The following is a 56,264-nucleotide window of genomic DNA, read 5'->3' as shown; positions in this document are numbered from 1 at the left end:
CGCGCTTCGTTCATCATTGTGAACATTGCGCGCATGCCTTTGTGTTTTTTGCCGATTAGCCAGCCCGTTGCGCCCTCGTAGTTCATTATGCAGGTCGCGTTGCCATGGATGCCCATTTTGGATTCCAGACCACCACATGTGACAGAGTTTCGTTCGCCGAGATTTCTGTCCGGATCAGGTAGAAATTTCGGAACCACGAACATCGAGATGCCCTTCACGCCATTCGGCGATTCGGGCAGGCGGGCAAGAACAAGATGAACAATGTTTTCGCAAAGGTCGTGCTCTCCAGAGGAAATCCAAATCTTCTGTCCGGTGATCTGATAGCTGCCGTCATTTTGCGGCTGAGCACGGGTTTTGATGAGACTTAAATCCGTGCCGCATTGTGGCTCGGTCAGGTTCATTGTTCCTGTCCATTGCCCTGAGTTAAGACGATGAAGATATGTCTCTTTTTGCTCGTCAGTTCCGTGGGCGGCGATGGCTGACGCGGCGCCGTGTGACAGCCCAAGATACATTTGAAACGCCATGTTCGCTGCTGAAAATAGTTCGCCCACGGCCGTTTGCATTAGATAGGGCATGCCCTGGCCACCGAAGGCTGGGTCGCCATCTAGGCCAGTCCAGCCCCCGTTGCAGATTTGCGTGTAGGCGTCGTTGAAACCTGTCGGTGCTCTAACCACACCATCTTCGAAGGTGCATCCTTCGAAATCACCGACTGCATTCAGTGGTTGCAAGACTTCCGATGCGATCTTTCCAGCTCCGCTCAGAACCGCGTTTGTTAATGCTTGATCAAGATCCTGATAGCCGGGAATACCCGCTTCTGACACGCGCAAAAGCTCGTGCAGAACAAACTGCATATCCCGCAATGGCGGCGCAAAAGTTGGCATCTAGATCTCTTTATCGGTTGTGACCGCAAAAAGAGTTTATTCGGCGGCTGCGGCCGAAGGGTTCTGAAGCGAAGCGATCAGGTTTTCGCCCCAGGACAACTGTGCTTTCAGCTCGGTAATGGCGACGTTCAATTCGTCGCGCTGACGTTCCATGTCTTCCAGACGCTCTTGTCCCAATTCGAATGCACGGGTCATCTGGGTCAGGTTCTGGCTGTCAGTATTGTAAAGGTCGAGAAGCTGGCGGATGTCTTCAAGACTGAACCCGAACCGCTTTCCTCGCAGGATTAGTTTCAACCTCGCCTGGTCGCGTCTTGTAAAAAGCCTTTTTGTGCCTTTTCGAACTGGGAAGAGTAGTTCTTTGGCTTCGTAAAACCGTAAAGTACGAGGTGTTACCTCAAATACTTCACACATTTCGCGGATCGATAAAAATGGCTCAGACATGGACCTATACGCTGTTGTTATCGTTTTGACTTGAGTATCCGAATAGGACGGGACAAGTGGCGTTGACGTTTACGTAAAGAATACGTCGCGTCATAGTCATATTCTGGCGATTTTGCGCTATTGTGACGTAGCGTCACAATCAGGTTGCGAGACTAGCTGTCAGATCGATCAACTTCTGCGCGAATTTTTTCCAGATCTTCGATGGTGGCATCCAGCTTTTCGCGCTCGGATTTTAAGACCGTCAACTGTCGATCAGCGTGGAACACGAACTCGCGAAGTTGTGCCTCGGTGCCTTTTTGTTCATAGATTTCCAACCACTGGCGGATTTCTTCCAAACTGAACCCCCACCGGCGACCACGCAGGATCAGCGTCATTCTGGCAATTTCACGCGGGCCATAGAACCGCGAACGTCCCTCCTTTTCGGGTGAAAGAAGCTCGATATACTCATAGTAACGCAGGGTTCTGGGGGTGGCCTCGAACCTTGCGCACATCTCTTTGAAATTCAGACGTTCAGCCGCCATAAGCGCCCTCCGTAACACCAGACTAATCGCACATTGCCAATCGATCAATCGTCGCGGAATCGTGAGCCTTGCGAACTCTGCTTGTGCCTGATTGAAAGTGCTTAACTGCTTTGGAGAGAATGGTGTCTGAAGACCAGAAGCGTGCCTTGGTGCGCCAATTTATCGAAAGTATCCCACATTCCGCTGTGTTGGGGCTGTCGTTCGTTGAAATTGGCTCAGGCGAGGTGGAAATGACGATGCCCTACGACAAGAAACTTGTCGGCGACCCCGCGACCGGTGTGATCCATGGTGGTGCCGTTTCGACGTTGATGGACACAAGCTGCGGGGCGGCCGTTGTGTGCCACCCGGAAAGCGCCGGGGTAACGGCTACTTTAGATTTGCGGATTGATTATATGCGTGCAGCGACGCCGGGGCAGGCGATTTCGGCGCGGGCGACTGTGTATCATGTGGGACGAACGGTGGCCTTTGTTCGGGCGGTGGCGATGGACGCAGACCGGGATAATCCAGTGGCGACGGCTACGGGGGCGTTTACGATTGAAAATCGGAGTGCCGCGTCATGAAACGTGAAAAGCCCGAGCCGGTTCAAAAGGTGAAGGAGCGCCGCGACAAAGCGTTGGCCGCTATCGCAGGCGGCATTCCCTACGTTCAGTTTTTGGGAATTCGGTTTGAAAGACGCGGGGATGAACTGACCGGGGTCTTGGGATTTGATGATAAGTTGATCGGAAACCCAATGCTGCCAGCGTTGCACGGTGGAGTGACGGCTGCGTTTTTAGAGACAACCGCATTGATCGAATTGGGTTGGCAAAGCCTGTGGGCTGAAATTGAGAGTGGTCGGATCGACGCCGAGTCTCTGGATGCGGACACGATGCCGAGAATGCCGAAAACGATCGATTTTACAGTGGATTATCTGCGCACAGGGCTGCCACGGGATGCCTATGCGCGCGCGACGATCAACCGGTCAGGGCGGCGCTATGCCAGTGTGCATGTCGAAGCATGGCAAGACAATCGGTCACGGCTTTATGCCCAGGCGACGGGACATTTTCTAATGCCGTCTTTGGATGAGGCGACAAAGTGAGCACCGATGCTGCGCGACCGGACGCGCCAAAGATTACGAACCGCCGGGTTTTGGCGATTGCTCTGCCGATTGTGGTGTCGAACGCGACAGTGCCGATCCTTGGGGTCGTGGATACAGGCGTAGTCGGGCAATTGGGAGATCCGGTGCCCATTGGCGCGGTGGGGATCGGGGCGATCATCATCAGCGCGGTTTACTGGATTTTCGGCTTCCTGCGGATGGGGACCGTGGGGCTGACAAGTCAGGCATTGGGGGCCAACGATAGGGCCGAGGCGGACGCTTTGCTGATGCGGGCACTGATGGTTGGCATTGGTGGTGGCGTCGTTCTGATCCTGTTGCAACAGCTTGTTTTTGCTGGCGCTTTTTGGCTGTCCCCGGCGTCGCCCGAAGTTGAGACTTTGGCGCGAGAGTATATGCAGATCCGTATCTGGTCTGCGCCTGCGGCGATTGCTTTGTTCGGGATCACGGGTTGGTTGATCGCGGCTGAGAGGACGCGGGCGGTGCTGGTTATTCAGGTTTGGATGAACGGGCTGAACATCATTCTGGATTTCGTTTTTGTGCTGGGGCTGGGTTGGGGCGTTGGTGGCGTGGCGACGGCAACGTTTATTGCCGAATGGTCTGGGCTGGCGGTGGGGCTTTGGTTCTGCCGGGATGCGTTTGGGCGACCGCATTGGAACGAGTGGGGCAGGGTATTGGATAAGGCCCGGATTATGACGATGGCGGCGGTCAATCGGGATATTTTGATCCGGTCATTGTTGTTAGAGGCGATCTTTGTGTCGTTCCTTTTCTTCGGGGCTGACTTTGGGGATGTGCAGCTGGCTGCAAACCAGATATTGCTGCAATTCCTGCATGTTACGGCCTATGCACTGGATGGATTTGCCTTTGCTGCCGAAGCGATTGTGGGTCAGGCAATGGGGGCAAAAGCGCGGGCGCGACTTAGGCGCGGGGCCTTGCTGACCTCGGCTTGGGGAAGTGGGATCATGGTGGTTTTCGCGGTTTGCGTCGCGTTGTTTGGCGCGTTTGTCATTGATTTGATGACAACATCCGAAGAAGTGCGCGCGGTGGCGCGGGTCTATTTGCCATGGATGATTGCGGCACCGGTATTGGGGATCGCGGCTTGGATGTTAGACGGCATATTCATCGGCGCGACACGAACTGCAGATATGCGAAATATGATGGTGATCTCGGCGGCGGTGTATTTCGCGGCAATCTGGGTGTTGGTGCCCGCTTATGGAAACCACGGTCTTTGGGCTGCGCTTTTGTTGTCGTTCGTGGCGCGTGGCGTCACGTTGGGGTTGCGCTATCCGGCGTTAGAGCGTGCGGCGGCATAACCTTCCAGTAACCCCAAAACCGCCTCGGGCGGTCTGCCGATCGCGGCTTTTCCATTCGCGAGCACAATAGGGCGTTCGATAAGGATGGGGTTTTCCGCCATGACGCGGATCAGGTTGCCTTCGTCCGCATCTTTTGTCAGCCCAAGTTCACGAAATAGTTTTTCGCCGGTGCGCATCAGGTTGATCGCGGGAATTTTCAGTTTCTCCAGAACGTCCCTGATTTCATCTTCATTAGGGGCATCCTGGAGGTAATTCCTTACAATTGGTGAAACGGACCGTTCGGTGATCAGCGCCAGCGTTTGACGAGACTTCGAACAGCGTGGATTGTGCCAGATTGTGACGTTCATTCCCATTCCTTTGCGGCGATGCCGGTGGCCTGACTGACGTGTGTGAACCCATCATGGGCCAGCATTTCGTCGAGGCCATGCACGATGCGGTCGATCAGGGAGACGCCCCAATAGACCATGGCGGTGTAGAGTTGGACGGCAGAGGCTCCGGCACGAATTTTGGCGTAAGCGTCTGCGGCGCTTTCGATGCCACCAACGCCGATCAGGGGGATTTCGCCGCCGGTTTCGCGATAGAGCCGCGCAAGGACGCGGGTTGAAGGGCCGAAAAGCGGACGACCGGAAAGGCCGCCGGCCTGATCTTTGTGGCGACTAGTGAGACCGTCGCGCGACAGGGTTGTATTGGTGGCAATGATGGCGGCGACTTTGGCCTCGGCTGCGACCTGGGCGATCTGGGCAATCTCGCCATCGTCGAGGTCTGGGGCGATTTTGAGGAAAACGGGGGTTTCGCCGCGCACTTCCATCACGCCAGACAGAAGGGCGCTGAGCGCCTCGGCACCTTGCAGATCGCGGAGCTTTTCGGTGTTTGGCGACGAGACGTTGACGGTGGCAAAATCGACATGGGGTGCGGCAATGCGCATGACTTCGGCAAAGTCGCGTGCCTTGTCGGCGCTGTCTTTGTTTGCACCGATGTTAAGGCCAACCGGGATGTCATGGGCGCGGTCAGCGAGGCGGGCGGCTATGGCTTCGATGCCGTCGTTGTTGAACCCGAAACGGTTAATGGCGGCGCGGTCTTGGGTCAGACGGAATAGGCGCGGTTTGGCGTTGCCGGGTTGTGGGCGTGGTGTGGCGGCGCCGACTTCCAGGAAGCCGAAGCCTGTGCGCATCAGCGGGGCGATGGCGGTGGCGTTTTTGTCGAAGCCGGCGGCGAGGCCGATGGGGTTGGGGAGTTTCAGGCCCGCGATCTCGGTTGCCAGCGTCGGCGAGGTCGGGGTTTTGTGGTTGGGGGCGAAGGGTGTTTGCAGCGCTTTCAGGGCCAGCCCATGGGCGGTTTCCGGGTCTAACCGGTGCAGTGCTGCAAGACCTATGCGTTCAGCAAGGCTCATTCGACGCCATCGGGCAGGATGTGGCCGTGGTCGCCCAGAGGCATGTCACGCGCCCATGTGATGTCAGCGAGGCGTAAGGTGCGGTAGAGGTGAGGGAACTGGTCGTCGTTGCGCGAGACTTCCCATTTCAACGTATCGCCAAGGGGTTCAGACTCGACCGCCAGCAAGATCAGATCGTCCGCCCCGGCAAAGTGTTTTGCGGCAGTTTCCGCAGTCTGGGCGGCGGTTGAGAAGTGGATGAAACCATCAGATAGATCGATGGGTGCGCCTTTGGTTTCGCCTGCAACGCAGAGTGAGGTCCATTGCGGGCGGGTGAGTATCTTGAAAATCAACATGGGCGATCTCTGGCGTGGGTGTGGGCCGGGGTCAAGCAAGATGACGCGAGGTTTCCTGTCACAGGCTTTTGACAACCTGTCGCTATCACGCCAGTGTCTGATTCATAAAATCAAAAAACCCGGGGAGTCCTAAAATGATCACCAAAATTGCGATGGGTGGTGCTGTGCTGGCCTTAAGCGCAGGCGCTGCGATGGCTGATTTCAGCATCACAATTCTACACACCAATGATTTTCACGCACGTTTCGAGCCGATCAGCCGATTTGATTCGGGTTGTGGCGAAGACAGTAACCTAGAAGGCAAATGCTTTGGCGGTTCGGCGCGGATGATGACGGCGGTTGAGACTGCCAAGGCGCGCACCGACAACTGGTTGCTAGTGGATGGCGGCGACCAATTCCAGGGATCGCTGTTTTACACCTATTATAAGGGCGCTGCGGCTGCCGAGATGATGAACAAAATGGGTTACGACGCGATGACCGTGGGCAACCACGAGTTTGACGACGGCCCGGAAGTTCTGCGCGAGTTTGTGAACAACACCAAGTTCCCGATCCTGATGTCGAACGCGGATATCTCCGGCGAGCCATTGCTGGCGGGCGCCATTCAGAAGTCGACTATTATTGCCAAGGGTGGCCAGCGGATCGGCCTGATTGGCCTGACGCCACAGGACACCGACGAGTTGGCGAGCCCAGGCAAGAACGTGATCTTCAGCGATCCGGTTCAGGCAGTTCAGGGTGAAGTTGATCGTCTGACTGAGATGGGCGTGAACAAGATTGTTGTTCTGAGCCACTCTGAATTTAATGTGGATGTTGCTGTCGCTGAAGGCACTACGGGTGTTGATGTGATTGTTGGCGGTCATTCGAACACATTGTTGTCGAATGTGAACAGCCGCGCTGCAGGCGCATATCCCACGATGGTTGGCGATACGGCTGTAGTGCAAGCCTATGCTTACGGCAAATATCTGGGCGAACTGAAAGTGGTGTTTGACGACGAGGGCGTGATTTCCTCGGCTACCGGCGAACCGATTTTGTTGGACCGCTTTGTCACTGAAGACGCCGCGACCAAGGCTCGCGTTGGCGAATTGGGTGCGCCTCTGGATGAGATCCGCAACAAGGTTGTGGCGGAAGCCGCTGCGCCAATCGAGGGTGATCGTTCGGTCTGTCGTATCGAAGAATGTCCTATGGGCAATCTGATTGCCGACGCCATGCTGGATCGTGTTGCCGATCAGGGCATTTAGATCGCCATTGCGAACTCGGGCGGAATTCGTGCCTCGATGGATGGTGGTGAAGTGACCATGGGCGAAGTGATGACGGTGCTGCCGTTCCAGAACACTTTGTCGACGTTCACGGCATCTGGTCAGACGATCATTGATGCGTTGGAAAATGGTGTGAGCCAGGTTGAAGACGTGAAGGGTCGGTTCCCGCAGGTAGCAGGGATGACGTTCACCTGGGACAGCTCGGTTGCGCCGAACGAAGGGCGTATTGTTGAGGTGATGGTTGGCGGTGCGCCGATTGATCCGGCCGCGAACTATGGCGTTGTGACCAACAACTATGTGCGTGGTGGCGGGGACGGATACAAGATGTTCTCGACGGCGGCGGACGCCTACGACTTTGGCCCCGATCTGGCAGACGTGCTGGCCGAATTCATGGCTGCCAACGGTCCTGCAAATCCGCAGGTCGAAGGCCGGATCATGAAGAAGTAAGAAGTTGCGCGGCACCTATGTGCCACGCGACGGGCGGGGGACGCTGTCCCCCGCACCCCCTGGGATATTTCTGGGCCGATAATCGACATGTGTGGGCGCTTTGCGATTACTTTGCCGGATGATGCCATGGCGGCGTTGTTTGAGGCGACGCCGCCGAATGACTTGCCGGATGTTCCGAACTTCAATGTTTGCCCGACGGTTCAGATACATACCGTGACGTCGGATGGAGGGGCGCGTCGGTTGCGGCCGATGCGATGGGGGTTTTTGCCCCATTGGTATAAAACGCCGAGTGGGGGGCCTTTGTTGATCAACGCGCGAGCGGAGACGATTGCCGAGAAGCCTGCATTTCGGTCGGCGTGCCGGGAGCGTCGTTGTTTGATCCCGGCCACCGGATTTTACGAATGGACCAAGGATGGTGAGGGCAAACGATTGCCCTGGTATATTCATGGCCGCGATCAGGAGGTGCTTGCATTTGCTGGGGTTTGGCAGATTTGGGACAAGAGTGAGGAACCGTTGACCACATGTGCGATTGTGACGACCGGGGCGAATGAAACGATGTCGAGCATTCATCACCGGATGCCAGTAATATTAGGCGCAGACGATTGGGCAAAATGGCTGGGGGAAGACGGCAAGGGGGCTGCAACGTTGATGAAGGCTGGGCCAGAGAATGCCTTGAATTTTTATCGCGTTGATCCGGCCGTGAACTCCAATCGGGCGCGGGGAGCCGAGCTTGTCGACCCGGTCTGAATGGCGTGACCGGACATGCGTCGTGTTCAGCCTGTTCTTTTGGGGCGTTGTTGCCGGTTCTGCCGCAGCAAAGGATCGGATGGTTGAGCCAATGCCTGGTGCATTGAGCGCGGTGTTGAACTCAGGTTCAGTGTCTGGTGGCGATCGCTTGATCCTTGAGGGCGGACGGCACGGTGCCGTGATCTTGTCAGGGGTGCGGTTTGTGGACCCGGTGACGATTGTTGCGCAATCAGGCTCAGAAGTGTTTTTTGACCGTATCCTGCTGAAAAATACTAGTGGATTGGTTTTCTCCGGGGTGACCGTCATGCCGACGGTTGGATCGGGTGAGACCAGTGCTTTAATCGAGACCAAACGAAGCCATGATATCGTTTTTGAACGCATGGAGGTTGCTTCGGCACGTAGCGCAAAGGGTTGGAGCCCCGAGGATTGGGTGTTGCGGGCGCGCACTGGATTCCGCCTATTTGGTCAGGATATTACCGTTCGCAACAGTGTCATTCGCATTGTTGACCACGGCGTTTCATCGGCAGCGGACGGGGCCATCATTGAAGGCAATGAAATCACTTATTTTCGGGGAGATGGCATTCGCGCGTTAGGGGATAATTCGCGCTATGTGGGCAATCTGATTGAGACCTGTGTCGGTGTCGATTCCAACCATGATGATGGGATTCAGTCCTGGTCAGTTGATGCGGCAGGAAAGCCAGGGCGCGGCGTTGTGAAGAACGTCTTGGTGGCAAAGAATGTCATTCGAAATGGGGTGTTGGGTGGGGAACTTGCCTGTTCCTTGCAGGGGATTGGCCTGTTTGATGGCATGTTCGAAGACTGGATAATTCGGGACAATGTCGTGATTGTGGATCACTGGCACGGGATAACTGTCATGGGCGGCAATCGGGTTCGCGTGGAGAACAATGTGGTTGTGGATTCGCGCGATGGCAGTCCGGGACCGCCCTGGATTACTGTTACAAGTCATAGGGATGGCCGGATTTCACGGCAGAGTCTGATTGCTGGGAATGTGACACAACCGAGGGCCGGCGGTGGTGATCCGGTGTTTTGGCAACCTCAACCAGGGGTGGTATCGCGCGGAAATAAGGTGGTGCAAAGGGCAGGTGACGCATTTCGGTAGCAGTTCACGGATGCTGCGCTGGGCCGATGGGCTTGAACCCTCTGGTAAACAAGGGGTTGGCGCAACGGTCGGTGGTGGAGCGTTGTGCAGAGGCATCAAAATTCTTAACGTCATAAAATACAGGGGTTTGGGTAATTTTGCCCTGTCTGTATCGCGTCGGTATTACGTCGGTATCACGTCGGCGCCCCTAGCGGGTGTTGCGCGTTCGCACCCAAGATTTGGTGCGTGCGTTAGGAAGTGTTACGGGAAGTTTAAGACCGGGCGGCGGGATGTTGCGGCGGCGGTTCGGGCGGCTTAACACGGCAATGTAACAAAGCGAGGCGACAACATGATCCTGCACTGTGTATTCTGCAATTTTCGCGATGAAGCGCCGATGTTGGAGCGGATTGCCGTGCTACAGGAACTGGCCGAGTTCAGCCGGACGCTGGACGGTGTTGTGGCATTTGAATTTGGTCCGAACCTGGATTTCGAATTGAAGTCGCCGGAGTATTCGGACGGGTTCGTGATCCGGTTTGCCGACATCACCGCCGCCGAAACCTATGCCGGGCATCCGACACATCAGGCGCTGGGCATGCGGCTGGTTGGTCTGTGCAAAGGTGGGGCTGACGGGATAATGGTCTACGACCTGAACGTTTGAATGCAGGTCGGTCAGCCGTAGCGGTTGAACGCCTCTTTTTCCATTGCGAGACGCATCTGGAGGTCCGAGAGCTTTTTCATCTGAGCTTTGCGCTGGTCTTCGTCGGTGAGGGTTTTCAGGTGGGATTGCGCGGCCTTGATCTCTTCTGCCAATGCGACCAGCGGTGGTTTGACGTTGGCCGTGGTCATCATTCGGTTCAGGACGGCATCGGCGGGGTTGTCCAGCAGCTTTAGCGGCTTGCCCGCACCGGGCAGGTTGTCGAACGAGCCGTCTTTTGCGGCCTTCATAAGCGCATCGTCGATGATGGAGTCCAGCGGGTGTTTCATGGCAAACCCCAGTAACGGATAATCAGGTGCGGCGGAGGCGGATAACCACGTCGACCTTTGCAATCTCGGCACCTTTTGGGGCTTCGGGAATGCGGCGGATTTCGAGTTGTTCAGCAGGGGCATCCGTCAGGCGCGAGTCATCTTCCCAGAAGAAATGCGGGTGATCATCGGTGCGGGTGTCGAAGTAGCTTTTGGAGCCGTCGACCATGACTTCTTGAATTAGACCAGCGTCACAGAATGCGCGAAGGGTGTTGTAGACGGTCGCAAGCGAAACGGTGTCGGGTGAAGATTGCGACGCGGCGTGCAGGCTTTCTGCGGTGACATGGCGATCTTTGCCATCGCCGACCAAAAGCTCGGCCAGTGCCAGGCGCTGACGCGTGGGGCGCAGATCGGCTGTGGCCAGCCAGTCTGTGACTCGTTTTTGAACCTGAGCTTCCATGATTGCCCAATCACCTTTGTTTTTTGGAATATAGGGGTCGATATGGTGCAGTTTCAATTGAAAAACATCGATTTTGTCGGAATGTCACATCGACACGGCCCCTTGCGTGCCAATCCACCCCTTTGATAAGGCGAATATAGAGAACCAAAAAGACCACCAACGGGAGCAGGGGCGCATGAGCGAATATCCGAATTCTTTTGACCGCGAGGGGCTTTTGGCCTGCGCACGAGGCGAGTTGTTTGGGCCAGGCAATGCGCAATTGCCCGAGCCGCCGATGCTGATGATGGACCGGATTACCGACATCAGTGGCGATGGTGGCGAGCATGGCAAAGGCCATGTGGTGGCCGAGTTCGATATTAAGCCTGACCTTTGGTTCTTTGACTGTCATTTCCCGGGCAATCCGATCATGCCGGGGTGTCTTGGGCTGGACGGCTTGTGGCAGCTGACCGGGTTCAACCTTGGCTGGCGCGGCTGGCAGGGCCGTGGTTATGCGCTGGGTGTGGGCGAGGTGAAGCTGACCGGCATGGTGCGCCCTGAGCGCAAGATGCTGACGTATTACGTGGATTTCACGAAGGCCATTCAGACGCGGCGTTTGACGATGGGCGTGGCTGACGGACGTGTGGAAGCGGATGGCGAGACGATTTATCTGGTGAAGGATATGAAGGTGGCGCTTAGCGAGAGTTGAGGGGGAACATTGGCGGCTATGTGTGCAGTACCGGAGAAGCGTCAACGTCGGCTTTGCGGGACGAAGCAGCCTTTTGCATTCCAAACACCAATGTCTGCTTTCGAGAAGCCAGGATCGAATGCCGTATTGGCAGAGGCCAAAATCCAATACTCCATGTTGCCGTATGTACAGGCAATAAAAGTTCGGTCCTACTGCGACTTCCAAATCTGCGCGTAGTGCTGCAATCTGTTACAACGATCTTGGGTCAGATATATTTGATCGCTCTTGGCCGGTTCGGGCAGGTCAATTTTTCTTGCCAATAATGCAGCACCTTGGCTTGTTCCGGTAACTTGCTGACTTGCAATTATCTCGGCCTCTGTTTCTGCGGCGAGCATCTCAAGAAAACATGTATTTTTTGCAAATGGTCCTTCTACGATAACTGCGCCGTCATGCCCGATAAGTTCAAGACAATGGGCCGCGACAAGTGCGAGATAAAAATCCACAGCCGCTGTTCTGGTGCCTTGGCCGATCTGCGGTTCTTCGCCGACCCAGCTAGGGGAAAAGCCTTTGAACGGGCCGGTTTCTGGCGCCAGACTGGGAAGCAACATGATCTGATTTTCCAGAACATTCCTTATGTCTGCCGGAATTGGTGTCTTGCGCTTACCTTTAAGGGCCAAATCGTGTTCGCGACCGCCCATAAAACGTGCCGACGGAACGGCTTGCCCATGGGCATTTACATTTATCAAGGTATCAAGCGATGGATCCAACCTAACGGGTTCGCCCCCCACAGACATCGCCACCACCCAAGTGCCGGTCGACAGAACGCTAAACGGCGCCTTGTGTCGAAGAAGATGCGGAAGAAGAGAGGCATTGGAATCGTGAATGCCGCAATAAACTGGTGTGCTGGCGGGCAAACCTATTTTGTTAGCGAGCTTTGGCTGCAAGGTGCCCAGAATAGAATTTGAAGGTTTTGAGGTGGCAATCTTCCCTTGCAGTCCAAGTTTAGCAACAAGAGCGGAAAACTTGCCTTCATATGGATTCCACAAATCAGTATGGCATCCAAGGGAGGTAAGATCAGTCGCTGTATTGCCCGTCAGCCGATGCCCCCAATACTGTGGATAGGTTACTAGTTTTTCAACCCGATCGCGCAATCCAGGGTCAGACGTGAACTGCCAAAAAAGTTGCGCGCCAATATTCAGCCCAGCCGCTAATTGAGGCGACCCGGTTTCGCTGAAAGGCGGGCGAAAATCGCGGTATTCTTCCCACAAAGCATCTGGACCATCAAATTCATAGTCCAATATGGGCGCTGCCAGTTCGCCGTTTTCGTCCAGCAAGGCGGCCGCGGCGCCATGGGTGGTGATTGAAATTCCATCCACTCCGTGCGGGTCATTGAATTTGCCCAAACCATCCAACAAAAACGCCCAATGCCCTTCAACGTTGAAATGCGGGTATGGCGGGCCGGGCAGTGTTTTGTTAGGGCGTGTGATGACCTCAACCTCGTTCAGCGAGGCAAGATCGACCAAAGCAAGCTTTGCATTTGTTTTGCCAATGTCGATGACCGCGATGTGCTGCCTTTGGGTCATGGCAAGTGGAACACCGGGGTCAAGGGGGTGGCGATTGGCTCATTATTGGGATGTGTTTCCATGATATCCGCCATATGCGCCCACCATTTTTGCATGATGTCATGGGTCGGCAAATGGTCCATTTTGTGATCAGCGGTGCGCCACAAAACGCCAAACAGAATATTGGTGTCCATATCCAAGTGGATCGAATAATCCGACATCCCCGCATCACGCAAAAGCTGTTCTAGGTCTGGCCAAAGTTCATCATGGCGCCTTTTGTATTCAGCCTCGCACCCAGGGTTTAGCTGCATTTTAAACGCGTATTTTTCCATCACCGGTCCCTCCACATCGCCCAAAGACGTGGCAGCGCAATGACGCTGATAAGTAGCGCACCGATGAAAATCGACATCACAATGCCGGGTACATTGAGAAGGCCCAAACCAAAGGTCACAAGCCCCATCACAAACGCGGCGATCACCACGCCTGGGATTGAGCCCGATCCACCCAAAATATTAACGCCACCCAGAACCACCATGGTTACTATCTCCAACTCCCACCCTGTTGCGATCGATGGTCGGGTCGAACCAAGACGCGACGTTAAACAGACAGCCGCGATGCCGGACATTAGGCCTGTTAAAAGGAATAAAATGAATTTCACCCGATTCACCCGGATACCTGAAAACAACGCGCCCGTTGGGTTGTTGCCGATGGCGTAAACAGCGCGGCCAAAATTTGTTTTGTGCAAGACGACGGCGTAGATCAGCGCAATGATTGCGAACAAAACAAATTCAAACGATATGACCCACCAAACATACCCCTGCCCAAAATAGGCAAATTCACTGGGGTATCCGCCATAGGCTTGATCGCCCAGGACGATAAAACTGATGCCGCGAAAAAGGCTCAACGTGCCAATGGTCACAACGATTGAAGGCAAACCCAATCCGGTTACCAGCGCACCATTGAACGCGCCGCATAGAAGGCCAACAATCAATCCAACACCGACGATTTCCGGCGTTCCAGCCTCCATTTGCACAGCGGCGCCCATTGCCGTTGATGCAAGCGCAATGATCGAGGCCACAGAAAGATCAATCTCACCCGCTACGATCAAAAGCGCCATGGCAAAGGCGATCATCGCTTTTTCAGTAAAGTTGAATGTTGCATCGCTTAGATTCCAAGCGTTCAAAAAATAGGGCGACGCAAGCGAGTTGGCGATAAAGATACAAATCGCGACCAGCAAAAGCAGGCTTTCCCAGCTTTTCAGCCTCCGCTCCATCGGCGATTTCAAGCGATCTGGCACGGAACGCGCGGTTACGTCCATGATTTTTGCTCCGCTTGCTTTAAGATGATCCTGCCTTTAACGCGGCTTGATCGTGCGTTTAGGGCAACGGCAATGATGATGGCGCTGCCAGATATCGCCAATTGCCAAAAGGGCGATACGTTGATGACAGGCAATGCATTTTTGATCACCCCCAGAAACAACGCCCCCAGCACCGCGCCAGCAATTGTGCCAACACCGCCTGCAATGGAAATGCCGCCAATCACGCAAGCCGCAACCACGTCCAATTCAAATCCACCCGCAATATCGACATAGGCCACCGCAAAGCGGGATACCCAAAGGTATCCTGTAAGCCCCGCCAAAGCGCCTGAGATGGTGAAAGCCCAGAATTGGGTCTTGCCGACATTGATGCCCGCATAAGTCGCCGCGTGTGGATTGCCGCCGACGGCATAAAACGAACGGCCCAATGTGGTGCGCGACATAATCATGGCGAATGCAATGACCACAATAATTGCAATCCAACTTAGCATGGGCAGGCCAATGACTTCAGTGCGCGGGATCGCTTTAAAAGACGCGCTCATTTCATGGCTGTTCACCCATTTTCCTTGGGACAGCAGAAATATGAATCCGCGAAAAATGGTTAATGTTCCAAGCGTCACAACTATTGGTGGAATGTCTAACTTCCACACCAAAATGCCATTGAACATACCCATCAAGGCACCGAGAGCGATGGCAATTACCAAGATCACGACAATCGGCAAATCCGGCGCTGCAACGTTGATCATTGCAACGACCATTCCGGTCAGGGCCAGGTTTGCAGCAACCGACAGATCAATGCATTTTGTCAAAATAACAATCATCTGACCCACCACCAACAGAATCAACGGTGATGTATCGTTCAAGACATTTGCCAAATTGGAAGGTGCGATAAAGCCGGGAAACCGCATTGCGATCAGGCCAAGCAGCAACAAAATCGCGCCGAGCAACAATATCTCACGGGAAGAGGACAAGCGTTTAATCATGATGCGATTTCCTCAATGCCGGCTGCATGGCGCACCAGCGTTTCTGGTGTCATGTCATCTTTTGAAAGTTCAGCCACCATAAGACCCTCGCGCATGACGATTATGCGATCAGACATGCCCAGAACCTCGGGGATTTCTGAACTAACCATGATGACCGCCAAACCTTGGGCCGCCAACTCAGCCATAAATTCATGCACGGCTGCTTTAGATCCGATATCAATACCTTTTGTCGGTTCATCCAATATGATGACTTTCGGTTTCGTCGCCAGCCACTTGGCGATGACTACCTTTTGCTGGTTGCCGCCTGACAAACTACCGACATTGGTATCCAGTGACGCCGCGCGCAAATCCAACCTCTCGGTAAATTCGCGTGCCAGTTTAAATTCTTCGGCCAGCCGCAAGAATCCATTCTTCGAGGTACGTCTAAGCGACGGCAGTGTCACATTCTGAAAAATTGGCAAATCCGTGATCGCGCCCTGCTTGCCGCGATCTTCGGGAACATAAACAATGCCATTGTCCACTGCATCTGCCGCAGATCGGATACGCACCGTGTTTCCTTCGATTTCCAGCGTGCCCTGACTGGGCGCGGTAATTCCGAACAAAGCCTGCATAAGCTCTGACCGACCCGCGCCAACCAAGCCGTAAAAGCCCAAAATCTCACCGCCATTCAACGTAAAGCTGATATCGTCAAATTCGGTTGGGTGGGCATAGGCCCTTACGCGCAATACTTCGTCAGTGATCTTTGCTTTGCGTTCAGGAAAAATCTGGGTCACCTCGCGGCCAACCATCATTTTCACCAACTCGTCATTGTTAACGTCGGCAATATCACCGGCCGCCACAAATTGCCCATCGCGAAACACCGTATAGTGGTCAGCGATGCGGAAAATCTCATCAAACTTATGGCTGATAAACAAGATCGCTTTGCCTTGTGCCTTCAGTTTTTCCACCAGCTCATACAGCTCTTCAATTTCTTTGTGCGACAAGGCGGCGGTGGGCTCATCCATAATCACAACTTGCGCATCGATCGACAATGCACGGGCAATGGCCACAAGGTGTTTGCTCGCGATGCCAAGGTCTTTCAGCAGCGCGTTGGGGTCAAGTTCTGCACCGATTTCTCGCAGGATTGATTGGGTCTTGGCGACTGACGCTGCGGTGTCTATTAGACCGAACTTGTTTTTGGGCGCGTGGCCTAGGAACACGTTTTCCGCAACTGACAGCTCATCAAACAATACTGTTTCCTGATGAATGGCCGTAACGCCCGCACTTGAGGCGTGCTGCGGTGTTGGAAATTTGGTCGCCGAGCCTTCGACCAAAACATCACCATCGTCGGGCTGATAAATCCCGGTCAAAACCTTGACGACGGTAGACTTGCCCGCCCCGTTTTCACCAACAAGCGCGGTTACTTTTCCTGGGAACAACTCCAGTGAAACATCGTCCAGCGCTTTCACGCCAGGAAATACTTTCGTTATTCCTTGCAAGGCAAGGATAGGCGCTTCAGCGGTCATGATGTCAGCTTGATTCTTGGTGGGCGTCATAGCGCCCAGCGTAAAACCCGCGGCGCAACAAAGAAAGCATTGCGCCGCAGGCTGGGAGAACTCTTAGAAGATCGACTTGAACTGGTCGATGTTAGAGCTGTCGTAGGTGAACGGATCCGACATTGCCGCCGAATTTGTATCGTCCAGTGTAACCGAACCCATGCGACCCATCGGGATTTCCGCACCGGGTGCAGCTTCCGCACCGGTTGCAATAGCGTGGGCAAGCATTGTTGCTGAATATCCCAGATCGATTGGGTTCCAGATTGCAAAGCTTTTTGTCGCGCCGGATTCTACGCAGCCAGCCATCTCAGACGGTAGGCCAAGACCCGTTACGTTGATTTCGCCGATCTTGCCTGCATCGGTGACCGCTTGGCAGGCTGCAAGAATGCCCACAGTCGTTGGCGCAGTAATCGCCTTCAGATTTGGATAGGTCGCCATCAGGCCTTGGGCTTCACGGTATGATTTGTCTGAAAGATCATCGCCATAGACGGTCGCAGCCAAATTCACACCAGGATATCCAGGCAGCGCCTCTTTCGCAGCTTCGATCCAAGCGTTTTGGTTCGTCGCTGTTGCCGTTGCAGACAGGATGGCTACATCGCCACCGTCAGGCATATGGTCTGCCGCAAGTTTAATGATCGTATTGCCTATCAGCGCGGTGGACGATGGGTTCAGGTGCATCTGGCGCCCCTCTTGGGTAACGCCTGAATCCCATGAAACAACGGTAATACCACGGCTCATGGCCTTTTTCAGTGCTGGCACAAGCGCATCAGGGTCGTTTGCTGAGATTGCGATCGCGTCAACGCCTTGGGCGATCAGCGAGTTGATCACCTCGATCTGGCCTTCTGCAGTGGTATCTGTTGGGCCAGTATAGATGATTTCAACGCCACCAAGCTCGGCAGCAGCTTCTTGTGCGCCTTCAGCAGCGGCCTCGAAAAAGCCGATGCCCAATGCTTTGACGACCACGGCAATGCGCATATCGTCGGCCATTGCGGCTGAGCCCATTAGTGATGCAGCCAGGCTAAGGCCTGCTGTCATTGAAGTAAAAGTACGACGTTTCATTTGCTTCCTCCCAAATTGTACGTTCTGATTTAAGGCAGTTCACGAGGCCGCCCCTTCCTCTTGAGCGGCGCCAGTTTCGGCGACGATCAGTTTCACATCGGCAGCTTCAAGCATTGAAGCCGCGCTGTCTGAAATTCTTTCATCGGTGATGACTGTTGTGATTTTGTTCAATGGACAAAGCACCAGGCTTGAGCGTTGCTCAAATTTGGAACTGTCCACCAAAACCACCAACTCGTCAGCCTGGCCAATTAGCTTTTGCTCTGCCTGAATCAACAAAGGGTCAGCCTCCATCAAACCGAGCGGGCCAAGGCCCTGAGCCCCCATAAACATGCGCTTGGCATAGAAATTTCGCGTCACATCATTGTCGAAGGGGGAAAGTATGATGTTCTGTTCGCGATAGATCGTGCCGCCTGACAGCATCACCGTATTTTTGCTGTGCTTCAGCAGATGTTCGGCAATCGGGAAAGAGTTTGTGAAGACCTGCATCCGTCGTGTCGCCAATGGATGCACCATCTGAAACGTTGTGGTGCCGCCGTTGATGATGATGGACTCTCCATCGTCGCACAGGTCAGCCGCAGCCTTTGCGATTGCGAATTTTTCACTGGAATGCATCGCCTCATTCACTGCGAATGTTCTGCCAGCAAGACCGACAAACTGGGGTGGCGTAATTGCTTCAGCGCCACCGCGAACCCGCCGCAACTTTTGCTGAACATGCAGGTTGGCGATGTCACGACGAACGGTGGCTTCGGACACACCTGTCAGATTGCAGAGGTCCACAACGGTCACAACGGGCCGCTCTTCAACAGCTGATAAAATGATCCGGTGCCGCTCTTTTTCGTGCATCTTTTCCTCCGCTTTGGAATGAAGGTGCGCAGATTCGCCGCATGTGTCAATCATTTTTAATCATTTTCAATCATTAGCGCGCATAAATTGAAAATACTTGATTGAAAATGATTGACATTCTGACGTGGCATGCTCAGCCTGTAGCCAAGTTAGAAGGCTGTACAAGTTACGGCAGGCCTAGGGAAAATGACGCATGACCAATAAGTTAACGCTGCTTGAGAACCGCTGGAGCGACGAGGCAGCACGTGGCATGAGCGAATCTGACAAGCTGCTTTATCGATCAAACATTCTTGGTTCCGACAAACGCGTAACCAACTACGGCGGCGGCAATACCTCTGCCAAAGTCATGGAAGCTGATCCGCTTTCAGGTGAACAAACTGAGGTACTTTGGGTCAAGGGTTCTGGCGGCGACATAGGCTCAATGAAGCTGGATGGCTTTTCAACGCTGTATATGGACAAATTGAACGCGCTGAAAAACCTGTACCGCGGGGTAGAATTTGAAGACGAGATGGTCGGTTACTTGCCCCATTGTACCTTCAATCTAAATCCACGCGCAGCCTCAATCGACACGCCACTACACGCCTATGTGCCGCGTAAACATGTCGATCATGTCCACGCAGACGCTATCATCGCCATTGCGGCCTCAAAGAACTCAAAAGAACTGACGAAGGAAATATTCGGAGACAAAATCGGTTGGTTGCCCTGGAAAAAGCCAGGCTATGAATTGGGACGATGGCTAGAGAAATTCTGTCTGGAAAACCCCGATGCCGATGGGGTTGTTTTGGCAAGCCACGGTCTGTTCACCTGGGCCGATGATGCCAAAGATTGCTATGACATGACAATTGACGTCATAAATATTGCCACACAATGGCTGGGCGAAAAGATGGACGGCATCGCTGCTTTTGGTGGTAAGGTTCATGAAAGCCTCGACACAGTTGGTCGTCACACTGTAGCCGCACGCCTGATGCCTGAAATTCGCGGCATGGTTTCCGGCAAACAGCACATGGTGGGCCACTTCAACGACTGTGAAGCGGTTCTTGAGTTTGTGAATTCGAAAAACATGCCACCCTTGGCCGCCTTGGGCACCTCCTGCCCAGACCATTTCCTGCGCACCAAAATTTGCCCGCTGGTTGTCAATTTTGATCCTGCAAAGAAAAATATTGAAGCTGTATTGGAAGGCTTACCCAACCAAGTCGCTGAATATCGCGATGGCTATGCCGCCTATTATGATCGCTGCAAAAGGGATGATTCACCAGCCATTCGCGACCCAAACGCAGTGGTGTATCTGATCCCAGGTGTGGGCATGCTTACCTTCGCAATAGATAAGGCAACTGCACGTATATCGGGCGAATTCTATGTCAACGCGATCAATGTTATGCGCGGCGCGTCCGCGGTTAGCGAATATGTCGGCCTGCCTGAACAGGAAGCTTTTGATATTGAATACTGGCTGTTGGAAGAAGCCAAACTGCAACGGATGCCACAGCCAAAATCATTGGCTGGCCGCATTGCTTTGGTCACTGGCGGTGCCGGTGGTATCGGTGCTGCAACTGCTGATCGCTATTTGGCAGAAGGCGCCTGCGTTATGCTGGCGGATATTGATGCAGATAATCTGTTGTCGGCTGCCGCCTCATTGACTGCGCGTTATGGCAATGATGTTGTCAGCACAGTTGTTATGGATGTCACCGACGAAGATGCGATCGCAGCCGCCTATGCGAATATCGCCACAGAGTTTGGCGGCCTCGACATTTTGGTGTCGAACGCAGGCATCGCATCTTCTGCACCCATCGAAGAAACCTCATTGGCGCTGTGGAATAAGAATATGGACATTCTATCTACAGGATATTTTCTGGTTTCGCGCGAAGCGTTCAAGATGATGCGTACGCAGGATATGGGCGGTTCAATTGTATTTGTTGCGTCTAAAAATGGTCTGGCCGCCAGCCCCAATGCCTCGGCCTATTGTACTGCGAAAGCCTCAGAGATTCACTTGGCACGCTGCCTTGCCCTGGAAGGCGCAGAAGCCGGAATTCGAGTGAACGTTGTTAACCCAGACGCCGTTCTGCGCGGCTCCAAGATCTGGGAAGGCGAATGGTTGGATCAGCGCGCTGATACCTATGGTACTGACAAAGATGGGCTGGAAGAAATGTATCGCAAGCGATCAATGTTGAAACGGTCAGTTCTGCCCGAAGACATTGCAGAAGCCGCTTATTTTCTGGCCGCCGACACGTCGTCAAAATCCACAGGAAATATCATCAATGTGGATGCAGGAAACGTTCAGGCATTCACGCGCTAGAGGAAATTACCATGGGCAATTTTGATATTGCAAAAGACCAATTTGCCGAATGGGGCGTCGATGTTGAAAACGCGCTGTCCTGTCTGGCCACGGTCCCAATTTCGATGCACTGCTGGCAGGGAGACGATGTTGTCGGGTTTGAAACGAAATCCGGCACTTCGGGCGGAGGTATCCAGGCCACCGGAAACCACCCTGGTCGCGCGCGAAATCCAGATGAACTGCGGGCGGATTTGGAATTTGCCTATTCGAACATCCCCGGCAACCATCGACTGAACCTGCACGCGATGTATCTGGACAGCGATGAAACACCCGACCGCGACGAAATTGAATACAAACACTTCGAGCCTTGGGTCGATTGGGCGCGCGAACAAAAGCTTGAGCTGGATTTCAATCCAACCTTCTTCGCTCACGAAAAAGCAGACGACAATCTGACACTTTCACACCCTGATCAAGGCATTCGTGATTTCTGGATTGAGCATGGCAAACGCACCCGTGAAATTGCAGCACGCATGGGTCAAGAACTGGGGAGCGCTGCGGTAAATAATATCTGGGTCCCTGACGGGTATAAAGATACGCCAATAAATCGATATGCCGCCCGCCAGCGATTGGAGCAGTCGCTGGACCAGATGCTGGCAGATAAACATGACAAAGCGCATCTTCTGGACGCCGTTGAAAGCAAGCTTTTCGGCATTGGCGTTGAGGCCTGCACCGTTGGTAGCCATGAATTCTATCTGGGCTATGCCATCCGTAAGGGCACCCTATTATGCTTGGATATGGGGCACTTTCATCCAACAGAAAACGTCGCGGATAAACTTAGCTCGGTTGCCTTGTCAGTGGATGAAATCTTGTTGCATGTGTCTCGACCAATGCGTTGGGACAGCGACCATGTGATCTTGCTCAATGATGACATTCTGGCAATGGCGCAAGAACTGGTTGCCGCCGATTTGTTGAAACGCACCCATATCGGACTGGATTTCTTCGACGCAACGATAAGCCGAACCGCGGCTTGGGTCATTGGAACGCGCAACATGCAAAAAGCACTGTTACGTGCTTTGCTGTTGCCACTCGATCGCCTGAATTGTGCAGAGGAAAATCTGGATCACTCCACTAGATTTGTGATTACTGAAGAGCTGAAGGACCTTCCATATGGAGTGATTTGGCGTGAGTTCTGCAGCCGATTTGAGGTGACAAATGGGTTGGATTTAATCGCGAACCTAGATCGCTATCAAATTGCAGCATCACATCGTTGAGAGCCCTGCTTTACCGCGAGCTGTCATATTTTGGCATATAGTGCGGGCCAAGGGCAAATAAGCAAAGCGGACATCAAAGTCTGGCGCAGCATTTGGTACTATGGGCTCACAGCCGTCATTCGCCGCGCATTACTCAAAGGTCCGCTTTGAATCTGGGCGGTCGTAAGTCTGTCAAACGACATTCCTTGGCATCCCATCAGCTCGTCTTCAATTCCACTGGACTTCGCGGTTAACCTGAGCGGTACTGTCCAGGCAAACGACTCTCCTTCCTCCTTTGGCCCGGACTTCCGGGCTCTGCGCAGTACCGGCGGCACGCCTGCCGGTGGACACACGCAAAGGAGATGAACATGCCAAAACTCAATAAAGCCAAAACAGCCGGTGTACCCGTTCGGCCGGTGGCTAAACCCCACCGCAAATGCAGGACAAGAGAGGCGGTGACCAAACGGGATCAATTGATCCGGATGTTGGGTGCCAAGAATGGGGCAGGGGCGGACGCCATATGCCAGAAGTTGGGCTGGCTGCCCCATACGACACGCGCGGCGATATCAGGACTGCGCAAATCCGGATTTGAAGTCAGCAGTGAAAGGCCCAGCCCGAGCAAGCCGAGACGATATCGTATTATAGCCAATCCTGCTGCCGAGGCCGCCAGAAATGCAGGGTGATCAAGCGTTGCTCGAAGAAGGATCGCTCGTTAATCAATCGACGCCCGGCCCATCAAACCTCCGCCGCCGCATCGAAGCTTTGGTCGATCTCGACAACGTCGCTCTGCGAACAGCTTGGCAAAACGCCTGGGGCAGTGCCGCCCCAAAGGGCGCGCGGAAACGGTTCCTGATGTTGGGGATTGCCTGGAAATGGCAGGCAGAAGTGTTTGGCGGATTTAACCGAGAGCTGGCGCGGCGCTTGTCGGCTTTGGAGGCGCCGAAACTTGTCGCATCGATCAACGATAGAAAGCCTGCGATCAAAGCCACAATTTCTTCTCGCCCCTTACCGGGCACGAGGATCCTGCGGGACTGGCAGGGCGCACGGCATGAAGTTCATGTGACCGAGAAAGGATATCTGTGGCGCGGAAGGACATACGGCTCGCTGTCTGCAGTCGCCAAAGCCATCACCGGTGTCAGTCGTAACGGCCCGAAGTTCTTTGGGTTGCGCGACGAACAGATGTCGGGTTGATGGCAAAGAAACTGCGCTGCGCAATCTATACACGTAAATCAACCGAGGAAGGTTTGGATCAGGCGTTTAACTCGCTTGATGCGCAGCGCGAAGCTTGTTCCGCCTACATTACCAGCCAAAAGCATGAAGGCTGGCAGGAACTGCCAGCTCTTTATGATGACGGTGGCTTCTCTGGCGTGTCTGAAGTCAGCGCCTATGGGTCCAATTAGGTTAATTTGATAAGAGAGTTTTGTTGGCTCATCGTAACCACTGAGGAGTGGGACATGAGACAGACAACTGGAACTCGCAGGAGCCCCGGCGAGAAGATCGTCAAAGAGATCAAGCGCGCGACGCGCAAACAGTATTCGTCAGAAGAGAAGATCCGGATCGTGCTGGATGGCTTGCGTGGCGAAGACAGCATTGCTGAGTTGTGCCGTCGTGAGGGAATATCTCAAGGTATCTACTACAAATGGTCCAAGGACTTCATGGAAGCTGGCAAACGGCGGCTTGCTGGAGATACGGCGCGTGCGGCTACGACCGACGAAGTCAAGGACCTGCGCCGCGAAGCCCGAGACCTGAAGGAGGTCGTTGCCGAGCAAACACTGGAACTGCGTCTTCTCAAAAAAAGCATGACCGGCGGTGGGGGCGACCAAGAATGAGGTATGCTGCATCTGAGAAGTTGGAGATCATCCGGCTTGTTGAGGGGTCGCATTTGTCTGCTCGTCGAACATTGGCAAAGCTGGGCATCCCCCGCACCACATTTTACCGTTGGTATGATCGGTATCGGCAGCGCGGCGACGCTGGCCTTGTGGATCAAGCGCCTAAGCCCAGACATGTCTGGAACCGCATCCCCGACGAAGTCCGGCGCAAGGTCGTCAAGCTGGCGCTGCAGGAGACGGAGCTGTCGCCGCGCGAACTGGCAGTGACGTTCACGGATCGGGAGCGCTACTTCGTCTCGGAATCTTCAGTCTATCGGGCCCTGAAGGCCCACGATCTGATCACCAGCCCGGCCTTTATCGTGCTCAAGGCGGCAAACGAGTTCAAAGACAAGACCACTGCGATCAACCAGCTTTGGCAAACCGACTTCACCTATCTCAAAGTGCTTGGCTGGGGCTGGTTCTATCTCAGCACAATCCTGGACGACTACAGCCGCTACATCATCTCGTGGAAACTCTGCACGAACATGCGGGCAGAGGACGTGACGGACACCCTGGATTTGGCGCTACAAGCATCAGGGTGCGATCAGGTTCACGTCATCCACAAACCCCGCCTCCTCAGCGGCAACGGGTCCAGTTACGTCTCTGGCGATCTGGCTGAATGGCTGCAGGACAAAGGCATGAAGCATTCTCGGGGCGCACCATATCATCCCCAGACACAGGGCAAGATCGAGAGGTGGCATCAAACCCTGAAGAACCGCATCCTATTGGAGAACTACTTCCTTCCGGGAGACCTCGAAACCCAGATCGAAGCCTTCGTCGATCACTACAATCACAAGCGCTACCACGAGAGCCTGAACAACGTCACACCCGCCGACGTCTACTTCGGGCGTGACAAAGCCATTCTAAGACAACGGGAAAGGATCAAACGAAAGACGCTCGAAGCGCGGCGCTTGCATCACAGACAGCGCGCCGCATAATAACATCAACCAGACGAGCCAAACTCTTTACTTGTTTAAGCAACTCTTGGTTCCCAAAACCCTGACGACGGACAGTTTGATCCTGCAAGGAACAGAATGCGCCCTGTGCACACCACCAAATCGGGTCGTAGGTATCGCTACTACGTCAGCCCTGACTTGATTGAGGGTAGCGTCGAAACTGGGGCAAAGGGCTGGCGGATCGCTGCTGAGGAGCTTGAGTCCATTCTATCAAAAGCCATCGTCGGGCATCTTCACAAGCCGGAAAGCCGCCAATCATTCTTAGACGGGATATACGATCCAAACAGGATGGAACTTCTACTCAGCGCCATTGATGATTTGCTTATGACTCTTCAATCCTCTGGGTCGGGGCAAAGCAAAACATTGTTGAAGAAGATCGTGCAACGTATCGACTTTGCGGAGGAAAAGTTTACGGCGCGGATCGAGCTAGGGCAGGCGTTCAAACACTCTGAGAGCCAAAGCTGTATCGATCTTCTGACACTTGAAATTACCGCCCCAATCCAACTGGCCCGTCGGAGCGGCGAACTCAAACTCATCCTGAAGGGTGCGGCGGGAGATACTACCAATCCAGATCCCAATCTCATCAAAACCCTTCTTAATGCGCGCCGCCGGTATCGATCTTACACGGGCGAGAGTGAAACGACACTGTCGCAGATCGCGATCAGCGACGACACAGACATCGCTGAAGTCTCCCGATCTCTGCAGCTTGCGTTCCTGGCCCCGGACCTCGTTTCCAACATTCTTGACGGTCGCCAGCCGCCAGAACTGACTGCGACCAAGCTGAAACGCCTGGAAAAGTTGCCGCTTCTTTGGGAAGATCAGCGCGCGCTTTTTGGTTGAGTCCCGACTTCTCAACACAAAAACCTTCAAATGATGCACTGACAATTTAGTTTGGACGCTCGCTGAGACGTTTGTGGCTTGCCGCGGGATTCCACCCGGATCTGAGCGTCTCAGTGCCAAACCAATGGCAGAGATGCCAGAGCATGCTTTCTAACTCTCTGAAAACACGCGATAATACTGAGTGCATGGAAAGGCGGATAACAGCACAGGACTGTCTGGTAGGCCCGGTAGGACTCGAACCTACGACCAAAGCGTTATGAGCGCTCTGCTCTAACCAACTGAGCTACAGGCCCGACCTGACGCGGGGATAGCAGATAGGATGCGTTGGTCAAGGCGTGGTGGCCAGGAAATGGCACGCTGTATCGCGTCGGTATCGCGTCGGTGTGCATCTCATTGACAGGGATTATTTTGCGTGGCTTCATTTGTCCAAATGACGGGGGACGATATGACGTATTTAAAAGCAATTGGTGTGGTTGGATCATAGCGGGGCTTTCGGCCTGCAGTTCGCCCACATTCGGTCCGGTAAGCACAAATCACGGATCTGACCTAAGCGGGCTCACGATTACCGACAATGGTGATGGGACATTCACATTTTCAGATGGTGGAACGCCGATTTCAACTGTGGTTAGCTATAACAGCAACGTAGGCGGGTTTGTTATTGGTGTTGCTCCCACCGGCGGGGATCTGATTCACAGCGCCCAAACGCCAAGTAACGCTGGGTCAATGTTATTGTTCGTAAGTCAGAGTTTTGACGTCGATGGCGTGCGTTTGGAACGCGTGGGGGAAACGGTATTACCTGGCGGTTCCGCAACTTTTACCGGGCATTTTGCCTTACAAAATTACCTTACTGCGAATAGAGCCCCTACGGGCGCTGTTGAGGGTGACATAACCTTGGTGGTCGACTTTGGTGCGGGTACCGTCGCCGGCGGAATGAGCAACGCAACTGGTTTTGCAACGGACACAGACTATAGTCATTTTGAGGTAAGTTTCGAAGAGACATCCATCGTCAACGGCGGGTTTTCAGGGGCAACCGTCGCAAATGGAGACAACCAGGCCGGAACATATGATGGTTTGTTCGTTGGGGCCAACGGCGAAGAGGCAATCGGCCATTTTACTTATTTGCGCAGCTCCGGCACTGACCGACGACGCGGGATCTTTTGGGCGGAATCGCCGTAAGTTTGATCCAACCCTGCGGCATGTGCAACGGTGGACAGTTGCGGTTCGTAAAGGTAACGGGTGGCAAGCAAACTGGGGGCTGCCATGACCGACGGAAAAAACGGGCTGACATACGCGGATGCGGGTGTTGATATCGATGCGGGAAATGAGCTTGTTGAGCGGATCAAGCCGGCAGCCAAACGCACCAATCGTCCGGGCACGATGTCGGGCCTTGGTGGTTTTGGGGCGATGTTTGATCTGAAGGCGGCAGGGTATGAAGACCCGATCTTGGTGGCGGCGACAGATGGGGTTGGCACAAAGTTGAAGATTGCGATCGAGACTGGCGTTGTTGGCGATGTTGGCGTTGATCTGGTGGCGATGTGTGTGAACGATCTGATTTGTCAGGGCGCGGAGCCACTGTTTTTCTTGGATTATTTCGCAACTGGTAAGTTGGATCTGGATCATGCTACCGAAGTCATAAATGGCATCGCTCTCGGATGTGAGATGTCAGGCTGTGCTTTGATTGGCGGTGAAACCGCCGAAATGCCGGGTATGTATACTGGCGCTGATTTTGATCTTGCGGGTTTTGCGGTTGGAGCCATGGAGCGTGGACGGCATCTGCCGAGCGGGGTCGAAGATGGAGATATACTTATCGGCCTGGCTTCGGACGGATTGCATTCCAATGGGTATTCTTTGGTAAGAAAAGTCGTCGAAAACGAAGGTCTGGACTGGTCACAAAAAGCGCCATTCTCGGATGAGACACTTGGGCGCGAGCTCCTGAAGCCAACGCGGCTATATGTGAAGCCACTTTTGCGATGTTTAAGACTGAATGATGTTCGCGCTCTTGCGCATATCACCGGCGGCGGCTTGACCGAAAATTTGCCACGGATACTGCCGGACGGTCTGGGAGCAGAAGTAGATCTGAAGTCGTGGACGTTGCCGCCGGTATTTTCCTGGCTGGCCGCCTCTGGCGGACTGGAAGAGCGCGAGATGCTCAAGACATTTAATTCTGGGATCGGCATGGTGGTCGTGGCCAGTGCAGATGGGGCCCAAAATGTCATCGATGAACTGATTGCAGCTGGTGAGACAGCAGTCAGGATTGGCACAGTTGTTCCTGGCGAGGGCGTGATTTACTCCGGTCACCTGTCGTGACAAATGTGGCCATTTTGATTTCGGGCGGCGGATCCAACATGGTTTCGCTCCTTAGAGATATGAATGGCCAGCATCCTGCAAATCCTGTCATTGTACTTTCAAACGTCCCGAACGCTGGCGGCATTGATCTTGCACGAGAACTCGGCGTTCACACTGCAATCGTTGACCATCGAAAATATGGTAATGATCGGACTGAATTTGAAGCTGATATAATGCGCGAGCTCAAAGCGGTTAACGTTGATCTAGTTTGCTTGGCCGGGTTCATGCGAATCCTGACATCAAATTTTGTGCAGGCCTGGCAAAAAAGAATGCTGAACATCCACCCTTCGCTTTTGCCGAAGTATCCCGCTTTGCATACGCATGATCGCGCGCTTGAAGCTGGCGACCAGCGAGCAGGTTGCACAGTTCATCTGGTCACGCCAGAGTTGGACGCAGGGCCGATTTTGGGGCAGGCCGAGGTAGCAATAACAGAGGGCGAAACTCCAGAATCTCTGGCGGCAAAAGTGCTGAAGCAAGAGCATAAACTGTATCCACAAGTACTTCGGAAATATGTGTCCGGAGATGAGACACCAGTTTTCTTGCCCATCTAGCCTCGGCGGCTTATGAAGGCAGGACGCTCGTGCAAACAGGCAGAAAATACCACAGATGATCACCATAACAACGACAGATGGCCTTCAAGCATTTTGCGAGATGGCAGCTCAACATGCCTATGTCACAGTCGACACCGAGTTTCTTAGAGAACGAACCTATTACTCGAAGCTCTGTCTGGTTCAACTTGCCGTTCCCGCCAAGGGTGAAGACTCCGCAGTTCTTGTTGATCCGCTTTCCAAGGGTATTTCTTTAGAACCATTGTATGAGCTCTTCAGGGATGAGAGCGTTGTCAAAGTCTTCCATGCTGCAAGGCAAGACTTGGAGATCTTCTTTGTCGATGCTGGTGTCCTCCCGGTGCCTTTGTTTGACACGCAGGTTGCCGCTATGGTTGCGGGTTTTGGCGAACAAGTTGGCTACGAAAAACTGGTTCGAAAAATCGCAAATGCGCCGCTGGATAAATCTTCAAGATTTACCGACTGGTCACGACGCCCTTTAACCGATGCACAGAAAACATATGCTTTGGCCGACGTTACGCACCTTCGGGACATCTACGAGCATCTTAGGGACGATTTAGAGCGTACCGGGCGTAAATCTTGGTTGGAAGAAGAACTGACCACGCTCACGGATACTGGAAATTACATTGTTGATCCAGAATTTGCCTGGAAGCGCTTAAAGACGCGGACGAATTCGGGAAAATTTCTTGCGATTGTCCGGGAGTTGGCAAAATTTCGTGAAACTTTTGCCCAAGAACGAAATATTCCTCGCGGGCGCGTTGTAAAAGACGATGCATTGATGGAGTTGGCGTCGACCAAGCCGAAAACCGTTGAGGGTCTGGGCCGATCGCGGCTTTTGCTTCGCGAGGCGCGAAAAGGTGATATCGCTGAGGGGCTACTGGCTGCTATTCGTGTGGGCCTTGCGACTAAGCCGGAAGACTTTCCAAACCCAGATCGATCCCGCGAAAAGCTTCAGGTTAACCCAGCTTTGGCAGACTTGTTGCGTGTGCTCCTTAAGGCGAAATCTGAGAATCTTGGCGTTGCTCAAAAGTTGATCGCGACTTCCGCTGATTTGGATGAAATCGCTGCTGGAAAAAGGGACGTTTCTGCTCTTTCGGGCTGGCGAGCAGAAGCCTTTGGAAACGATGCGGTTCAACTTTGTGAAGGCAAGCTGGCCCTGCGCGCAAACGGCTCGTCAATTGAAGTGATCCAGATTTAGCTTTTGGACAAGAGTCTAAATGCCAGGGGCGCGGCGACAATGACCAGAATGATCCGAAATATGTGAATTGTCACGACGAAGGCAACGTCGGCCCCAATCGCAAGTGACAACAAACTCATTTCAGGCAATCCGCCCGGCGAAAAAGCCAGAAGCGTTTCAAAAATATCAATGTCCGTCAGCCAGGTCACACAAACCGATGCGATTATCGTGGCCAGCAACATGGAGCATGTTGCTCCTACTGCCAATCTAATTTCGCGTGCAACAATGATTATCGGCACGCCCAAGAAGCGTGTGCCGACTACTGTGCCCATGACGAGTTGTGCGGCATTAACAGCCATTGTTGGTGGCGGAGCATCAGTTATTCCGGTGAGGTGAACGATGGCTGAGAGTATCATAGGCCCCAGAAGTTGCGGTGCTGGAAGCCCTAGGTAGGGGCCAGCCAAGGAGCCCACGACTGCGCACGCCATTAATATGCTCAGATCCATCATTGGCACCGATGAAAACGTAATGTAATTACGCTGGGTAGCGTCGGTACTTACGTCAAGTATTGCTCCAAAGAAAAGGCTGATTAGGCAGACAACAATCAAGATTCTACTGGCATGGGCCAATGCGATGCGCCGCTCATCCCCTCCGGCTGCACCGCCTAGGATCATCATGTCGTTTAGTCCCCCGGGAGCAGACGAGAAATACGCCGTCACCAGATCAAATTTACCCAGATTGCGATAGAAAACGAATGCACCAGAAAATGCTGCCATGACGAAGAATGGCATAATCAAAAGAGTGGTCGTCCATTGTGCGATCTTCTCGAACGTATCGGCGTGAAATCCTGCGCCCAACATTATGCCGAGAATCGGGAGAAGCAGACTACGAAGCGTGACAGGCGGCAGCAATGGGGCCGAAGCCAGCGAAGCTAGGGTTACCAAAATCATGGAACCAAGCATCCACGGAAGCGGCAAACCAACCAGCGTTCCGACGATGGCACCAATCAATCCAATGAATACTGCAAGTGTTTGTCGGCCCACCTTATTGAACGACACTGTAGCCATTATCGTCGAATTGAGCGGACATTGGTTGCACCCATGTGTCCGTCGTCAGGGTTTTGGGAACCAAGAGTTGCTTAAACAAGTAAAGAGTTTGGCTCGTCTGGTTGATGTTATTATGCGGCGCGCTGTCTGTGATGCAAGCGCCGCGCTTCGAGCGTCTTTCGTTTGATCCTTTCCCGTTGTCTTAGAATGGCTTTGTCACGCCCGAAGTAGACGTCGGCGGGTGTGACGTTGTTCAGGCTCTCGTGGTAGCGCTTGTGATTGTAGTGATCGACGAAGGCTTCGATCTGGGTTTCGAGGTCTCCCGGAAGGAAGTAGTTCTCCAATAGGATGCGGTTCTTCAGGGTTTGATGCCACCTCTCGATCTTGCCCTGTGTCTGGGGATGATATGGTGCGCCCCGAGAATGCTTCATGCCTTTGTCCTGCAGCCATTCAGCCAGATCGCCAGAGACGTAACTGGACCCGTTGTCGCTGAGGAGGCGGGGTTTGTGGATGACGTGAACCTGATCGCACCCTGATGCTTGTAGCGCCAAATCCAGGGTGTCCGTCACGTCCTCTGCCCGCATGTTCGTGCAGAGTTTCCACGAGATGATGTAGCGGCTGTAGTCGTCCAGGATTGTGCTGAGATAGAACCAGCCCCAGCCAAGCACTTTGAGATAGGTGAAGTCGGTTTGCCAAAGCTGGTTGATCGCAGTGGTCTTGTCTTTGAACTCGTTTGCCGCCTTGAGCACGATAAAGGCCGGGCTGGTGATCAGATCGTGGGCCTTCAGGGCCCGATAGACTGAAGATTCCGAGACGAAGTAGCGCTCCCGATCCGTGAACGTCACTGCCAGTTCGCGCGGCGACAGCTCCGTCTCCTGCAGCGCCAGCTTGACGACCTTGCGCCGGACTTCGTCGGGGATGCGGTTCCAGACATGTCTGGGCTTAGGCGCTTGATCCACAAGGCCAGCGTCGCCGCGCTGCCGATACCGATCATACCAACGGTAAAATGTGGTGCGGGGGATGCCCAGCTTTGCCAATGTTCGACGAGCAGACAAATGCGACCCCTCAACAAGCCGGATGATCTCCAACTTCTCAGATGCAGCATACCTCATTCTTGGTCGCCCCCACCGCCGGTCATGCTTTTTTTGAGAAGACGCAGTTCCAGTGTTTGCTCGGCAACGACCTCCTTCAGGTCTCGGGCTTCGCGGCGCAGGTCCTTGACTTCGTCGGTCGTAGCCGCACGCGCCGTATCTCCAGCAAGCCGCCGTTTGCCAGCTTCCATGAAGTCCTTGGACCATTTGTAGTAGATACCTTGAGATATTCCCTCACGACGGCACAACTCAGCAATGCTGTCTTCGCCACGCAAGCCATCCAGCACGATCCGGATCTTCTCTTCTGACGAATACTGTTTGCGCGTCGCGCGCTTGATCTCTTTGACGATCTTCTCGCCGGGGCTCCTGCGAGTTCCAGTTGTCTGTCTCATGTCCCACTCCTCAGTGGTTACGATGAGCCAACAAAACTCTCTTATCAAATTAACCTAATTGGACCCATAGGCGCTGACTTCAGACACACCCATGATGCGAATTTCACGCACCCCAAGCAATGCGATATCGGACAAATACTTTGCAACGACTAGTTCGCGAGATTGCTGAGTTGAAACGCGTGTGGAAAATTCCGGAGGCACGCCGCGGAACGTGAAAGTCAACACACCGTCTAAAGGTAACCCGTCATTTGCGGCTACCAGCTCAGTTGCATACCATCCTTGAACATCTGGAAGTCCAGTGGCCCGAACAATAATCCCACCTGGCACTTCATCCACCGATACATTGGCGACTGTATTTACCAAGGGACGCGGATCTTGGTTGTTGTCGATGTCTACGTTTTCGACCGTTTCAACGTCGGGACTACTTTGAAACCACGAGAAAGGGTTCAATCCGCTGTCACCACCGCAATTGGACAAAAACAATGTTGCTAATAGTAATACACCAATATGCCGCAACATCTTGCTTCCAGTACACCTTGTTGGTCTTGAGGCCTTGCTAAACCAAAGGATCGTCAAGGAAAAGGTTACGTTGTCTAGACGACATGGCCGACAAAATGTAGTGGGGGGCAAAAGGTGACAGGCTATGGCAACCGAACAATTTGAAGACATTGTTGAAACTTTTGAGTTTCTGGATGATTGGGAAGATCGATACCGGCACGTAATCGATCTTGGGCGCGCAATGCCAGATTTAGAGGATGCGTTCAGAGTTCCGGCAACAAAAGTAAATGGGTGCGCAAGTCAAGTTTGGATTTTACCAGAAATCCAAGGCACCGGACCTGATGCGATATTCCAGTTTCGCGGTGACAGCGACGCAATGATTGTTCGTGGGCTAATCGCTATTCTTGCAAATCTCTACAATGGTTTGACGATTCGAGAAGTAATTTCCGTGAACGCGGCTGAGGAACTAAGACGATTGGGTCTTGATGATCACCTATCGGCACAAAGATCGAACGGTTTGCGCGCTATGATTGAGCGCGTCGCGGACTTAGCCGCCAAAGCCAACGCGGCCTAGTAAGTTCTGCAAGTGCCGATTTCTTTGCGAGAATGTATCGAAGAGTACAAGCCATAACGACATGCAAAAGCCCCAACTGCAACGTGATTTGAAGTGCACTCGGCTGTTCTTGTGGTGAGGCAAAACTCAGAATTGGTGCCATTAACAGATCATGTAAACTTGAAAACATTGCTTTTGAGGTTGCTTGATCCGCCGACCCCTCAACATAGTCAGCTGTATCCAAAATCGAATGGTTCGAAGCACCAATCGCTTGGAACGTTGAAGAAAGTAAGAGCATGCAAACGACAAAAGGAAAGCAGTTCAATATTCGTTCCTGAAAGTTTTATTACCTTCAGTCGAATTTTTGGGAATTTGGTTAAGAATTTATGGATTGGCGTCAGAAATGTCGCCGAGTTCGATGATCCGCTTGCCCAGATCCCCATAACCAGTGAAACGACGCTCGAATTCAAGCCCAAGTCGGTCAGCTTGTTCCTTTGCCGCCTCTGTCAATTTGGGATCGTCAATTTGGGCTTGATAGATCAGCTTTTCATAATGTCCAAAATACATGTCTCTTAACTCGGGGTGCCGATCCAGTCCAAGGGGCCGCCAGACAAACGCATCAAATTGCCGAACAAGAAAGTCGGTCAGATAGAACGAGGTGAATTCGTCCTCTGAACGTTTCACAAATTCCTCTGTGTCCTCAAAAAACGCGTAACAGTGCGGGCCGGCCATCATGTGAACGCCCAAGCGCTCAGCCGCGGCCTGAAGTTGGCCGCCGGTTCCACAATCTGCATAAGCAACAAAGATCGTTTCGTAGTTTTCCGAGACTTCGGCGACAGTCTTTTCGATTGCTGGGACAATTTTTTCAGGGTGATTGTGATAAATTGCAGGGAGGCACTGCAGATCGATATGTGTAAGATTGTTGGCGCGCAAAACAGCAATAATCTCTCGGGCAAGGGCACCACAGGCAAGTATCAGAATGCGGCCCGCGCCTTTCGGTGCAAGGCCGTCCTGAGTCAAAATTCGATCATCCGGCGGTGTCTGGAAAGAGTCCATGACTTGCACTGCCTCCGCATCTGGGCTCGCTGCCGAACCTGTCAGTCGATTGCCGTCTTAAGGTCGCGGCTCTGACTTATCCCGCTGCAAGCTGATTATGTTTGCGGGACATGAATTCCTTGGCCGTATCCACAGCAACGGCTGCATCACGACAATAGGCATCTGCGCCGATAGCTTTGCCGAACTCTTCGTTTAACGGTGCGCCGCCTACGAGAATGACATAGTCGTCACGGATGCCCTGAGCGATCATAGTGTCAATTACGACTTTCATATAGGGCATCGTCGTTGTCAAAAGTGCTGACATTCCGAGAATGTCAGGTTCTTCAGAGTCCAATGCTTCAAGATAAGCCTCAACAGCATTGTTGATACCCAAATCAACAACTTCAAAACCAGCGCCCTCCATCATCATGCTGACGAGGTTTTTGCCAATGTCGTGGATATCGCCTTTGACGGTTCCGATAACCATTTTGCCCATGCGAGGAGCACCTGTTTCCGCAAGAAGCGGTTTCAAAATCGCCATTCCGCCCTTCATAGCGTTGGCTGCCAAAAGCACTTCAGGCACAAACAGAATGCCATCCCGAAAGTCTTTGCCGACGATTGTCATGCCGCCGACCAGAGCTTCAGTGAGGACGCGGTAAGGCTCCCAGCCACGTCCAAGAAGAATATCGACACCTTCCTCGATCTCTTCTCTTAACCCGTCGTAGAGGTCATCGTGCATTTGAAGTACGAGATCGTCGTCTTCGAGTTCGCTGAGGATGATGTCTTCTTCTTCGGCCATTTGGTTTTAAACTCCAGCGCTTTTCACCCGAATATTGAATTCTCTATTGCGTGACAATGGGTTTAGCGACTGTCCGAAATGCGACAGACAGTGTGTCAATGCCGACTTTGACCATACAACTGCCTCCTGTTCAGACATCTTGGTGCCTTTAGGTAGATTAATTCTGGATTTTGTTCTATTTTTGTTCCAAAATGGTGCGTGACCAAAAACAATACGCATTTGAAACTTCCTAACGCGCGTGGTCGAGCCTCTCGCTCAAACAGATCGGGGCGGTTCGAGGTATTGGACTATGAGGCATTTGACGACGGCTGGGACCTTGAAGAGGTGCTGGCGCCAGCTCGTACCGAAGTATCAATGGAGTTACCTCGTTCAGTCATTACAAAAAATACGTCGCCGGATTTGTCGTTTGATCGCTCAATTAATCCATATCGCGGATGCGAACATGGATGTATTTACTGCTTCGCCCGACCGACGCATGCATATCTAGGTCTGTCGCCTGGACTGGATTTCGAGACGAAACTAATAGCGCGGCCCGAAGCCCCGAAAATACTGCAGAAAGAATTGGCGTCAAAACGCTATGTGCCGCGGCCAATAGCATTAGGTACAAACACTGATCCCTATCAGCCTATTGAGCGTCGGTATTCGATTATGCGCGGGATTCTCGAGGTTTTGCATGCGCACAATCATCCGGTCACAGTGGTTACCAAGGGCACGTTGATCGAACGTGATTTGGATATTCTTGGAGAAATGGGTCGGTCCGGACTGGCAAGTGTCGGGATTTCAGTAACTTCTATGGATGCTAAGGTGTCACGAGCGATGGAACCTCGTGTGCCATCCCCAACGAGGAGATTACAGACTATCAGGGCGTTGACCGACGCCGGGTGCCCAGTTCGTGTCATGGTAGCTCCCGTTGTGCCTGGACTTACTGATCATGAGTTGGAGAGTATTCTCACATTGGCGGCAGAAGCCGGGGCCAAAGCAGCAAGCTGGATCATGTTGCGCCTACCTCTGGAAGTGGCTCCACTATTTGAAGAGTGGTTGTACGCAAATTTTCCGCTGCGAGCGGAGCGAGTCCTTAAATTAGTGCGAGAAGTTAGAGGTGGCAAAGTCAACGATGCCGCATTCGGTCAACGGATGACTGGGCAAGGTGTGTATGCGGAGTTGATACGTGACCGATTCGAGAAACAAAGGAGTCGCCTGAGACTTGATGGCAGTACGTCAAAGCTGCGCACGGATCTGTTTCAGGTTCCTCCAAAAGTCGGGGATCAGCTATCGCTGTTTTAACCTTTGCCTCAGGCTTGCCGCATTTCGACGCTATTCGGTAGCTTCAGGAGATTGTTCATGAGCTTATCGCTGATAGCCGGGTGCGTCTGGGTGTTCTGCGCGACCGTGGTTGCTGCGTTTCCGATGCGCCGTCAGTTTGCGCCCGGTTTCGTGCTTTTGCTGGCCGCGCCGGTGTTGTTGGGTTGGATGGCCTGGGAACACGGGGTTTGGATAATGGCCCTTGGGATCTTCGCATTCGTGTCGATGTTCCGCCATCCCCTGCGATATATACTGCGCCGAGTTTGTGGCGACAGACCGGAGATACCGTCATGAACGTATCGTTGATTTTGGCCTGCATCTGGGCGTTGTCCGCCAATGTGATTGCGATGTTTCCGTCGAAGCACAAGCATTGGCCATCTGCCTATGTCCTGATGACATTTGGCATTCCTTTGCTGGGATTCGTTTACTGGGAAAACGGGTTTTGGATCGGCACGGTGGTTTTCATCGCAGCGGCATCGATCCTGCGGTGGCCGGTGCGGTTCTTTTTGCGTTGGATCGCCAATGTGACGAAGCGGCCTGCAGAAAGCTAGGCTTCGTCTTTTCATCGTCGATGGCGGATGGTAGCCGCTGGGGATGGGCACTTTATATGATATCGAGACGCGCGGACGGGTGACCGAGGGGTATGATCTGTCAGGCCTTACGTGGTTGCGGGTCGGAGGACCGGCCGATTTTCTATATCTGCCTGCAGATGTTGATGACTTAGGTGCGACGCTCGCGGCATTGCCCGAATACGTGCCGATTTTTCCGATGGGCGTTGGATCGAACCTGATTGTTCGGGATGGCGGATTACGGGCGGTTGTGGTGCGGTTGGGCCGGCCTTTTGCCGAGATTTCGATTGCGGGCGGTGTCGTTACGGCGGGTGCGGCTGCGCTGGATGCCCATGTTGCGCGGAAATCTGCTGAGGCAGGATTGGACCTGACGTTTTTGCGAACCATCCCGGGGTCTGTTGGTGGTGCAGTGCGGATGAATGGCGGGTGCTATGGGACCTATACAGCGGACTATTTCGTTTCGGCAGAAGTTGTGTTGCGGGATGGATCACTGGTGACCATGACGGCAGATCAGTTGAATTTTCGCTATCGTCAGACGGATTTGCCAGATGCAGCGGTGATCGTTTCAGCCAAGTTTAAACCGCCCATCGGCGAGCCTGAGGCTTTGAAACAGCGAATGGACGATCAATTGGCTAAGCGAGATGCGACGCAGCCGACCAAGGCGTTGACGGCGGGTTCCACGTTTCGAAACCCGGCTGGATTTAGTTCAACCGGGCAGGCGGACGACGTGCATGATCTAAAAGCCTGGAAGGTAATTGATGACGCCGGGATGCGAGGCGCGCGTCGGGGCGGAGCCGAGATGTCGCCTATGCATTCGAATTTTTTGGTGAACAAACAGGGTGCTTCGGCGGCTGATTTGGAGGGACTTGGCGAAGAGGTGATTCAACGGGTGTTCGAGACCTCGGGAATCAGATTAGAATGGGAAATCATGAGGGTCGGCGAACCGACCCCAGAGGCAGACAAGCAGTCCTAATTCAGGACGATCATTAAACGAGGTCCAAAAGGGCCCGATAAAGGTAGTTGCGGGAATGTCGAGCAGGACGTCCCCGAAAGTTGCGGTACTCATGGGCGGACCCTCAGCAGAGCGTGAGGTGTCTTTGTCCACTGGGAAAGAATGTGCGGCCGCGCTGCGGGAAGTAGATTTCAACGTTGTTGAGCTGGGCGCTGGGCCAGATGTGGCGGCGCGCCTAATTGCGACAGCGCCGGACGTTGTGTTCAACGCACTTCACGGGCGCTGGGGTGAAGACGGCTGCGTTCAGGGCATTCTCGAGTGGTTGCGTATTCCGTACACGCATTCGGGCGTATTGGCGTCGGCTTTGGCGATGGATAAGGCGAAGACGAAGTCGCTTTATGCTCGACACGGCATCCCGGTTGCTGAGAGTGATTTGTTTTCACGCGATGAGGTTGTCGCACGCCATGTGATGGCCCCGCCCTATGTGATCAAGCCAAACAATGAAGGGTCGTCGGTTGGCATATATATCGTGCCGGAAGGTGCCAACGGCCCCCCGATGATCGCAGATACGATGCCAGAGACGCTGATGGTTGAAGCCTATGTGCAGGGGCGTGAATTGACTGTGTCGGTGATGCATGACCGGGCGTTTTGCGTGACGGAGATCGTGACCGATGGGTGGTATGACTATCACGCCAAGTATGCGCCGGGCGGGTCGCGACATGTTTTGCCCGCAGAGGTTCCGTCGGAAATCTCTGAGGCCTGTCTCTCCTTGAGTGTAAAGGCACATCAGGCGTTGGGGTGTCGGGGTGTAAGTCGGACGGATTTCCGCTGGGACGATACGCGCGGGATTAATGGGCTGATTGCATTGGAGACGAATACCCAGCCGGGGATGACCCCAACGTCACTGGTGCCGGAGCAAGGGGCTTTCATAGGTATTTCGTTCCCGGATCTATGTGCGCAACTTGTCGAGGATGCTTCATGCGACCGATGAGAGATCCTGCACCATCCCGTCTGGCTTATCGCATGAACCGGTTGATGCTGACGCCCCGGTTTCGGGTGTTCTTGCGGTTTGGTCTACCGGTGCTACTGGTAAGTGCCGGCGTTGCTTATTGGGCTTCGGACGATACGCGAGTAGCGGGTGCTGGCGACCGTTTCGCCGAAGTGAAGCGCCAGATTGAACAACGGCCCGAGTTTCTGGTGCATATGATGGCTGTCGAGGATGCTTCGGACGAAATTGCAAACGATATACGCGCTGTGTTGCCGCTGGATTTTCCGGTGTCCTCGTTTGATCTGGATCTCGATGACATTCAAACCGAAGTTGAAAAGTTGAATGCGGTCGCCGCAGTGGCGGTTCACATTCGTTCCGGCGGCGTTTTGAGCATTGAAGTACAGGAGCGGATCCCGGCAATTGTCTGGCGAGGGCCGGATGGATTGGAGCTTTTGGATGCAGACGGACACAGCGTTAAGACAATTTCCTCACGAGCGGATCGTAGCGACCTGCCTTTGATCGTGGGGAAGGGGGCCAACGAAAATGTGCGCGAAGGGCTACAATTGATGTCTATAGTTCAGGGTGCAGACGGGCGTTTGCGCGGTTTGGTACGCGTGGGGGAGCGGCGGTGGGACGTGGTCCTAGACCGTGATCAGAAGATCATGCTGCCGGAAACAGATGCCGAGGCTGCTTTGCGCAAAGTGATGGCTTTGAATGCCTCGCAAGACTTGCTGGCGCGCGACATCGCCGCGATTGACTTTCGAAATCCAAGGCGTCCTGTGCTGAAGCTGACGGCGGGCGCAGTCGAATCCATGATTGAAATCCAGATGACCGAGACCAAGGACACACTTAGATGACCGATCTCTATGACAACCAACGCGCCATGCGCGCAATGCGGCGTGCGGCCATTCAGCGGGGCGTCGTCGCCTTGTTGGATGTGGGAACTTCGAAGATTGCCTGTCTGATACTGCGCTTCGATGGCGATGGTGGCGTCATTGAGGGCGAGGGTATTGGCGCGATGGCGGGCCAAAGCCAGTTTCGCGTCATCGGCGCGGCGACTACGCGGTCGCGTGGCGTGGAGTTGGGTGAAAGCTGCGCAATTCAAGAGACCGAGCGTGCCATTCGGACGGCAGTTCAGGCAGCACAGAAAATGGCGAATGTGCGAGTTGATCATGTGATTGCCTGTCTGTCTGGGGGGCAGCCCCGGTCATATGGTTTGGCAGGCAACGCATTGGTCGAAGGCGATGTGGTTGGCGAAGGAGATGTGGCCCGCGCGTTGGCTTCTTGTGATGTTCCAGACTACGGCGTTGATCGTGAGATACTGCACGCTCAGCCGGTGAATTTTGCGTTGGATCATCGGTCTGGGTTGATTGATCCGCGCGGGCAGATCGGGCAACGGCTGGCCTGTGACATGCATATGCTAACAGTGGATACGCCCGCTTTGCAGAACCTGATTTACTGTTTGAAGCGGTGCGATCTTGAGTTGGCCGGGCTGGCCTCGTCGGCCTATGTTTCCGGCCTTTCAGCGCTGGTAGAAGACGAGCAGGAGCTTGGCGCGGCCTGCATTGATATGGGCGGTGGAACGACCAGCATTTCGATCTTCATAAAGAAGCACATGATTTATGGCGATTGTGTTCGCTTGGGTGGCGAGCACGTTACGCAGGACATTTCCAAGGGTCTGCAAGTTTCGTCATCGGTGGCCGAACGGATCAAAACCTTCAGCGGTGGTGTTGTTGTCACCGGCATGGATGACCGCGAGTTGATCGAGGTGGGCGGAGAGACCGGGGATTGGGACCACGATCGTCGTTCTGTCAGCCGAGCCGAGTTGATCGGGATTATGCGCCCACGGGTCGAAGAGATACTTGAAGAATTACGCGAGCGTCTAGATGCGGCAGGGTTCGAGCATCTGCCATCGCAGCAGATTGTCCTGACCGGCGGTGCCAGTCAAATACCTGGATTGGACCGCCTGGCACCGAAAATCTTGGGACAGAGCATTCGCATCGGACGGCCCTTGCGCGTTCATGGTTTGCCACAAGCGGCGACGGGGGCGGGTTTTTCTTCCGTTGTTGGCCTCAGCTTGTTCGCAGCGCATCCGCAGGACGAATGGTGGGACTTTGAAATTCCGACGGACAAGTATTCATCACGGTCGCTAAAGCGCGCAGTGAAATGGTTTCGGGAGAATTGGTAGGCAATGGGCCGCCAACCGACGGAATTTGGGCGACGCGGGTCTGCGAATCTGTTAAGTTATCCACAAGGTTCGGAAAGGACCGCAAGAGAGGCGGAGCAGGCCCCTTTAAGTTGAAGAATGCCCCAGGGAAACGCGTGTTTTCCGACGTCTCACGCTCAATTCGCGTGAGGTTTTTGGGCTAGGCCGTTGACCTTCCACAATATCTTGCGTCTTGATCGATATGGCGAGTGTGGCGGACAAAAAATTGCCATATTTGGTGGTGTTTGGTCGCGAATCGGGGTGACCTTAGGTCCCTCTCGCGGTATTGTCCGTCCAATCGACAGTGGCCCGTAGGGCTTAAAAGACGGTGTCCCGGCCCGGGGGCGCGATAACAACAGGTGGATAGAGTGATGACTTTAAATTTGACCATGCCAACGCATGAAGAGCTGAAACCGAAGATCACTGTATTTGGTGTTGGCGGTGCGGGCGGCAATGCCGTCAACAACATGATCGAGAAAGAACTCGACGGTGTGGAATTTGTTGTCGCCAACACAGACGCGCAAGCTTTGCAGCAGTCGGTCGCGACGACGAAGGTTCAAATGGGTGTTCGGGTTACCGAAGGTTTGGGCGCGGGCGCGCGACCATCTGTCGGTGCAGCCGCGGCTGAAGAGACGATCGAAGAGATTGTCGATCATCTGGCTGGCGCACACATGTGCTTCATCACAGCTGGTATGGGCGGCGGCACAGGAACCGGTGCTGCACCGATTATTGCTCAGGCAGCGCGGGAACTAGGTGTTCTGACGGTTGGGGTTGTGACCAAACCTTTCCAGTTTGAGGGCGCAAAGCGGATGCGTCAGGCGGAAGAGGGTGTTGATGCGCTGCAGAAGATGGTCGATACGTTGATCATCATTCCGAACCAGAACCTGTTCCGGTTGGCGAACGAGAAGACAACTTTCACCGAAGCATTCTCTATGGCTGATGATGTTCTGTATCAGGGCGTTAAAGGCGTGACCGATCTGATGGTTCGCCCTGGTCTTATCAACCTCGACTTCGCTGACGTTCGCGCGGTGATGGATGAGATGGGCAAAGCGATGATGGGCACTGGCGAAGCGGGTGGCGAAGATCGCGCGGTTCAGGCCGCCGAGAAGGCCATTGCAAATCCACTGTTGGACGAAATCAGCCTGAAAGGTGCCAAGGGCGTTCTGATCAACATCACCGGCGGTCACGATCTGACGTTGTTCGAACTGGACGAAGCCGCGAACCGCATTCGCGAAGAAGTCGATGCAGACGCGAATATTATTGTTGGCTCCACTTTGGACACTGGCATGGAAGGCGAAATGCGCGTTAGCGTTGTCGCTACCGGCATCGATGCAAATGCTTCCGTCGTGGATACGCCGGTCCAGCGTCGAAGCCTCGCAGAGCCTCTCAGCCCGCAGCAGTTCCAGCCTGCACCGCCACAACAACCGACTCTACAGCCCGCAGCGCCAGCAGAAGTGGTGGCAACCGAAGTTGAGCCGACGTTTTTCGGCGATATGACGGCAGAGCCCCAAATTGCAGCACAGGGTGAAGATGGATTGCCAATGCCAGCTTACCAACCCGCTCCCGAACAAGTGCCGGCGGAGGCAGTTCAGTCAGAGCCAACACCAACATTTGTGCACGCTGATTCAAGCCGTCCAGCCGCGGGAACGCCAACGCCGGAGGCACTTGCGCGTCTTGAACGCGTCACTGGGCGCGCTCCTGGTTCCATGAGCGGGCATGTAGCGGCACAAGCAAATACGCGTCCTGCACTGGCTCCGGGGGCAGTCGCGGAGAAACCTCGATTTGGTATTAATACTCTAATCAATCGCATGGCAGGTTCGGCCGACGAACGCCTTCAACCTGTTCGTCAACAGCCTCCTGTAGGTCGCAATGAGCCGGAGATGGAAGTGTCACCTGAACAGGAACGGATTGAAATTCCAGCTTTTCTGCGACGCCAAGCAAATTAAGAGCGGATTACTAATCACTCCAACTGGGTCGGCCTCTGCCGGCCCTTTTCTATATTTTATTGATGTTTTTGGCTGTGCGCACAAAGGTTTGGCGGCAAATTGCCGAATTGTAACAAGCATGTTTCAGACTGTTGCAATGATTGTATTGAGTGGTGGTCGCCGTAACCCTAGCTAGAACTTGCTGGAACGGGACAACCGGCGCAGGCAGGATAAAAAACGTGCAGACCACTCTTAAAGCCCCAGTGACTTTCACAGGCAAAGGCCTTCATTCTGGTCGACCTGTACGTATGACTCTGCTTCCAGCGTCGGCGCAGTATGGGATCTGGTTTCGTAGAACTGACATTGATGTAGGTGACGCTTTTATCCCCGCAAAATGGGATGCTGTAAGTGACATGAGACTCTGCTCAAAGATATCCAATGCAAGCGGCGCAACTGTCTCGACCGTCGAGCACATCATGGCGGCACTTGCCGGATGTGGTGTTCACAATACGTTGATCGAAATCGATGGTCCGGAAGTACCCATCCTCGATGGTTCTTCTGCGCAGTTTGTTTCCTCAATCCTTGAAAGAGGACTTGTCGAACTAAATTCTACGGTTCACGCAATTAAGGTTTTGAAACCGGTAAAAGTCCAAATCGGCGATAGCTGGGCGCGACTTTCGCCCGCTGAGAACCTGACAATCGATTTCCACATCGATTTTGTGGATGCAGCAATTGGTCGTCAGGAAAAGTCGCTAAACATGGCGAATGGAGCATTCGTCCGCGAATTGTGCGATAGCCGCACTTTCTGCCGTATGGCGGATGTTGAAGCCATGCGCGAGCAGGGGCTAATTGTTGGCGGAGATTTGGCTTCAGCGGTCGTCGTGGACGAAGATAAGGTGGTTACGCCTGGTGGAATGCGCCATGCTGATGAGCCTGTACGCCACAAGATGCTCGATGCACTTGGGGACCTTTATTTGGCTGGTGCGCCTATCCTTGGCAAATACGAAGGTCATCGTGCTGGACATGCGATCACGAACAAGTTGTTGAGGGCGTTATTTGCCGATCCGACAACGTACAAGCTGGAAGAATGTGATCAATTGAAGGTCGCATTGTTGCCTGGCTCTGGCATTCAACATGATGATCACATCTTGGTTGCCTCCTGATCTGTCTCGAACGTCAGTAAAACCATTTTGCCTTGAAATTTTCTGTGCTACGAACCACTTCGAGGTTGTGAGGCAAGTGGGAACGCATGTTAATTGTCCGGCACTATAGTCGCTTAGTGATGGCAGTTGTTATCGCAGTTGGCGTGTCCTCCTGCGGTGGCGCTGAGGACGAAGGGCGACCCCTAGAAAGTTTCAGTGCCGAAGAACTTTATCAGCGCGCCGAGTTCGAACTTGAAAGTAATGGCAACGCGGAAGAAGCAGCGCGTTTTTTTGGTGAAGTGGAAAGATTATACCCTTATTCGGAATGGGCCAGCCGGGCCTTGATCATGCAGGCCTTTTCTTATCATCGAGACCGAGACTTCGAGTCCAGCCGAGGATCTGCCCAAAGATTTCTGAATACCTATCCAGCCGATGAAGACGCCGCCTATGCCCAGTACCTTCTTGCGTTGTCTTATTATGATCAAATCGATGATGTGGGGCGAGATCAGGGCCTAACTTTCCAGGCGCTTCAGTCACTCCGCGACGTCATCGAGCAATACCCTGATAGTGATTACGCACGTTCGGCGATATTGAAGTTTGATCTGGCTTTTGATCACCTTGCCGCGAAAGAGATGGAAATCGGGCGATACTATCTAAAACGAGGTAACTTTCTAGCTGCGATCAATCGTTTCCGTGTTGTCGTTGAAGATTTCCAGACGACAACCCAGACACCCGAAGCCTTACATCGCTTGGTTGAAGCCTATCTGTCGCTCGGTTTGAATGACGAAGCCCAAACCGCGGGCGCGATATTGGGTTTCAACTTCCAATCGACGGTCTGGTACGAAGATAGTTTCGCACTGTTGACCGGGCAGGGGCTTCGGCCTGAAGCACAGGGCGATGGTTGGCTTCGCCAAGTTTATCGTCAGGTTGTCCGTGGCGAATGGTTGTAAAGCGATAGTCCTATGCTGAAGAGTCTCGAAATCCGGGACATGTTGATCATTGATCACCTGCAACTTGAGTTGAAACCGGGCTTGAATGTGTTGACCGGAGAGACCGGCGCGGGAAAATCAATTCTGTTGGACGCCCTGGGATTCGTGCTGGGTTGGCGCGGGCGCGCCGAATTGGTGCGAGCAGGTGCCGAACGGGGAGAGGTAATCGCCGAGTTTGCAATACCGGAGTCTCATCCGGCTGTCTTCATTCTGAAAGACGCGGGCCTTCCTTTCGATAATGAGCTGATAATGCGCCGAATTAATACACTCGACGGGCGCAAAACGGCGTGGGTGAATGATCGACGGGTGTCTGGAGAGATATTACGCGCCTTATCAGATGTATTGGTAGAACTTCATGGTCAGCACGACGATCGCGGGCTCCTCAACCAAAAAGGTCATCGCGCGCTTTTGGATGAATATGGTGATCTGGCCGACATGGTATCCCGAGTCCGCGGCGCTTGGAGAGACTTAGCTGGCGCTCGAGAATCGCTTCGTGAAGCACGGGACAGATTGAAGGAACTCGGCAAAGAAGAGGAATTCCTGCGTCACGCGGTGGAAGAAATCGAAGTATTGGCGCCCGTCGTAGGTGAAGATCAGGAGCTGGATTCACAGCGTCGGGTTATGCAGGCTGCTGACAAAATTCGAGCAGACGTTCAAAAAGCTCATCGAGCTCTTAGCGGAGACGGTGCTGAACAATTACTTTTGGATGCCGCCCGCTGGTTGGAAGGAGCTGCACCTCATGCGGAGGGCGCGTTGGATAATTCAATTGATGCTCTTGGCCGTGCCATTGGCGAAGTCGGTGAGGCTGAGGCGTCTGTCGCCAACGCGCTTTCGGCAATTGATGTAAACCCGCAAGATCTGGAACGCGCCGAGGAAAGGCTCTTTGCCATCCGAGCATTGGCACGAAAGCACGATGTCCTTCCCGACTCCTTGCCGGCACTTAGCGTATCTTTGCGTGAAAAGCTGGATCTTTTGGATCAGGGCAATGACGATTTGGCCGCCCTGGAAAGGGAAGTTGCAGAAGCCGAAGAGCGTTATGAAGAACAATCTGACGCGTTGGGCAGTGCCAGGTCTGAAGCTGCCGAGTCATTAGATCATGCGATGGCCGGCGAGCTTGCGCCACTTAAAATGGAGCGCGCCACTTTTGCGACGGAAATTCAGGAATGTCAGGCGGGACCGGACGGCAAGGATACTGTGTCCTTTACAGTGGCAACGAACCCTGGCGAACCCGGAGGCCCTCTGAACAAGATTGCATCTGGCGGAGAACTTAGCCGCTTCCTGCTTGCCTTGAAGGTTTGTCTAACGTCCGAGGCTGACGGGATTACCATGATATTTGATGAGATTGATCGCGGTGTTGGTGGTGCGACCGCAGACGCCGTTGGAAGAAGGCTTGCTCAACTTGCCGAGGGGGCTCAAGTTCTGGCGGTAACGCATTCACCGCAAGTCGCCGCTCGTGGCGCGCACCACTGGCGTGTCGAAAAATCAGTTGAAGGTGAAACGACGACCTCTAATGTTGTTCCTATGGACGAGAAGTCTCGCGTGGACGAATTGGCACGCATGCTATCCGGCGACACGGTTACCAAAGAAGCCCGCGCCGCCGCTAGATCGCTGCTGGATGGCTGACTAGCCGCGTCGGCGCCTTCGTGTTCTCGCAGGGGCTTCAACATTCCCAGTTCCGTCGCTATCAGATGAAAAAGCGCCCAAAGCCGCACTGATGGTGTCCAGACTCGGCGTTTCGCCAGCTGTGTGAGCTTCAAGTGCAGAGCGCATGCTGCGAAGGTGTTCCGGCGTCGTACCACAACAACCACCAACAATTTTGGCGCCGCTATCGACCGCAAGTTTTGCGTATTCCGCCATGAGTGTGGGGGTGCCGTCATAGTGAATGTGACCATCAACGTATTTCGGAATTCCTGCGTTACCTTTGGCAATAATTGCCCGGTTGGGTTTTGTCTCTGCAATCCCAAGGACTGTGCGCAATAGATCCGAAGCGCCGACGCCGCAATTCGCACCGAAGGCGAGCGGAGGGTATGCTAAATTTTCAACAAGTTCTGCCAAGCCACTGCTCGTCAAGCCCATCATAGTCCTGCCGGCTGTGTCGAAACTCATGGTTCCACACCAGGGCATGTTCGCAAGCTGTGCCGCTTCGGCAGCAGCAGCATATTCTTCCACTGCACCGATGGTCTCTACCCAAAGAACGTCTGCACCGCCTTCTTTTAGGCCTTCGGCCTGCTCGTGAAACATCTCAACCGCGTCAAGATGGCTGAGCGTTCCGATTGGTTCAAAAATCTCTCCGGTCGGGCCCATCGAGCCGGCGACTATGATATCCCTATCGGCGATGTCAGCGACTTCACGACCAAGCTCTGCTCCGGCTCGGTTCAGTGCACGCACTCGATTCTCGCAGTTGTGCAATTTCAGCCTCGACGCATTGCCGCCGAATGTATTTGTAAGGAATATATCCGAACCAGCATCGACCGAGTCTTGATAAAGTTTCCGAATTTTCTCCGGGTGATCCACGTTCCATAATTCTGGGGCGTCACCTGCACTTAAACCCATGTTGAACAGGTTTGTACCGGTTGCTCCGTCAGCTAGTAACCATTGCCTGGTGGCCAACAGGTCTTGGAGTCGATTTGACATTGGATTTGCGCTTTCGTCTTTGTGCCAGACGCATCGCATGAGCAGAGCCAACCAGCAATTCAATAAAATTCATAAACTTCATGAGGTGTCTATGTGTTCGGCTAGGAAACATGAGGTCGGGCGCCGTTTGAGACGAATAGCGCTACAACTTCTCGAATTCGCTCCTGAAGAAGGTCTTCAGACCCCGCTGCTTCAATATTCAAACGCAACAGATTTTCGGTCGAAGACGATCGAACGTTTAACCGCCACGACTTAAAATCTAAACTTAGCCCATCAACCCAGGATCGTCCTGCGTCAGAAAAGGATTTGTCTTCATTGAGTTTGTCGATCAATGATTTAGAATCGGCGCACTGATAATTGAGCTCGCCAGACGATCGAAAACCCAGAGACACTTCGTCAACGAGCTCTGACAGCGGCTTGCCTGTTTCGATGAGCATCCTAAGCACAACTAACCATGGTATCATTCCGCTATCGCAGCACATGAATTCACGAAAGTAGTGGTGTCCGGATAATTCTCCTCCATAGATGGCATCTGCCTCGCGCATCGTTCGCTTTTGGTGAACATGTCCAACCTTGGCAATCACGCCTCGGCCATTTGCCTTCTTAATACTGTTTTCAATACAGAGCACGGCGCGCGGATCATATACGGCAGTAGCACCCTTGTGATGTGAAAGTAATCGGCGCGCCAAAAGTGCGACCGCTAACTCTCCCGACACAAATTTTCCGGTCTCATCAAAAAAGAAACAACGATCAAAATCTGCGTCCCAAGCTACACCGAAATCCGCACCCGCAGACTTCACTGCATTTGCCGTGATTTCTTGGTTTGATTTTAACAGAGGATTAGGTACGCCAAATGGGAAAGTTCCGTCGGGTTCCCATGCCATCTTGATTATCTCGGGTGTGCAACCTCGATTGGCGAGTTCTGCGATTATCGCGTCGGCTGCAGGACCTACAACACCGTTGCCCGCATTTACCACAACTTTTTTAGACGTTGTTCTCGCGAAACCAGTGATGGCCAATACTCGGTCGACGTATTCACGGCGGGTAGAAATCTCCAAAGTTGCGCCCAATTTAGGCAAATGATTTTTGAAGAATGTTCCCGAGGCCAATACCTTGAGCCTGGTGAATTCTTCAGCGCTCAATGGCCTTGCCTGCGGTCCAATAACTTTGAACCCATTCTGGTCAGCAGGATTGTGGGACGCAGTGATCTGAACACCACCATCTGCAGCAAGTGCGTCAGTGGCGAAATAAACCTCTTCAGTTCCAGAAAGTCCCAAGTGGGCAACATCGCATCCTTGCGCACAAATTCCGTTGCACAATGCTTCTGAGAGATCAGGGCTGGATAGGCGGCAATCAAAGCCGACAACAATCTTGCGTGCTTCAAGTGTTTGAGCAAGAGCTCGGCCGATGTCATAGGCAACGATCGTGGTTAGATTTTCACCGAAAACTCCCCGGATGTCGTATTTTTTGAAGCACCGGTTTGTTGGATTAGACGTCATGCTGGAACGAACTCGATCGAAATATGGTTAACAACTAGTGACTACTTGCTGATGCAGCTGCAAAAAATATTACGCCAAAACTCAATAAGGGCTTAATTCACACTATTTTCTTCGCAAATCACGGTGCTTTCACACTCACTCATCGCTTTGACAGACGTTCGACTAACACCGCTCCTCGATGTTGTGCTCATACGAAATGAGATCATCACAAAGGAGTAAAGACATGTCGTATCTTGTAAACAGCACTTGGGGCACCGATCAGATCGAGAAAGCAACAGTTCCGTTCATCATTGCAAATGCTGCAGCAAACCGGGGAAAGGCGCGGATGTTTCTGACGTGCGAAGCCTTGCATCTCGTCACCAAAGGAGGTGCCGATGGCCATGTCGCGCTAGGTTACGCGCCAGTAAAAGACCTTATCGAAGAATTTACCGGCAAAGGCGGCGGCATTTGGGTCTGCAAAGTCTGTGCGGCTGTCATGGGCATCACTCAGGAGGACTTGATTGATGGTGCCGAAATCGGTGGGGCGCCCAATACCATGGATTTCATCGAGGAAGGCGCTCGGGTGCTGATGTAATTGTATGGCCGGAGTCGAAATACAGACTTCGGCCGTGCCAACCATCCTAGGAGAAACGAACATGGCTCGGGTAGGGATTCTACTTGCGTGTCAACACTATCCCAATGTCACAGGCACTTGGGAAAAAACGGATCTGCAATTGAGGACCTGGCTTGCGTCACTTGGTCATGAATTCACCAGCGCGAATATCTATGACTGCTCGGTCGGGCATTTCCCAAGTGAATGCGGTGCAGAATCGTCCTGGATTGTCGGTGGTGGCGCGCTTTTGCCTGTCCGTCGTCAGGGTTTTGGGAACCAAGGGCGGCCTAGACTAAGAGAGAGTTTGGCTGATCTGGTTGGTTTGATTATGCGGCGTGCAGGCGGTGATGCAAGCGCCGTGCTTCGAGTGTCTTTCGTTTGATCCTTTCCCTTTGCTTTAGAATGGCTTTGTCACGCCCGAAGTAGACGTCGGCAGGTGTGACGTTGTTGATGCTCTCGTGGTGGCGTTGATGATTGTAGTGATCGACGAAGGCTTCGATCTGGGTTTCGAGGTCTCCCGGAAGGAAGTAGTTCTCCAATAGGATGCGGTTCTTCAGGGTTTGATGCCACCTCTCGATCTTGCCCTGTGTCTGGGGATGATATGGTGCGCCCCGAGAATGCTTCATGCCTTTGTCCTGCAGCCATTCAGCCAGATCGCCAGAGACGTAACTGGACCCGTTGTCGCTGAGGAGGCGGGGTTTGTGGATGACGTGAACCTGATCGCACCCTGATGCTTGTAGCGCCAAATCCAGGGTGTCCGTCACGTCCTCTGCCCGCATGTTCGTGCAGAGTTTCCACGAGATGATGTAGCGGCTGTAGTCGTCCAGGATTGTGCTGAGATAGAACCAGCCCCAGCCAAGCACTTTGAGATAGGTGAAGTCGGTTTGCCAAAGCTGGTTGATCGCAGTGGTCTTGTCTTTGAACTCGTTTGCCGCCTTGAGCACGATAAAGGCCGGGCTGGTGATCAGATCGTGGGCCTTCAGGGCCCGATAGACTGAAGATTCCGAGACGAAGTAGCGCTCCCGATCCGTGAACGTCACTGCCAGTTCGCGCGGCGACAGCTCCGTCTCCTGCAGCGCCAGCTTGACGACCTTGCGCCGGACTTCGTCGGGGATGCGGTTCCAGACATGTCTGGGCTTAGGCGCTTGATCCACAAGGCCAGCGTCGCCGCGCTGCCGATACCGATCATACCAACGGTAAAATGTGGTGCGGGGGATGCCCAGCTTTGCCAATGTTCGACGAGCAGACAAATGCGACCCCTCAACAAGCCGGATGATCTCCAACTTCTCAGATGCAGCATACCTCATTCTTGGTCGCCCCCACCGCCGGTCATGCTTTTTTTGAGAAGACGCAGTTCCAGTGTTTGCTCGGCAACGACCTCCTTCAGGTCTCGGGCTTCGCGGCGCAGGTCCTTGACTTCGTCGGTCGTAGCCGCACGCGCCGTATCTCCAGCAAGCCGCCGTTTGCCAGCTTCCATGAAGTCCTTGGACCATTTGTAGTAGATACCTTGAGATATTCCCTCACGACGGCACAACTCAGCAATGCTGTCTTCGCCACGCAAGCCATCCAGCACGATCCGGATCTTCTCTTCTGACGAATACTGTTTGCGCGTCGCGCGCTTGATCTCTTTGACGATCTTCTCGCCGGGGCTCCTGCGAGTTCCAGTTGTCTGTCTCATGTCCCACTCCTCAGTGGTTACGATGAGCCAACAAAACTCTCTTATCAAATTAACCTAATTGGACCCATAGGCGCTGACTTCAGACAAATAAGCCCTGGCTTTTGGCTCCGGTCACTTGAACGATATTCCCGCTCTCGTCGGTGACAGAAAACTTTCCAAACAAGTTAATTGAAATCATTGAGGCTCCCCACGGTTTACTCGTTAGCACGTCTCAGAAAATGGGTGCAACAGGATCGCTGTCAGTAAAAAAGCCAGTCTTTTCGCAACATTCACGAAGATTCATCTGCAAATCACGGAGCCCGACACGTCGCCTTCACGGTGGTTAGCGCGTGTGCATGAATAACGGTGCCATCTCGAAGCATACACAAAGGACCAAAATCATGAGCATCCAAACAATTCAAAACTCCAGTCCCGTCAATGTCGTCGGACCTTACTCGGAATGGCCTCGCAAAAATAAATTCTCATTTAGAAAAAAGATCGCGTTGGCTGGCTCCGCAAGCCTGGCAGGCATTTTCGTCCACTGCGTGGTGCCGATGATCGCTTGACGTTTTCTGCAAAGGAGCATGACAATGACTTACTTAAATAAGCACAAAAGATTTTTGGATGCTGTCGATCGGGATTGCAGCCAAGGAAGCGAGACGCAAATGTTGGCTGGACTAAAGAATTCAATACTTGAAACCGTTGGCAATACGCCAATTGTTCGTGTGAACAACGTTGGACCAAAGAATGTTGAGTTGTTTGTAAAACTCGAAGCGTTCAATCCTCTTGGTTCAGTTAAGGATCGGTTTGCGCTTGCTTCGATAGAAGCGGGTGAAGCCAGCGGCGAACTCGTGCCGGGCCAAACAGTGATTGAAGCGACAAGCGGAAACACCGGAATTGGTCTGGCCATGGTGTGCGCCCAAAAGGGCTATCCTCTTGTTGTTACGATGGCCGAAAATTTCAGCGTTGAACGCCGCAAACTCATGCGGTTCCTTGGCGCAAAAGTAGTACTGACGCCGGCGGCCGAGAAGGGGTCGGGCATGATTGCAAAGGCTGAGGAACTTGCTGCCGAACATGGATGGTTCTTGCCACGGCAGTTTGAGAATGAAGCCAATGCCGATATGCATTCGCGCACGACAGCACAGGAAATTTTGAGAGATTTTTCTGAAGTGGGTTTGGATTACTGGGTGTCGGGTTTTGGAACCGGAGGCACTCTGAAAGGAGTGTCGCGCGTTTTGCGCGAGCACAGTCCAGATACGACAATTGTAATTACTGAACCGGACAATGTTCCAATCCTTTCAAATGGCATTCCCCAGGTTAGGGGCGATGATGGCCGACCATCTGTAAGTCACCCGATGTTCCGCCCGCATTTGATGCAAGGATGGTCCCCTGACTTTATTCCGAAGTTGGCTGAAGATGCGTTAGACGCCAAAGTCATCGATAGTTTTCAGCCCATTTCGGGTGATGCGGCACTAAACGCCGCTCGGGATCTGGCTGTTAAGGAAGGGATTTTCTGCGGAATTAGTGGGGGTGCAACGTTCGCCGCAGCATTAAAAGTCGCAGAAACGGCACCCGAAGGTTCCAGAATTCTCGCAATGATTCCAGACACTGGCGAACGGTATATCTCAACTGTACTTTTCGACGGTGTCGCAGAAACCATGACCGATGAAGAATTGGATATCTCGCGATCGACTTCGGGGTATCGCTTCGATGTGTCTTCAGGTGGCGGTGTTGCCGCAGCATCCGAGACAGTACCCACGAAACCGGAAGTTGAAGCGTTCGTTGACAAAACTCTCGGCGAAAACTCGGTTGTGATGTTTGCTTTGGAGTGGTGTGAGTTTTGCTGGTCTGTTCGAAAACTATTTGCCGAAGCCGGTATTGAGTACAAATCTGTAGACCTAGATTCTGTTGAATATCAAAAAGATAATCTGGGTGGGGAAATTCGAACTGTATTGCGAAACAGAACCGGAGTTCCTACGATTCCGCAGATCTTTGTAAGTGGTCAGCATGTTGGAGGAGCAACCGAGTTCTTTGACGCCTTTAACGACGGCTCAATTAAAGATCAGTTCCAGGCCGACAGCATTGGCTTCGATCCAAGTATGACACGGGATGCCTACAGTTTTCTGCCAACATGGCTACATCCGCGCTAAGGGACTGCACCCAGCGCTGCCCAAGCTGATGGCGCTTGGGCAGCGCAGTTTTTGCGCGTTAGTTCAAATATGTGAAGTGAAATCTACAAACCTTTAGCCGGAGATCATACGTGCCAACGTATCCACCCCATAAACCCAGACAATCCAAGCTCCGGCTGCAGAACCAATAGCCAAAGATGATGCCCAAGCTCCGGTGGACCCTGGCCCATGATCCACGACTTTAGAGTAAAAACGGTGCAGGACACTCGCTATAACGCCGAGGGCTAGTGCCGCTGCCATACCCTCAACTCCCAACAGAGCGCCCATTGGCGGCAGAAGCGTGGCAGCCTGCAAAAATCGTGCCTTTGGATCTGATGCCCCAGACCAAGCCACGGAGGCCACCAGCAGACCAAGCGCAAATCCAAGCAAATGAACTTCAATATCGTCCGTAAGCCCGGCCCAGGACAAGGTCAGCCCAAACAGGGCAAGTATCATTCCTATGGTCGTCGCGGTGCGTGATGCAGGTACAGCCAAAAGAGCAATTGCCTGCAACATCCATGCAATAACCAAGGACGGTAACAGCAATGGCGGATCAACGGCCAGTACCGCCCAAATTGCCAATCCAAGGCTTGTCAATTCGGGCGTCATCAACGTCCAAGGCAAAGGCTGACGGCAGCATCGGCTTTTGCCGCCTGCAACTATCCAGGACAAAATGGGAAACAGATCGCGGGCACCAAGCGTTTTGCCGCAAGCTATCGCAAAATGACCGGCCATCTAAAACGCTTTTCCCGACGGAAGAACGATCGGCCCAACACTTGAGAAACGAACCGGTCATGGGCGATACAAGAACCAAAACAACGGTTGCAGATAGAACAAAGGACTCAATAGGTGTCACGTTGTCGACTTACCCGATTTGTTGGCCCCCGCAGACACAATCTTCTTGCAGCGTCCCGTTTCGTCAAGTCAACGTTGTTCATCTTGCGTGGGTTCAGAACCAGCGTTGCGCAATTGCCGTGAGTGATCACGCATTTAGGCGGTTTGAATGGCCGCTCGAATTGCTCTGATGTTATCGCCATAAGGAGCCGGGTCGTCGACCGATCCACCTTTGAATACAGCAGAGCCTGCTACCAAAACGTCCGCACCGGCCTTGGCGACTCTCGGCGCGGTTTTTGGATCAACTCCGCCGTCGATCTCAATGTGAATTGGGCGGTCGCCAATCATATCCCGCAATTCGGAAACCTTGGAAACCTGACTTTCGATAAATTTCTGCCCACCAAATCCGGGATTCACCGTCATAACGCAAACAAGGTCGAAGTCATCTAGCAAGTTTTTCAACACGCTCGCAGGAGTGCCAGGGTTTAGGGCGATACCCGCCTTCATTCCCGCCCCGCGAATTGCCTGTAGCGTTCGATGCAAGTGCGGACCAGCCTCAACATGCGCAGTCAGTATATCCGCTCCAGCTTTGGCAAATGCCTCGATGTAGGGGTCAACTGGCGCGATCATAAGGTGCACGTCCATTACACCCTTGATATGGCGGCGCAACGCGGCACAGGTCGCCGGGCCAAAAGTTATATTCGGAACAAAATGTCCATCCATTACGTCAACATGGATCCAATCGGCACCTTCGGCCTCGACAGCGCGGCATTCAGCACCGAAATTGGCAAAGTCTGCTGCCAGGATGGATGGGGCAATTTTGATGGATCGATCAAATGACATCAGTGTCTCCAGTTTTCTTGGTGCCGATGTAGCGCGACATCATATCTGGGGTCCAGCAGTGAAACGCGCTTATTTGCCTTCTCGAAAAAATGGCATGGATGCAAATCATGAATGAAGGTTTGAATGTGCGTGATGGACTACCCGACGCACTTCGTGTGCTATTAAATGACTATCCACGTGAACTTTGGGAAATACATCCAAATTTCAGCCAGTTAATTCTGTTTTGGCTGGACAGACATCAAATGTTCCGGCGTCTGATTGGCAAACTCTCCGAAGAAACGGAAAATGCTCTTTCCCAAAATGTTGATCCAAGGGTCTTCAATGCGCGTCTGTCAAAATATGCTGGATTCTTTGTTCGTGAACTCCATGGGCATCACACA

The 56,264-nt window shown here is 53.4% G+C and carries 58 protein-coding genes, 1 tRNA gene and 2 pseudogenes (2 of these 61 only partly in view); 35 read left to right on the top strand and 26 right to left on the bottom strand.

Annotation, left to right across the window (positions count from 1 at the left end):
- The 3 genes from GKR98_08465 to GKR98_08455 all read right to left on the bottom strand — a co-directional run.
- Positions 1 to 881 carry the beginning of an acyl-CoA dehydrogenase gene (locus tag GKR98_08465; protein QMU58222.1) on the bottom strand. 898 nt of this gene lie to the left of the window's left edge, so the window shows 881 of its 1,779 coding nt (coding positions 1–881); its start codon is at positions 879 to 881; the stop codon falls past the left edge of the window.
- A 36-nt stretch (positions 882 to 917) separates the two neighbouring features.
- Positions 918 to 1,322, bottom strand: coding sequence for a MerR family transcriptional regulator (locus GKR98_08460; protein QMU58221.1), 405 nt, complete (start codon positions 1,320 to 1,322; stop codon positions 918 to 920).
- A 152-nt stretch (positions 1,323 to 1,474) separates the two neighbouring features.
- Positions 1,475 to 1,843 (bottom strand): MerR family DNA-binding protein, encoded by a 369-nt coding sequence (locus GKR98_08455; protein QMU58220.1) that lies wholly within the window; start codon positions 1,841 to 1,843, stop codon positions 1,475 to 1,477.
- 119 nt (positions 1,844 to 1,962) lie between these two features.
- On the opposite strand from GKR98_08455, the gene GKR98_08450 reads away from it, so the two are divergent.
- The 3 genes from GKR98_08450 to GKR98_08440 are packed head-to-tail and all read left to right on the top strand — an operon-like array spanning position 1,963 to position 4,246.
- Complete coding sequence (locus tag GKR98_08450) at positions 1,963 to 2,403, top strand: hotdog fold thioesterase (protein ID QMU58219.1); 441 nt, start codon at positions 1,963 to 1,965, stop codon at positions 2,401 to 2,403.
- A complete protein-coding gene (locus GKR98_08445; GenBank protein QMU58218.1) occupies positions 2,400 to 2,918 on the top strand; it encodes a PaaI family thioesterase in 519 nt (172 codons plus the stop codon). Before GKR98_08450 ends, GKR98_08445 begins: the two co-directional genes overlap by 4 nt.
- Positions 2,915 to 4,246 (top strand): MATE family efflux transporter, encoded by a 1,332-nt coding sequence (locus GKR98_08440; protein ID QMU58217.1) that lies wholly within the window; start codon positions 2,915 to 2,917, stop codon positions 4,244 to 4,246. Before GKR98_08445 ends, GKR98_08440 begins: the two co-directional genes overlap by 4 nt.
- Here GKR98_08440 and arsC read toward each other — a convergent pair.
- The 3 genes from arsC to GKR98_08425 are packed head-to-tail and all read right to left on the bottom strand — an operon-like array spanning position 4,216 to position 5,971.
- On the bottom strand, positions 4,216 to 4,593 hold the full coding sequence (gene arsC, locus GKR98_08435) for an arsenate reductase (glutaredoxin) (GenBank protein ID QMU58216.1): 378 nt from the start codon (positions 4,591 to 4,593) through the stop codon (positions 4,216 to 4,218). The genes GKR98_08440 and arsC overlap by 31 nt on opposite strands.
- Positions 4,590 to 5,636: a quinone-dependent dihydroorotate dehydrogenase gene (locus GKR98_08430; protein ID QMU58215.1), complete on the bottom strand. Its 1,047-nt coding sequence runs from the start codon at positions 5,634 to 5,636 to the stop codon at positions 4,590 to 4,592. The genes arsC and GKR98_08430 overlap by 4 nt, the downstream gene beginning before the upstream one ends.
- A complete protein-coding gene (locus GKR98_08425; protein ID QMU58214.1) occupies positions 5,633 to 5,971 on the bottom strand; it encodes a DUF952 domain-containing protein in 339 nt (112 codons plus the stop codon). The genes GKR98_08430 and GKR98_08425 overlap by 4 nt, the downstream gene beginning before the upstream one ends.
- Positions 5,972 to 6,105: 134 nt before the next feature.
- On the opposite strand from GKR98_08425, the pseudogene GKR98_08420 reads away from it, so the two are divergent.
- From GKR98_08420 to GKR98_08405, 4 genes and pseudogenes are all read left to right on the top strand, one after another.
- Positions 6,106 to 7,668: pseudogene (locus tag GKR98_08420) on the top strand (multifunctional 2',3'-cyclic-nucleotide 2'-phosphodiesterase/5'-nucleotidase/3'-nucleotidase).
- 87 nt (positions 7,669 to 7,755) lie between these two features.
- Entirely contained in the window at positions 7,756 to 8,415 is a 660-nt protein-coding gene (locus tag GKR98_08415; GenBank protein QMU58213.1) for an SOS response-associated peptidase, read from the top strand.
- Positions 8,399 to 9,535 carry a hypothetical protein gene (locus GKR98_08410; protein QMU58212.1) on the top strand — a complete coding sequence of 379 codons (1,137 nt, stop codon included), beginning with the start codon at positions 8,399 to 8,401 and terminating at the stop codon, positions 9,533 to 9,535. Before GKR98_08415 ends, GKR98_08410 begins: the two co-directional genes overlap by 17 nt.
- Before the next feature lie 328 nt (positions 9,536 to 9,863).
- On the top strand, positions 9,864 to 10,172 hold the full coding sequence (locus GKR98_08405) for a Dabb family protein (GenBank protein ID QMU58211.1): 309 nt from the start codon (positions 9,864 to 9,866) through the stop codon (positions 10,170 to 10,172).
- 11 nt (positions 10,173 to 10,183) lie between these two features.
- Here the strand turns inward: GKR98_08405 and GKR98_08400 are convergent, their stop codons facing one another.
- Positions 10,184 to 10,621, bottom strand: coding sequence for a DUF1992 domain-containing protein (locus tag GKR98_08400; protein QMU58210.1), 438 nt, complete (start codon positions 10,619 to 10,621; stop codon positions 10,184 to 10,186).
- A complete protein-coding gene (locus GKR98_08395; GenBank protein QMU60030.1) occupies positions 10,521 to 10,937 on the bottom strand; it encodes a transcriptional repressor in 417 nt (138 codons plus the stop codon). The genes GKR98_08400 and GKR98_08395 overlap by 101 nt, the downstream gene beginning before the upstream one ends.
- Before the next feature lie 175 nt (positions 10,938 to 11,112).
- On the opposite strand from GKR98_08395, the gene fabA reads away from it, so the two are divergent.
- Positions 11,113 to 11,622, top strand: coding sequence for a bifunctional 3-hydroxydecanoyl-ACP dehydratase/trans-2-decenoyl-ACP isomerase (fabA, locus tag GKR98_08390; protein ID QMU58209.1), 510 nt, complete (start codon positions 11,113 to 11,115; stop codon positions 11,620 to 11,622).
- A gap of 188 nt (positions 11,623 to 11,810) precedes the next feature.
- Here the strand turns inward: fabA and GKR98_08385 are convergent, their stop codons facing one another.
- From GKR98_08385 to GKR98_08355, 7 genes are all read right to left on the bottom strand, one after another.
- Positions 11,811 to 13,184, bottom strand: a complete 1,374-nt coding sequence (locus GKR98_08385; protein QMU58208.1) for a carbohydrate kinase — start codon at positions 13,182 to 13,184, stop codon at positions 11,811 to 11,813.
- A complete protein-coding gene (gene rhaM / locus GKR98_08380; protein QMU58207.1) occupies positions 13,181 to 13,495 on the bottom strand; it encodes an L-rhamnose mutarotase in 315 nt (104 codons plus the stop codon). Before rhaM ends, GKR98_08385 begins: the two co-directional genes overlap by 4 nt.
- Positions 13,495 to 14,481 carry an ABC transporter permease gene (locus GKR98_08375; GenBank protein ID QMU58206.1) on the bottom strand — a complete coding sequence of 329 codons (987 nt, stop codon included), beginning with the start codon at positions 14,479 to 14,481 and terminating at the stop codon, positions 13,495 to 13,497. The genes rhaM and GKR98_08375 overlap by 1 nt, the downstream gene beginning before the upstream one ends.
- The gene (locus tag GKR98_08370) at positions 14,472 to 15,461 is read right to left on the bottom strand and encodes an ABC transporter permease (protein QMU58205.1); all 990 of its coding nucleotides are present in this window, start codon (positions 15,459 to 15,461) and stop codon (positions 14,472 to 14,474) included. Before GKR98_08370 ends, GKR98_08375 begins: the two co-directional genes overlap by 10 nt.
- Entirely contained in the window at positions 15,458 to 16,966 is a 1,509-nt protein-coding gene (locus tag GKR98_08365; protein QMU60029.1) for an ATP-binding cassette domain-containing protein, read from the bottom strand. The genes GKR98_08370 and GKR98_08365 overlap by 4 nt, the downstream gene beginning before the upstream one ends.
- Positions 16,967 to 17,059: 93 nt before the next feature.
- Positions 17,060 to 18,055: a rhamnose ABC transporter substrate-binding protein gene (rhaS, locus tag GKR98_08360; GenBank protein ID QMU58204.1), complete on the bottom strand. Its 996-nt coding sequence runs from the start codon at positions 18,053 to 18,055 to the stop codon at positions 17,060 to 17,062.
- Between the two features lie 39 nt (positions 18,056 to 18,094).
- Complete coding sequence (locus GKR98_08355) at positions 18,095 to 18,898, bottom strand: DeoR family transcriptional regulator (protein ID QMU60028.1); 804 nt, start codon at positions 18,896 to 18,898, stop codon at positions 18,095 to 18,097.
- A gap of 193 nt (positions 18,899 to 19,091) precedes the next feature.
- Here GKR98_08355 and GKR98_08350 point away from each other — a divergent pair, with 193 nt between their 5' ends.
- The 7 genes and pseudogenes from GKR98_08350 (at position 19,092) to GKR98_08320 (ending at position 26,081) form a co-directional block, all read left to right on the top strand.
- A complete protein-coding gene (locus tag GKR98_08350) occupies positions 19,092 to 21,188 on the top strand; it encodes a bifunctional rhamnulose-1-phosphate aldolase/short-chain dehydrogenase (protein QMU58203.1) in 2,097 nt (698 codons plus the stop codon).
- A gap of 11 nt (positions 21,189 to 21,199) precedes the next feature.
- Positions 21,200 to 22,438 (top strand): L-rhamnose isomerase, encoded by a 1,239-nt coding sequence (locus tag GKR98_08345; GenBank protein ID QMU58202.1) that lies wholly within the window; start codon positions 21,200 to 21,202, stop codon positions 22,436 to 22,438.
- Between the two features lie 341 nt (positions 22,439 to 22,779).
- The gene (locus tag GKR98_08340; GenBank protein ID QMU58201.1) at positions 22,780 to 23,100 is read left to right on the top strand and encodes a DUF3489 domain-containing protein; all 321 of its coding nucleotides are present in this window, start codon (positions 22,780 to 22,782) and stop codon (positions 23,098 to 23,100) included.
- Positions 23,090 to 23,608, top strand: a complete 519-nt coding sequence (locus GKR98_08335; GenBank protein ID QMU58200.1) for a DUF2924 domain-containing protein — start codon at positions 23,090 to 23,092, stop codon at positions 23,606 to 23,608. Before GKR98_08340 ends, GKR98_08335 begins: the two co-directional genes overlap by 11 nt.
- Positions 23,608 to 23,790 (top strand): annotated as a pseudogene (locus GKR98_08330) (recombinase family protein). The gene GKR98_08335 and the pseudogene GKR98_08330 overlap by 1 nt, the downstream one beginning before the upstream one ends.
- 81 nt (positions 23,791 to 23,871) lie before the next feature.
- Positions 23,872 to 25,223, top strand: a protein-coding gene (locus GKR98_08325) for an IS3 family transposase (GenBank protein ID QMU58199.1) whose coding sequence is annotated in 2 segments (ribosomal slippage) — positions 23,872 to 24,207 and positions 24,210 to 25,223 — 1,350 coding nt in all. Because the reading frame shifts where the segments join, the coding sequence is not laid out codon by codon here.
- A 96-nt stretch (positions 25,224 to 25,319) separates the two neighbouring features.
- Positions 25,320 to 26,081, top strand: a complete 762-nt coding sequence (locus GKR98_08320) for a hypothetical protein (protein ID QMU58198.1) — start codon at positions 25,320 to 25,322, stop codon at positions 26,079 to 26,081.
- Positions 26,082 to 26,297: 216 nt separating this feature from the next.
- Here GKR98_08320 and GKR98_08315 read toward each other — a convergent pair.
- Positions 26,298 to 26,374 (bottom strand) — tRNA-Ile (locus GKR98_08315).
- 31 nt (positions 26,375 to 26,405) lie between these two features.
- Between GKR98_08315 and GKR98_08310 the strand changes: the two genes are divergently transcribed.
- The 4 genes from GKR98_08310 (at position 26,406) to rnd (ending at position 30,191) form a co-directional block, all read left to right on the top strand.
- Positions 26,406 to 27,257, top strand: a complete 852-nt coding sequence (locus GKR98_08310; GenBank protein ID QMU58197.1) for a hypothetical protein — start codon at positions 26,406 to 26,408, stop codon at positions 27,255 to 27,257.
- A gap of 84 nt (positions 27,258 to 27,341) precedes the next feature.
- On the top strand, positions 27,342 to 28,388 hold the full coding sequence (locus GKR98_08305) for a phosphoribosylformylglycinamidine cyclo-ligase (protein ID QMU58196.1): 1,047 nt from the start codon (positions 27,342 to 27,344) through the stop codon (positions 28,386 to 28,388).
- Positions 28,385 to 28,978, top strand: coding sequence for a phosphoribosylglycinamide formyltransferase (locus GKR98_08300; protein ID QMU58195.1), 594 nt, complete (start codon positions 28,385 to 28,387; stop codon positions 28,976 to 28,978). The genes GKR98_08305 and GKR98_08300 overlap by 4 nt, the downstream gene beginning before the upstream one ends.
- 55 nt (positions 28,979 to 29,033) lie before the next feature.
- On the top strand, positions 29,034 to 30,191 hold the full coding sequence (rnd, locus tag GKR98_08295) for a ribonuclease D (protein QMU58194.1): 1,158 nt from the start codon (positions 29,034 to 29,036) through the stop codon (positions 30,189 to 30,191).
- Here rnd and GKR98_08290 read toward each other — a convergent pair.
- From GKR98_08290 to GKR98_08280, 3 genes are all read right to left on the bottom strand, one after another.
- Positions 30,188 to 31,237: an AbrB family transcriptional regulator gene (locus GKR98_08290; protein ID QMU58193.1), complete on the bottom strand. Its 1,050-nt coding sequence runs from the start codon at positions 31,235 to 31,237 to the stop codon at positions 30,188 to 30,190. The two genes, rnd and GKR98_08290, sit on opposite strands and share 4 nt — an antisense overlap.
- Positions 31,238 to 31,347: 110 nt before the next feature.
- A protein-coding gene (locus tag GKR98_08285) for an IS3 family transposase (GenBank protein ID QMU58192.1) occupies positions 31,348 to 32,699 on the bottom strand; the annotation gives its coding sequence in 2 pieces (ribosomal slippage) (positions 31,348 to 32,363 and positions 32,363 to 32,699; 1,353 coding nt in all).
- A 54-nt stretch (positions 32,700 to 32,753) separates the two neighbouring features.
- Positions 32,754 to 33,218, bottom strand: a complete 465-nt coding sequence (locus GKR98_08280) for a hypothetical protein (protein QMU58191.1) — start codon at positions 33,216 to 33,218, stop codon at positions 32,754 to 32,756.
- 124 nt (positions 33,219 to 33,342) lie between these two features.
- Between GKR98_08280 and GKR98_08275 the strand changes: the two genes are divergently transcribed.
- Positions 33,343 to 33,771, top strand: a complete 429-nt coding sequence (locus GKR98_08275) for a cysteine desulfuration protein SufE (protein QMU58190.1) — start codon at positions 33,343 to 33,345, stop codon at positions 33,769 to 33,771.
- A gap of 363 nt (positions 33,772 to 34,134) precedes the next feature.
- On the opposite strand, the gene GKR98_08270 is transcribed toward GKR98_08275, so the two are convergent.
- Together GKR98_08270 and GKR98_08265 are read right to left on the bottom strand one after the other, a co-directional pair.
- Positions 34,135 to 34,806 carry a DUF1638 domain-containing protein gene (locus tag GKR98_08270; protein QMU58189.1) on the bottom strand — a complete coding sequence of 224 codons (672 nt, stop codon included), beginning with the start codon at positions 34,804 to 34,806 and terminating at the stop codon, positions 34,135 to 34,137.
- Between the two features lie 76 nt (positions 34,807 to 34,882).
- Positions 34,883 to 35,584: a cobalamin-binding protein gene (locus GKR98_08265; protein ID QMU58188.1), complete on the bottom strand. Its 702-nt coding sequence runs from the start codon at positions 35,582 to 35,584 to the stop codon at positions 34,883 to 34,885.
- A gap of 219 nt (positions 35,585 to 35,803) precedes the next feature.
- Here GKR98_08265 and GKR98_08260 point away from each other — a divergent pair, with 219 nt between their 5' ends.
- The 11 genes from GKR98_08260 to recN all read left to right on the top strand — a co-directional run bounded on the left by GKR98_08260 (position 35,804) and on the right by recN (position 47,280).
- Positions 35,804 to 36,868 carry a PA0069 family radical SAM protein gene (locus GKR98_08260; GenBank protein QMU60027.1) on the top strand — a complete coding sequence of 355 codons (1,065 nt, stop codon included), beginning with the start codon at positions 35,804 to 35,806 and terminating at the stop codon, positions 36,866 to 36,868.
- 57 nt (positions 36,869 to 36,925) lie between these two features.
- On the top strand, positions 36,926 to 37,180 hold the full coding sequence (locus GKR98_08255; GenBank protein ID QMU58187.1) for a DUF2484 family protein: 255 nt from the start codon (positions 36,926 to 36,928) through the stop codon (positions 37,178 to 37,180).
- Positions 37,177 to 37,437: a DUF2484 family protein gene (locus tag GKR98_08250; GenBank protein ID QMU58186.1), complete on the top strand. Its 261-nt coding sequence runs from the start codon at positions 37,177 to 37,179 to the stop codon at positions 37,435 to 37,437. Before GKR98_08255 ends, GKR98_08250 begins: the two co-directional genes overlap by 4 nt.
- Before the next feature lie 43 nt (positions 37,438 to 37,480).
- Positions 37,481 to 38,428 (top strand): UDP-N-acetylmuramate dehydrogenase, encoded by a 948-nt coding sequence (gene murB / locus GKR98_08245; protein QMU58185.1) that lies wholly within the window; start codon positions 37,481 to 37,483, stop codon positions 38,426 to 38,428.
- A 55-nt stretch (positions 38,429 to 38,483) separates the two neighbouring features.
- Complete coding sequence (locus GKR98_08240; protein QMU58184.1) at positions 38,484 to 39,398, top strand: D-alanine--D-alanine ligase; 915 nt, start codon at positions 38,484 to 38,486, stop codon at positions 39,396 to 39,398.
- A complete protein-coding gene (locus tag GKR98_08235) occupies positions 39,386 to 40,252 on the top strand; it encodes an FtsQ-type POTRA domain-containing protein (GenBank protein QMU58183.1) in 867 nt (288 codons plus the stop codon). The genes GKR98_08240 and GKR98_08235 overlap by 13 nt, the downstream gene beginning before the upstream one ends.
- The gene (gene ftsA / locus GKR98_08230; protein QMU58182.1) at positions 40,249 to 41,583 is read left to right on the top strand and encodes a cell division protein FtsA; all 1,335 of its coding nucleotides are present in this window, start codon (positions 40,249 to 40,251) and stop codon (positions 41,581 to 41,583) included. The genes GKR98_08235 and ftsA overlap by 4 nt, the downstream gene beginning before the upstream one ends.
- Positions 41,584 to 41,972: 389 nt before the next feature.
- Positions 41,973 to 43,547 (top strand): cell division protein FtsZ, encoded by a 1,575-nt coding sequence (gene ftsZ / locus GKR98_08225; GenBank protein QMU58181.1) that lies wholly within the window; start codon positions 41,973 to 41,975, stop codon positions 43,545 to 43,547.
- A 218-nt stretch (positions 43,548 to 43,765) separates the two neighbouring features.
- Complete coding sequence (locus GKR98_08220) at positions 43,766 to 44,689, top strand: UDP-3-O-acyl-N-acetylglucosamine deacetylase (protein QMU58180.1); 924 nt, start codon at positions 43,766 to 43,768, stop codon at positions 44,687 to 44,689.
- 86 nt (positions 44,690 to 44,775) lie between these two features.
- Positions 44,776 to 45,618 (top strand): outer membrane protein assembly factor BamD, encoded by an 843-nt coding sequence (bamD, locus tag GKR98_08215; protein ID QMU58179.1) that lies wholly within the window; start codon positions 44,776 to 44,778, stop codon positions 45,616 to 45,618.
- Positions 45,619 to 45,630: 12 nt separating this feature from the next.
- Positions 45,631 to 47,280 carry a DNA repair protein RecN gene (recN, locus tag GKR98_08210; protein ID QMU58178.1) on the top strand — a complete coding sequence of 550 codons (1,650 nt, stop codon included), beginning with the start codon at positions 45,631 to 45,633 and terminating at the stop codon, positions 47,278 to 47,280.
- Here the strand turns inward: recN and bmt are convergent, their stop codons facing one another.
- Together bmt and GKR98_08200 are read right to left on the bottom strand one after the other, a co-directional pair.
- Entirely contained in the window at positions 47,281 to 48,291 is a 1,011-nt protein-coding gene (bmt, locus tag GKR98_08205) for a betaine--homocysteine S-methyltransferase (protein ID QMU58177.1), read from the bottom strand.
- Positions 48,292 to 48,392: 101 nt separating this feature from the next.
- Complete coding sequence (locus tag GKR98_08200) at positions 48,393 to 49,790, bottom strand: phosphomannomutase (protein QMU58176.1); 1,398 nt, start codon at positions 49,788 to 49,790, stop codon at positions 48,393 to 48,395.
- 178 nt (positions 49,791 to 49,968) lie between these two features.
- Between GKR98_08200 and GKR98_08195 the strand changes: the two genes are divergently transcribed.
- Positions 49,969 to 50,364, top strand: a complete 396-nt coding sequence (locus GKR98_08195; GenBank protein QMU58175.1) for a sulfur reduction protein DsrE — start codon at positions 49,969 to 49,971, stop codon at positions 50,362 to 50,364.
- Between the two features lie 344 nt (positions 50,365 to 50,708).
- Here the strand turns inward: GKR98_08195 and GKR98_08190 are convergent.
- Positions 50,709 to 52,060 (bottom strand): IS3 family transposase gene (locus GKR98_08190; GenBank protein QMU58174.1). Its coding sequence is split into 2 segments (ribosomal slippage): positions 50,709 to 51,724 and positions 51,724 to 52,060, totalling 1,353 coding nucleotides; the frame shifts between segments, so codons are not numbered across the junction.
- 380 nt (positions 52,061 to 52,440) lie between these two features.
- On the opposite strand from GKR98_08190, the gene GKR98_08185 reads away from it, so the two are divergent.
- Together GKR98_08185 and GKR98_08180 are read left to right on the top strand one after the other, a co-directional pair.
- Positions 52,441 to 52,605 carry a hypothetical protein gene (locus tag GKR98_08185; GenBank protein QMU58173.1) on the top strand — a complete coding sequence of 55 codons (165 nt, stop codon included), beginning with the start codon at positions 52,441 to 52,443 and terminating at the stop codon, positions 52,603 to 52,605.
- Positions 52,606 to 52,704: 99 nt separating this feature from the next.
- Complete coding sequence (locus GKR98_08180; protein QMU60026.1) at positions 52,705 to 54,189, top strand: pyridoxal-phosphate dependent enzyme; 1,485 nt, start codon at positions 52,705 to 52,707, stop codon at positions 54,187 to 54,189.
- A gap of 93 nt (positions 54,190 to 54,282) precedes the next feature.
- Here the strand turns inward: GKR98_08180 and GKR98_08175 are convergent, their stop codons facing one another.
- Positions 54,283 to 54,942 (bottom strand): hypothetical protein, encoded by a 660-nt coding sequence (locus GKR98_08175; GenBank protein QMU58172.1) that lies wholly within the window; start codon positions 54,940 to 54,942, stop codon positions 54,283 to 54,285.
- 255 nt (positions 54,943 to 55,197) lie between these two features.
- A complete protein-coding gene (locus GKR98_08170; GenBank protein ID QMU58171.1) occupies positions 55,198 to 55,884 on the bottom strand; it encodes a ribulose-phosphate 3-epimerase in 687 nt (228 codons plus the stop codon).
- Positions 55,885 to 55,991: 107 nt separating this feature from the next.
- On the opposite strand from GKR98_08170, the gene GKR98_08165 reads away from it, so the two are divergent.
- A protein-coding gene (locus tag GKR98_08165) for a hemerythrin domain-containing protein (protein ID QMU60025.1) crosses the window boundary here: on the top strand, positions 55,992 to 56,264 show its 5' portion. The gene runs 294 nt beyond the window's last position; only the first 273 of its 567 coding nucleotides appear in the window; the start codon lies at positions 55,992 to 55,994; the stop codon falls past the right edge of the window.

The organism is Boseongicola sp. (assembly GCA_014075275.1).
GTDB lineage: Bacteria > Pseudomonadota > Alphaproteobacteria > Rhodobacterales > Rhodobacteraceae.
The sequence above is the reverse complement of the archived record's forward strand: the minus strand, read 5'-3'. Positions and strand labels throughout refer to the sequence as shown.

Bases quoted from the DNA above. Each gene is read 5' to 3' on its own strand.
- rnd (QMU58194.1), top strand. From the start codon at position 29,034: ATGATCACCATAACAACGACAGATGGCCTTCAAGCATTTTGCGAGATG.
- GKR98_08175 (QMU58172.1), bottom strand. From the start codon at position 54,942: ATGGCCGGTCATTTTGCGATAGCTTGCGGCAAAACGCTTGGTGCCCGC.
- GKR98_08370 (QMU58205.1), bottom strand. From the start codon at position 15,461: ATGATTAAACGCTTGTCCTCTTCCCGTGAGATATTGTTGCTCGGCGCG.
- GKR98_08240 (QMU58184.1), top strand. From the start codon at position 38,484: ATGTCGAGCAGGACGTCCCCGAAAGTTGCGGTACTCATGGGCGGACCC.
- GKR98_08195 (QMU58175.1), top strand. From the start codon at position 49,969: ATGTTGTGCTCATACGAAATGAGATCATCACAAAGGAGTAAAGACATG.
- GKR98_08395 (QMU60030.1), bottom strand. From the start codon at position 10,937: ATGGAAGCTCAGGTTCAAAAACGAGTCACAGACTGGCTGGCCACAGCC.
- GKR98_08185 (QMU58173.1), top strand. From the start codon at position 52,441: ATGAGCATCCAAACAATTCAAAACTCCAGTCCCGTCAATGTCGTCGGA.
- GKR98_08265 (QMU58188.1), bottom strand. From the start codon at position 35,584: ATGGCCGAAGAAGAAGACATCATCCTCAGCGAACTCGAAGACGACGAT.
- GKR98_08275 (QMU58190.1), top strand. From the start codon at position 33,343: ATGGCAACCGAACAATTTGAAGACATTGTTGAAACTTTTGAGTTTCTG.
- ftsZ (QMU58181.1), top strand. From the start codon at position 41,973: ATGACTTTAAATTTGACCATGCCAACGCATGAAGAGCTGAAACCGAAG.
- GKR98_08305 (QMU58196.1), top strand. From the start codon at position 27,342: ATGACCGACGGAAAAAACGGGCTGACATACGCGGATGCGGGTGTTGAT.
- GKR98_08255 (QMU58187.1), top strand. From the start codon at position 36,926: ATGAGCTTATCGCTGATAGCCGGGTGCGTCTGGGTGTTCTGCGCGACC.
- GKR98_08450 (QMU58219.1), top strand. From the start codon at position 1,963: ATGGTGTCTGAAGACCAGAAGCGTGCCTTGGTGCGCCAATTTATCGAA.
- GKR98_08375 (QMU58206.1), bottom strand. From the start codon at position 14,481: ATGGACGTAACCGCGCGTTCCGTGCCAGATCGCTTGAAATCGCCGATG.
- GKR98_08425 (QMU58214.1), bottom strand. From the start codon at position 5,971: ATGTTGATTTTCAAGATACTCACCCGCCCGCAATGGACCTCACTCTGC.
- rhaM (QMU58207.1), bottom strand. From the start codon at position 13,495: ATGGAAAAATACGCGTTTAAAATGCAGCTAAACCCTGGGTGCGAGGCT.
- GKR98_08355 (QMU60028.1), bottom strand. From the start codon at position 18,898: ATGCACGAAAAAGAGCGGCACCGGATCATTTTATCAGCTGTTGAAGAG.
- GKR98_08280 (QMU58191.1), bottom strand. From the start codon at position 33,218: ATGTTGCGGCATATTGGTGTATTACTATTAGCAACATTGTTTTTGTCC.
- GKR98_08400 (QMU58210.1), bottom strand. From the start codon at position 10,621: ATGCCCCTGCTGAACAACTCGAAATCCGCCGCATTCCCGAAGCCCCAA.
- rhaS (QMU58204.1), bottom strand. From the start codon at position 18,055: ATGAAACGTCGTACTTTTACTTCAATGACAGCAGGCCTTAGCCTGGCT.
- GKR98_08445 (QMU58218.1), top strand. From the start codon at position 2,400: ATGAAACGTGAAAAGCCCGAGCCGGTTCAAAAGGTGAAGGAGCGCCGC.
- GKR98_08385 (QMU58208.1), bottom strand. From the start codon at position 13,184: ATGACCCAAAGGCAGCACATCGCGGTCATCGACATTGGCAAAACAAAT.
- GKR98_08405 (QMU58211.1), top strand. From the start codon at position 9,864: ATGATCCTGCACTGTGTATTCTGCAATTTTCGCGATGAAGCGCCGATG.
- GKR98_08345 (QMU58202.1), top strand. From the start codon at position 21,200: ATGGGCAATTTTGATATTGCAAAAGACCAATTTGCCGAATGGGGCGTC.
- fabA (QMU58209.1), top strand. From the start codon at position 11,113: ATGAGCGAATATCCGAATTCTTTTGACCGCGAGGGGCTTTTGGCCTGC.
- recN (QMU58178.1), top strand. From the start codon at position 45,631: ATGCTGAAGAGTCTCGAAATCCGGGACATGTTGATCATTGATCACCTG.
- GKR98_08270 (QMU58189.1), bottom strand. From the start codon at position 34,806: ATGGACTCTTTCCAGACACCGCCGGATGATCGAATTTTGACTCAGGAC.
- GKR98_08365 (QMU60029.1), bottom strand. From the start codon at position 16,966: ATGACCGCTGAAGCGCCTATCCTTGCCTTGCAAGGAATAACGAAAGTA.
- GKR98_08180 (QMU60026.1), top strand. From the start codon at position 52,705: ATGTTGGCTGGACTAAAGAATTCAATACTTGAAACCGTTGGCAATACG.
- GKR98_08170 (QMU58171.1), bottom strand. From the start codon at position 55,884: ATGTCATTTGATCGATCCATCAAAATTGCCCCATCCATCCTGGCAGCA.
- GKR98_08235 (QMU58183.1), top strand. From the start codon at position 39,386: ATGCGACCGATGAGAGATCCTGCACCATCCCGTCTGGCTTATCGCATG.
- GKR98_08200 (QMU58176.1), bottom strand. From the start codon at position 49,790: ATGACGTCTAATCCAACAAACCGGTGCTTCAAAAAATACGACATCCGG.
- GKR98_08320 (QMU58198.1), top strand. From the start codon at position 25,320: ATGCGCCCTGTGCACACCACCAAATCGGGTCGTAGGTATCGCTACTAC.
- arsC (QMU58216.1), bottom strand. From the start codon at position 4,593: ATGAACGTCACAATCTGGCACAATCCACGCTGTTCGAAGTCTCGTCAA.
- GKR98_08340 (QMU58201.1), top strand. From the start codon at position 22,780: ATGAACATGCCAAAACTCAATAAAGCCAAAACAGCCGGTGTACCCGTT.
- ftsA (QMU58182.1), top strand. From the start codon at position 40,249: ATGACCGATCTCTATGACAACCAACGCGCCATGCGCGCAATGCGGCGT.
- bmt (QMU58177.1), bottom strand. From the start codon at position 48,291: ATGTCAAATCGACTCCAAGACCTGTTGGCCACCAGGCAATGGTTACTA.
- murB (QMU58185.1), top strand. From the start codon at position 37,481: ATGGGCACTTTATATGATATCGAGACGCGCGGACGGGTGACCGAGGGG.
- GKR98_08335 (QMU58200.1), top strand. From the start codon at position 23,090: ATGCAGGGTGATCAAGCGTTGCTCGAAGAAGGATCGCTCGTTAATCAA.
- GKR98_08250 (QMU58186.1), top strand. From the start codon at position 37,177: ATGAACGTATCGTTGATTTTGGCCTGCATCTGGGCGTTGTCCGCCAAT.
- GKR98_08350 (QMU58203.1), top strand. From the start codon at position 19,092: ATGACCAATAAGTTAACGCTGCTTGAGAACCGCTGGAGCGACGAGGCA.
- GKR98_08415 (QMU58213.1), top strand. From the start codon at position 7,756: ATGTGTGGGCGCTTTGCGATTACTTTGCCGGATGATGCCATGGCGGCG.
- GKR98_08290 (QMU58193.1), bottom strand. From the start codon at position 31,237: ATGGCTACAGTGTCGTTCAATAAGGTGGGCCGACAAACACTTGCAGTA.
- GKR98_08460 (QMU58221.1), bottom strand. From the start codon at position 1,322: ATGTCTGAGCCATTTTTATCGATCCGCGAAATGTGTGAAGTATTTGAG.
- GKR98_08430 (QMU58215.1), bottom strand. From the start codon at position 5,636: ATGAGCCTTGCTGAACGCATAGGTCTTGCAGCACTGCACCGGTTAGAC.
- bamD (QMU58179.1), top strand. From the start codon at position 44,776: ATGTTAATTGTCCGGCACTATAGTCGCTTAGTGATGGCAGTTGTTATC.
- GKR98_08455 (QMU58220.1), bottom strand. From the start codon at position 1,843: ATGGCGGCTGAACGTCTGAATTTCAAAGAGATGTGCGCAAGGTTCGAG.